Here is a 57466-nt window from a genome sequence, read left to right on the forward strand (position 1 = left end):
AAGCGCGGGCAGGCCTGCGCGAAGACCGTCAGCTCGGCGTTGACGCCGAGCATGTCCTGGTACGCCCCCGACGAGATCGTGCCGGCGGTGCCGATGACACCCACGCGGCCGTTGCGGGTCGTCGACATGGCGGTGCGCACCGCGGGGTTGATCACCTCGACGACCGGCACGTCGTAGCGCTCGCGCGCGTCGCGGAGCATGGCGGCCGACGCGGTGTTGCAGGCGATGACGAGCATCTTCACGCCCTGATCCACCAGGTCGTCGAGCACCTCGAGCGCGTAGCGGCGCACATCCGCGATCGGCTTCGGCCCGTAGGGGGAACGTGCCGTGTCGCCGATGTAGAGGATCGACTCCTGCGGCAGCAGCGCCGAGACGGCGCGTGCGACGGTGAGACCGCCGACTCCGGAGTCGAAGATTCCGATCGGCGCGTCGTTCACGATGCCCCAGCCTACGCCAGCCGCTCACTAGGCTGGCCCGCATGACCCTTGGGCACGCTTCGCGAGGGGGCGCCTCGACCGCCCTGCTGACCGACCGCTACGAGCTCACGATGGTCGATGCGGCCCTGCGCGACGGCACCGCCGAGCGCCGCTGCGTCTTCGAGCTGTTCGGCCGGCGGCTGTCGGCGGGGCGACGGTTCGGCGTGGTGGCCGGCACCGGCCGGCTGCTCTCACTGATCCGGGATTTCCGCTTCGACGACGAAGTGCTGCAGTTCCTGCGCGACGAGAAGGTGGTGGATGCCTCGACCCTCGACTTCCTCGAGGGCTACCGCTTCACCGGATCGATCACCGGGTACCGCGAGGGCGAGCTCTACTTCCCCGGCTCGCCCATCCTCACGGTCGAGGGCACCTTCGCCGAGGCCGTCGTGCTCGAGACGCTCGCGCTGAGCGTGCTCAACCACGACTCGGCCATCGCCACGGCTGCCGCGCGCATGAGCGTCGCCGCCGGTGACCGGCCCCTCGCCGAGATGGGCTCCCGGCGGGCGGCGGAGGGTTCGGCCGTGGCGGCCGCGCGCGCGGCCTACATCGCCGGCTTCGCCGCGACCTCGAATCTGGAGGCCGGCCGGCTCTGGGGCATCCCCACGATGGGCACCGCCGCGCACTCGTGGACCCTCCTGCACGACACCGAGGAGGACGCCTTCCGCGCGCAGATCGACGCGCTCGGGACGGGCACCACGCTTCTCGTGGACACCTACGACATCCACCGCGGTGTGGAGACCGCCGTGCGGATCGCGGGCACAGAGCTCGGCGGGGTCCGGATCGACTCCGGCGACCTTCCCACCGTGGCGGCCGAGGTGCGCGCGCAGCTCGACGCGCTCGGGGCGAGCGGCACCCGGATCACCGTGACGAGCGACCTCGACGAATATGCGATCGCGGCGCTCGCGGCATCCCCCGTCGACTCGTACGGTGTCGGAACCTCGGTGGTCACCGGGTCGGGCACGCCGACGGCGGGCATGGTCTACAAGCTCGTCGCCCGTCAGGACGACCAGGGCGGGTGGGTGGGCGTGGCGAAGGCCTCGACCGACAAAGCGTCCAAGGGCGGCCGCAAGGCCGCGTTCCGCACGCTCGACGAAGGAACCGCGACGAGCGAGCTCGTCGTCGTGTCGGACGGCTTCGAGGCCCTCGACACCGGCGCGTCGCACCCGGGCGCGCGTCCGCTGCAGGTGCCGCTGGTGACCGACGGGGAACCGGATGCCGCGTTCGAAGGCCCGGCGGGCGTGGAAGCCGCGCGGGCGCATCACACCCGCGTGCGAGAAGAGCTTCCGGTGCGCGCTCTCGCCCTCAGCCGGTCGGACCCGGCCATCCCGACGGTCTACGCGGACGCGGAGTGACCGGACGGGCGCTCGCTCGTCCGCGCCTCAGGCGCCGAGCGACTCGTAGATCTCTTTGCAGGTCGGGCAGACCGGGAACTTCTCGGGATCGCGGCCGGGCGTCCACTTCTTGCCACACAGCGCTCGCACCGGCTTACCCGTGATCGCGGACTCGAGGATCTTGTCCTTCTTCACGTAATGCGAGAAGCGCTCGTGGTCACCCGGCTCGATGTTCTCTTCTTTGAGGAGCTCTTCGAGCTCGCGATCGAGGGTCGCGATGCCGCCCTGGTCGGGGCTGTCCAGCGGGGTGCTCATGGTCTGCCAGTGTAGTCGGGGCTCGACGCCGTCGGGTCGGTCCGGACGAGGTCAGGTCGACTCGGCGAACTCCATCAGACGCCCGCCGCGACGCTCGAACGCGATCGATCCGATCGCGATGCCGACGGCGAGCACACCGAGTCCGATGGCGAGCCCTCCCCACAGCGCCATGTCCGCGGCATCCGTGTCTCCCTGGAGCGCGAGCCAGCCGCACCACAGCACCGGCGCCGACAGGACGAGCGCCCCCAGCATGACCGCTCCCTGCGCGACCGCGCCGACGGCGGTCGTGCGCTGCGGCTGCTGGAAAGGGCTCTCGCCGGGGCGCGACACGGCGTACGGGGCGACCGCCGACGAGATGCTCGACAGGCCCAGGCCCGACAGGAACAGCGCCGCGCACACCCCGGTGAGGGCCGGCAGCACCGCCCAACGCCCATGCAGCAGGGTGGCGACCGGGATGGCCACCGCCAGCAGCGGTACACCGACGAGGAGCACGGGCACCAGGCGGCCGACGCGGTCGGAGACGCCGCGCATGCCGCTCGCGATGTGCATCCACACCGCGGTGGAGTCGTAGGCGAGATCGTCGTGCGGCAGCCAGCCGAGGAACAGCGCGGCGAACGGCACGGGCACGAGCGCGACCAGCTCGGGCGGGACGCCCGCGACGAGCAGCGGCACCACCGTGATGGCAGCCGCGAAAGGGATCACGAGGCCGTTGACGACATAGCGCCGATCACCGAACCAGTACACGAGGCTGCGCGCTGCCACCGCGCCGCCGGGGGTGCCCGGAGCCACCCCGAACCAGCCCAGACCGCCGCGCGCGCGGCCGGTGGTGGGCCGTTCCGTCGTCGTGACCAGCCGGCGGACCGCCCAGGCCCACAGCAGAGCGAGCACGACGATGGTTCCCACCGCGACCAGGGCGGGCAGCCAGGCGTCGCCCCCGACGGCCACGACGCCCGGAAGCGCCCACGCGGCGCCGACAGGCGTCAGCGCCAGCGCATCCACCGCCTCGAGCAGCTGTGGGGGCACGGAGCCCTCCCATTCGAGCGACGCCAGGAACACGCCGACCGGCACCACGACCACGAGCACCACGAGCACGAACACGCCGGACAGCTCCCGCGAGCGTCGCTCCCTCAGGAACAGCGACGCCAGCGCCGTGCACACGCGGGCCAGCAGCGTGCACGTCAGGACGCCCAGCACGACGCTGACGATCCCGACGCCGACCGGGACGCCGTGGTCGGCCCACACGATCGCGGCGCACACCGCGACGGCCAGCAGCACGAGGATGGGCACGCTGATCAGTCCGGCGACGGCGAGCACGAGCGCAAGCCCGCCGCGCGGCAGGCCGAACAGGGCGAACCGCCGTGGGTCCAGCGGGTCGTCCACCGCGCCGAAGAGGGGCGCGAGCGCGAAGCCCAGGGTCACCGCCGAGCCACCGAGGACGGTGACGGCGAGCACCTCTTCGGTGGCGGCATCCCGCATCGTCAGCAGACCCCAGCACGCTGCGCCCGTGGCGGCGAGGAGAAGGAGCAGCGCGCCGACGACGCGGACGACGTGCGCCGCGTCTCCGCGGAGCGCGCCGAACAGCAGCGCGATCCTCAGTCGGAGAACGTGTGCAGCCACTCGAGACCCTCCACGTCGCTGAGGCCACCGGCCAGTTCGACGAAGCGCTGCTCCAGCGTCAGCTCGCCCCGCACCTCGGCGACGGTGCCTTCGGCCAGCACCTGTCCGGCGACGATGACGGCCACGCGGGTGCAGACCCGCTCGACGAGCTCCATGCCGTGACTCGAGAGGATCACCGTGCCGCCGTGCGCGACGTAGGCGGAGAGGATGTCGAGGATGATCGAGCTCGAGACCGGATCGACGGCCTCGAACGGCTCGTCCAAGACGAGCAGACGCGGCGAGTGGATCAGCGCCCCCGCCAGCATCACCTTCTTGAGCATGCCGGCCGAGTAGTCGGACACACTCCGACCGAGGGCGTCTTCGAGGTCGAACGCGCGCGCCAGGTCGGCGGTGCGGCTCTCGACGACGGCAGGAGGGAGCTTCCTCAGCACGCCGTAGTAGTAGAGCAGCTGGCGGCCGGTCAGGCGATCGAAGGTGCGGAGCCGATCCGGCAGCACGCCCATCAGCTTCTTGGCGGCGAGCGGCTTGGCCGCGGCATCCACTCCCCCGATGTGAATGGTGCCGCGATCCGGTTCGAGCAGGCCGGCGATCATCGACAGCGTCGTGGTCTTCCCTGCCCCGTTCGGGCCCACCAGTCCGTAGAACGTGCCCGTCGGGACGGTGAGGTCGATGCCGTCGACGGCGTGGGTGCTCCCGAACCGCTTGGTGACACCGCGGAGCACGAGTGCGTCGCCCGCGGGTGCCGCGAGCGGAGGCATCGCAGAGAGAACGGATGCCGCAGCCGCGGCCTCCTCGTCGGCCGACGCGCTCTCGGGCGGTGCGGCGGGAGTGCTTCCCGCGGTCGAGGCGGGCAGGCCGTCCGGCTCGCTCGCAGGTGCGGGAGCGGCGGGCACCGGTGGCACCGGCGGCGGCGCGACCTTCGGCGGCGCGGGCGGGGCGACGGTGGCGAGCGCGGGCGTCGAGGGGGTGGCGGGCGCGGGCGGCAGATCGGCGGGAGCGGAGGCAGCGGGCTCAGCATCGTCGACGGCCTCAGGCGCGGGCTCGACCGCCGCCGCGGGCTCGGCCACGGGCGCGGACTCGACCACGGGCTCAGCATCGACCTTGACGGCGGAATCGGCAAGAGGCGCATCGTCCCCCGGCGTCGGCGGGAGCGGCGGCCGGGGCGGCACGATGATGCTCGCGGCCGCACTCGCCGCGATCTCGAGGTCGCTCGGGAGCGGCGGAGGCGGACCGGGGTCGGGTTGCGGCGCATCCTTCCGGGCGCCGCGCGGGGCACGTGCCCCACCCTTGTCGGACCGCGGTTTCCGCGGCGGGCGGCGGGGCTTGTCCGGAGCCGGGGGTACCGTGTTCGCGAGGCGCACGACGCGCGCACCGGAGTGACCGTCCGGCTCTTCCGGATCGATGTCATTCGGCACCGGGAGGGAGGCTGTCACTGAACCAACGTATCAAGCGGGCCTGATCCCGGGAGACTTCGTGTCGCCGCGTCGCAGCATTCGCGTTATGTCACGAATCGGCAACGGGCGCCCATCATTCTGCGCCTTCCCAGGGGTCATCGATAGCATGGACCCGGCACGAAGGGGTGTCGCGCCGGTGAACCGGCAGTGAATCACGCACTTCAGGAGAAGATTTTGACCCTTCAGACCGTCATCCTCGCAGCCGGAATGGGCTCGCGCCTCGGCCGCAGCCTCCCCAAGCCGCTCACCGAGCTGAGCGACGGCCGCAGCATCATGCAGCAGCAGCACGACAACATCCGTGCCGCCTTCGGCAGGGACGCCAAGATCACCACCGTTGTCGGGTACCGCGCAGAGACGGTCGTCGAGGCGTTCCCGCACGTCGACTACGTCTACAACGACCGCTACGACCAGACCAACACGTCGAAGAGCCTGCTGCGCGCGCTCACCAAGACCGGCAAAGGCGGCGTGCTCTGGATGAACGGCGACGTCGTCTTCGACCCCCGCGTGCTCGGCCGCGCGATCGCGCTCATCGAGCGCGACCAGTCCTTCGTCACCGTCAACACCTCCAAGGTGAGCGACGAAGAGGTCAAGTACACGGTCACGCCGGAGGGCTTCATCAAGGCGCTCTCGAAGACGGTCAAGGGCGGCATCGGCGAAGCCGTGGGCATCAACTACATCTCGAGCGGCGACAAGAAGGCGTTCGTCCGCCACCTGACCCGCGTCGACGATCAGGACTACTTCGAGCGCGGCCTCGAGCTCGCGATCGCCGAAGACGGCGTGCTGCTCCAGCCGCTCGACATCTCGGACCTGTACGCCGTCGAGGTCGACTTCGCGGAAGACCTCGAGCGCGCGAACCTGTACGTCTGACCGGCGCGCGCTGGTCTGTCAAGCCCGGCCGAGGCGCGTGCCCGGGCGCATAGACTCGGCGCGATGACCGAGAAGGTTCACCGCATCCACTCGCTGCCCGGCGACTCGGCGTGGCAGGGAGGCCTGCCACCGACGGGCTCGGACGAGCACCCGTTCACGATCCGTGCGCTCGACCGCGTGCTCTCGATTCAGCGGCCGGTCGTGCTCGCGCACCTGCGGAGCATCCGCCTGCGTCATCCGGACGCCTCCCCGTCCGATATCGTCCGCATCCTCGAGCGCCGCTATCTCGCTGCGGTCACGACGGGCGGCGCGGCGGTGGGCGCCACGGCCGTGGTGCCCGGCATCGGCACGGGAGTGACGCTCGCCCTCAGCGGCGTCGAGACGGTGGCCTTCCTCGAAGCGACGACCTTGTTCGCGCAGTCCGTCACCGAGGTGCACGGGATCCCGGTGTCGGATCCCGACCGCGCACGGGCCCTCGTGCTGACCCTGATGCTCGGCAAGGAGGGCGTCGACCTCGTCGCTCAACTCGCCGGCCAGGCGGCCGGACGCGGCCCGAGCCGTTCCGGCTACTGGGGCGAACTCATCACCAAGTCGCTGCCGCGTGCCGCAGTCGGCCCCCTCGTGGACCGCCTCAAGAGCACCTTCATCCGGCAGTTCGCCGCCCGCGGCGGTGCGTCGTGGATCGGCAAGGCGCTGCCGTTCGGGGTGGGCGCGGTGATCGGCGGCGCCGGCAACAACATCCTCGGACGCCGCGTGCTCGTCGGCTCCCGGCGCGCATTTGGCATCCCGCCGGACACGCTGCCGGCGGACCTCGAGCCGCGGCCCGGCGCGGATCGCGTCGAGAGACTCGCCGGGCGCGGCATCCGTCGTGCCGGTGAAGCGGTGGTCGGCGGTGTGACACGCACGACGGCGGCTGTTGGCGGCGTCGTGCGCCGCAGGCGGCGTGAGATCGAGGCGCCCCCGGCCAGCGACGACATCCTGGGGGCTCCCGACGACGCGTCCCCCGCCGGTCTCGGCTGAGGCTCCTCCCCCGTCCCTGTCGGAACGGCGACTTCCGGGGTTCTCCACAACGGGTCTCTCGACCCGGGGAAACCGCTGCCTGCCCGTCGGGACCGGCTCCTACCTTGGCGGTCATGCTGCGCGCCCTCGATTCCGAAGAGCCCCCGCCGCCACACGCCTACCGGGTTCCGTGGCGCGTCGAAGAGATCTACGGCCGGCATCCGCTCATCACGAATGACAGCCGGTTCGCGCTCGATGTCGTCCGCGTCTTCGTCGACGCGGGCGCCTCATCGACGACGGAGCACTGGGGACTCATGCCTCCGGGCGACACGGCGGAGCTGTGCCTCTGCGAGGCCGACCCCGGCTCGGCCATCGTGACGATCGCCTGGCTCCGGCCCGAGGACGGCGAGCAGTACCTCTGGAGATTCGCGATGTGAGCCGCCCGCAGTGGCGCGGGGCGAGAATGGGGGTATGGGTCTGTTCAGCCAGCTTCCGGAGGAACCGAACGAGTGGGCGGGTCTGCCGTCCGAGCCTGCACGCCCCGAGTCGGATGCCGAGCGGCTCGGCGATGCCCCACCGGTGGATGTCGGCGGGCTGGGAGTCGGGACGCTCGGACTGACGGCGTCCGCGGGCGGCGTTGTCGAGGGCATCGTCATCCCCGTCGCTCCTGTCGTGGAGGTCCCGTCCCCCGCGGAGCCGGAGTCGACCGACTGACACGGACGCCTGGCTGCTGCAAGCGCTTTCACCCGCCTCGACACGCCCACCGCCGCGGGCATACGCTCACAGGTATGGACAGCACCCTGGCGTGCCTCGCGGCGTGGATGCCGCGGCAGCGGTGGTACGCCGCGAAGGGCCGCGCGCCCAGCCTGCGTCTGGTGGCCTGGTGGGACCTCACGATCGATCCCGACGGACCTGCGGAGGCGGACAGCAGCGTGCGCATCCGCACGTTCCTGGTCGCCGATGAGGGCGCTCTGCCGGCGGTGCTGTACCAGATCCCCGTGGTCGAGCGGGCGACGGAGACGGTCACCGCGGACCCCGTCCACACGATCGGCAGCCCCGTGCCGGGCACCACGTTCATCGACGGTCCCTACGACCCCGCGTACGCAGCCGCGCTGCTGCGGCTCGTCGCGCGCGGCGGCACGGCGCGCGGACCGCAGACGACGGCCGTCGGCCGGGCCGTGGCATCCGCCGGTGGGCCTCTCGAGGCTACATCCCGCGTCATCAGCGGCGAGCAGTCCAATACCTCCCTCATCTTCGAGGGCGCCGGCACGCCGGTGATCTGCAAGGTCTACCGGCAGCTGCATCCGGGGCTCAACCCCGACATCGAGCTGCAGGAGGCGCTGTCGAGAGCCGGCTCGACACATGTGCCCCGCCCGATCGGGTGGATCGAAGGAACCTGGCCCGATCTCGCCACTGCGCACGGCAGCGTCCGCGGGTCGCTCGCCTTCGCACAGGAGTACCTCCCGGATGTCGACGACGCGTGGCGCGTGGCCCTCCTGGCCGCCGCGCGCGGCGAGGACTTCCGCGACGCGGCGGCCGCCCTCGGCGCGGTGACGGCCCGCGTGCACGTCGCGCTGTCGCAGTGCTTCCCCACCCGTACGGCGACGGCCGCAGACCGTGACGCCGCCGCAGCGACGTGGGAGCGGAGATTCGCGATCGCCGTGGCGGAAGTGCCGGAGATCGCCGCCCAGCGGGATGCGGTATCCGCCGTGTACCGCCGCGCTGTGGAAGTGCCGTGGCCTCCGCTGCAGCGGATCCACGGCGACTACCACCTCGGGCAGGTGCTCCACTCCCCGGACCGCGGCTGGATCGTGGTCGACTTCGAAGGCGAACCGCTCCGCCCGATGGCCGAACGGACCCAGCCGGACTTCGCGCTCCGCGACGTCGCGGGAATGCTCCGCTCCTTCGACTACGTGGCAGGATCACTGCGCCTGGACCATCCGGACCGCTCCGCCGACGCCGTCCGGGTCTGGGCCCTCGACGCCCGCGCGGCGTTCATCGAGGGATACGCACAGGCCTCCGGCATCAGCCTGGACCCCCGGCATCCACTGCTGGCGGCACTGGAACTCGACAAGGCCGTCTACGAGGCCATCTACGAGGCACGCAACCGCCCCACCTGGGTCACCATCCCCCTGCGAGCGATCTCGCGTCTCGTCGAGCGCCCGGCGCCCGTCGCCTGACCCGCACGTCGCTCGCTGCCGCGATCCCGCGCTCAGCCCTCGTCGTCGAGTTCTGCCTCGTCGTCGGACTCGTCATCGTCGTCGTCGACCGAACGGGCGTACCAGGACTCCCAGTCGTCCATGAGACCCTGCAGCGCCGCATGGAATCGCGCCGTCGCGGCGCCGGGCGTGGTGTCGCCGAAGTACCGGGTCACCCACTGCTCGAGGCGCGCGACCGCGTCGGGGTCGCCGAGCACCCGCTCGGTCTGGGCGACGACGTCGGGGGCGGCGGCCGCATCCAGCCATTCGCACGCCGACAGGTAGCCGTGCATGTCGATCGCCGCGGCCGGATCCGCGGGCCGGGTGATCAGAAGCGGCTTGTCGGCCGCGAGCCGGTCGTAGACCATCGCCGAGATGTCGACGATCGCCACGTCGGCGGCGGACAGCTGCCACCCGAGTTCGGGTCCGTCGTCGAAGAAGTGATGAGCGCCGGGATCCGCGGCGTTCGCTGCGGCGAGCGCCGCGACGATCCGCTTGTTCGCGGCACCGTACTCGTGGTCGACGACGCCCGAGCGCGGGTGGGGGCGGTAGATGACCCGGTGGCGTCCGGTCGCGAGGAGGGCGGCGACCAGGGCCTCACCGTGCGTCGCGATGGAGCCGTAGTGCGCCGAGGGGCGATCGCCCTCCCACGTGGGTGCGTAGAGCACGACAGTGCGCTCATCAGGCGTGTACGGCAGGGTGCCCGAGTAGTGGTCGGCCTGCGGGCGGCCGATCTGGATCGTGCGCCGGTCGATGTCGTAGTCCCACAGCACGCGCGACAGCCGCTCGCGGGCCGCGTCGCCCGCGATCATCGCGTAGTCGTAGGCCTTGTACTGGTTGGTGGTCATGTACATCTTGTCGGACTCGCCGTGGTTGATGAACACGTGCCAGCGGCGCCCGTAACGGAACATCTGAAAGTTGCGCGTGTTCTGGTTCACGTACAGGACGACGCGGATGTCCTGGGTGGCGATGAAGCGCTCGAGGTCGCGCACCGTCGGCACGAAGGCGATGGGCAGCGCAGCGTCGACGAGCAGCGACTCGGCGCCGGTCGCGGCGCGACTGAGCACCACCACGGGCCAGGTCTTCGCCAGTGCAGCGAGCGGCTTGTACCACTGCCTCATCTGGTACATGTTGACCGCGCCGTCGGCGAAGTACACGGCGACCCGGTAGTGGAACGGCGGATGCTGCGGCCTGGCCGCGAGCGTACGCCGGACGTCGATGACGGCGGAGCGATTGCGCACGGCCTTGCGGACGAGCGCGACCGCCTTCTTTCCATCCGAGACGAGACCCACCTGTCCAGCCTACCCAGCGGCACCCGTGACATGATCGGACGCGTGCATGTCGAGCAACACGGGCGCAGGGACGCTCCGGTCCCTTCGCCCGCTGCCGGCGTGAGCTTCGTGATGCCGGTGCTCAACGAGCGCGGCTACCTGCGCCGTGCGGTCGAGACCGTGCTGGCGCAGGACGTTCCCGGTCCCACCGAGCTGATCCTGGCGCTCGGCCCGTCCACCGACGGCACGAGCGAGCTCGCCCGCGAACTCGCCCGGGAGGACGAGCGCATCGTCCTGATCGACAACCCGGCCGCCGACATCCCGATCGGCCTCAATCTCGCCATCGGCGCGGGCCGATACCCGACCGTGGTGCGTGTCGACGCGCATTCGGAGCTCGACCCCAGCTACGCACGCAGCGCCCTCGCCACCCTCGAGCGCGTACGTGCGGCGAACGTCGGGGGCGTGATGCGCGCGGACGGACGCACGCCCTTCCAGCGGGCTGTCGCTCGCGCCTACAACTCCCCCATCGGCCTCGGCGGCGGCGCCTATCACGGCGGCACGCAGGAGGGCGAGGCGGAGTCGGCCTATCTCGGCGTCATGCGCCGCGCCGTGCTCGACGAGGTGGGGCTGTTCGACGAGACCATCCGCCGCGGCGAGGACTGGGAGCTGAATCTCCGCATCCGTCGCGCCGGATACCGCGTCTGGTTCGATCCGACGTTGGCGGTCACGTACTGGCCCCGGGAGAGCTGGACACGTCTGGTGCGCCAGTTCTCGGCCACCGGACGCTGGCGCGGCGAGCTGGTGCGCCGGTTCGGGCGTGGCAACTCCCTGCGCTTCTTCGCCCCGCCCGCACTCGTCCTCACGATCCTGCTGGGGCTCGTGATCGCCGTGCTGCAGCTGACAGGCGTGCTGCAGGGATGGTGGTCGCTCGTGGCATCCGTCGTGTATCTCCCGGTGCTCGCCTACGCGGTCCTCATCGTCGGCGTCGCCGCCGGTCCGGGGGGCGGCCGTGGCTGGCGCGACAAGCTGTGGACCGCGGCAGTGCTGCCCTCGATGCACCTCGCCTGGGGCTCGGGATTCCTGCTGGGCGTGATGGGCGGCGCCCACGACACTGTCGACACGTCACGGCTGGGCAGCCGCAACACGCCGCTGCCGTGACGTCGGCCCGCGTCTGTCAGACCTCGATGAACCCCTGGTCCAGGATCCGCGTGACGACCCGCTCCGCGGCATGCCCGTCGTCCCGGGCATTGAACTTCTCGCGCCACCGCGCGTACCGGTCGGCGTAGGCGTCCGCGTCGTCGGCGGCGAGAGCGGCGACCAGTTCGTCCTGCGTGCGCACCATCGGTCCCGGCGCATGGGCGGCGAGGTCGAAGTAGAACCCCCGCAGCTCCCCGCGGTAGTGCTCCATGTCGGGCACCAGGAAGTACATCGGCTTGCCGGTCACCGAGAAGTCGAACATCACCGACGAGTAGTCGGTGACGAGGGCGTCTGCGACGAGCAGCAGCAGCGAGGTGTCGGGGAAGCCCGTCACATCGATGACGCGGGGGCCCTGCGCGTCGCGCCCCGGCAGCAGGGTGCGCGAATGACCGCGGACGAGCACGACGGCATCCGTTGCCGCGGCGAGCGCCACCGGGTCCACGAAGTCCACGATCTGGTCGCGGTCGTCGCGCCAGGTGGGCGCGTACAGCACGACCCGTTCCTCGGGACGGATGCCCAGCGCTGCTCGGGTGGAGGCGCCGTCACCGTGGGTGAGCACGTCGTTGCGCGGATAGCCCTCGACCCAGACCGGCCGCGTGAGGAAGGCGTAGGCCTTGCCGAGGATGCGGGCGGCATACGGATTCTGGGCGAGCAGGACGTTCCAGCGCCGCGATTCGCGGACCACGGCGGCCATCCGCCGCGGGTCGAATCCGGGTCGATGCAGCGCGAGCCGTTTGAGCGGGGTGCCGTGCCACGTCTGCAGCACCACCTGTCCCTTGCGACGCGCGAATCGACGGCGGAGCCAGTCGTTGACCACAAGCAGCCGGGCCGCGCCGCGGGCGCGCCACCACTCGGGGCTCCCCTCCACAACGGGGATGGCACCCTCCGGCACCGCGACCGAGAGGTCGACGACGCTCCAGTACCGCGTCACGTGCGGCGCGCGACGGGCGAGCTCGCGATCGATCGCGAGAGGATTGCAGCTGGCGTTGCGCCCGTAGAAGCTCTCGAAGAACACCGCGTTCTCGAACCCGGACGCCGGGCGCGTGGCGTACCGCCGTTCGAGGGCATCCTGCCCTTCGCCGGAGTCGTACGCGGGGTCGATGGGCGGACCGATGCGCAGCGTCCAGCCCTCCAGCGTCGCGCGCAGAGTCCCGAGCTGCGTGACGGGGAGCGCCTCGGGCGGACGGATGCCGCGTCCTTCGGCGTCCGCGACCCGCACCTCGTACGACCCCGACGGCAGTGGCAGCTCAGCACCGCCCCATCGCGCGGCGCGTAACGGCAGCGTCGCCTTCCACGTCCTGCCACGCCCCGTCACCCGGGCGACGACGCGCGCGCGGGCGCCGACGATCTCGACGGACGACGGGCGCTCGCCTTCGCCCCCGAGCACGAGCGCAGGCACGCCGTCGGTCGTGAAGCTCGCCTCTGTCATCCGGTTCCTTCCCTCGGGCGGGCGTCGTCCAGTTCTCCGCGCCGCGAGGCGCGGCTCACCGCAGCACTGCGGCGGGAAGCAGGTGTCTCGGCCGTTGCGGCCAGAATCGCACGGTACACCCTTTCCGCATTGCGTCCGTCCCGGAACGCGTGCACGCGGGCGCTGAGCGCGGCGGCGCGGTCGACCCGGGCGGCGTGCACGCCGGCGTCGCTCAGCAGGGCATCCAGCTGCGCGGCCGCCTTCGTCCAGTCCGCGGCCCAGTCGTCGCCGGCGACGTCGGCATACGTCCCGTAGAAGCCGCGCCGCCGCGCGTACTCCTCGACGTCGGGGGCGAGGAACAGCGTGGGAAGCGGCACGAGGGACGCGTCGAAGGCGAGCGACGAGTAGTCCGTCACGAGGGCGTCGAGCGCCGGCAGCAGCGGGGTGACGTCCTGCACCGCGTCGCTGCCGAGGGGCTGCACACGATCGGTCGGGCTCGGCGGCCGATAGTCGCCGGCACCCAGGGGGTGCGAGCGCACGAGCAGCACGGCGTCGTGGCGCGTCAGCACGTCGACGAGCCGCGTCCATTCGGCAGCTGTCGGCACGGCCGGGTCGGGTGCGCCGTCCCGCCAGGTCGGCGCGTAGAGCACGAAGCGTGCGTCCGGCGGCGCGTCCGGCAGAGCCCGGGAGATCGCCGCGCACGCCTCGGCGCGGCGCCCGGCCGCCGTACCGCGCGACAGCACGTCGACGCGGGGCTCGCCCGTCACCGGCACGCTCGTGTCGCGCAGGCCGAAGGCCGACTCCAGGCGACCGCGCACCAGGTGCGACGCTGCGGGCAGCACCCGGATCCGTCGCGCGGCGCCCCGGTACATCGTCCGCAGCAGCGCGCGCACGGGGCGGGCGGCCGGAGTCGACGCGATCGCCGCAGGAACCCGCAGCGTCTCGGGCGAGTCCAGTCCGATGCGCTTCAGCGGGATGCCGTGCCACAGCTGCACGACCACCGACCCCGAGACGACGTAGCGGTTCACATCGCCGAAGCCGTGCGTGACCACGACCACCCGCGCACGGGCCGTGCGCCAGAGCCCCGGGAGCGAACGCTTCCGGACGGTGCGGATTCCGCGGGCCGCGGCATCCATCGCCTCCCGCTCGGAGTCCACCAGCCACACCGCGGTCCGACCGTGGGCGGCTGCGACATTCCACAGCGCGAGCGCCCCGTCGCCGATGCCGACCGCGCAGCCGAAGACCCATTCGTCGTGGCTGCGCGGCACGAGGAGCGTGAAGATGCGTCCTGCGGCATACAGCGGGACCGTCGCGAGCTTTCGAGCATTCCCCGCGCCGAAAGAGAAGGACGCCATCCCGCGAGCCTACCTGCGAGCCCTGCGTGGGGCTCGCTGACTCGCGAAATGGCGTCCTGCGCTGCGGGCTACTGCTGGAGCGAGCCCAGCGTCACCTCGGCCGTCTGCGTCTTGCCGTCACGGACGTACGTGACCTCCGCCTTGCTTCCGGCCGCCGCAGCGCGGACCTGCGCCGTGAGGTCGGTGGCGTCGGTGATCGGCACGCCGTTGAAGCCGGTGACAACGTCGCCCGCCTTCAGGCCGGCCTCGGCCGCCGCACCACCGTCGGTGACCTCCGCGATGTACGCGCCGGTGATCGTGGAGTCCTCGACGGATGCCGCGGGCTTCACGCTCGCGCCGAGCAGGCCGTGCGTCGCCTCGCCGTTGTCGATGATCTCACCGGTGACGCGCTTGACGATGTCCGACGGGATGGAGAAGCCGACGCCGATCGATCCCGAGCCGTCGGAGGACGAGCCGCCCGCGGTCGCGATGGCCACGTTGATGCCGATCAGCTTGCCGTCGGAGTCCACGAGCGCACCGCCCGAGTTGCCGGGGTTGATCGCCGCGTCGGTCTGGATGACAGCGATCGAGATGGACTCGGTGGCTGTGCCCTGCTGCTGGCCCTGACCGAAGTCGAAGCGGAACGGGCCCTCCTGGCCGTTCTCCTGATCCGGAGCCTGCTCCTCCTGATCCCCGCCGTCGGGCGCGGCCGACGAGGCGATCTGGATCGAACGGTTGAGGGCGCTGACGATGCCCTCGGTGACCGAGTTCGCGAGGCCCAGCGGGGCGCCGATCGCGACTGTCGTGTCGCCGACGTTGAGCTTGCTCGAGTCCGCGAACTCGATCGGGGTCAGGTCCTCGGCATCCTTCAGCTTGATGACGGCCAGGTCGTACGTCGGGTCGGTGCCCACGACCTCCGCGTCGTACACGCGACCGTCGGAGGTCGTCACGCGGATCGTCGCGTCACCGGTGGCACCGTCGAGGGTCACGACGTGGGTGTTGGTCACGACGTAGCCGTCCTCGCTGAGCACGACGCCGGAGCCGGTCCCGCCACCCGACGAGCTCGTCGCCGAGATGGTGACGACGCTCGGCAGCACCTTCGTGGCGATACCGGTGGTCTGGTTGACCGAATCGGTGTCGTTGACGGTGACGGCGGTCGGCCCGGCGACGGGAGACGCGCTCACCGGCGCGAACCACGTGACGCCGGCATAGGCGCCACCGAGGCCAGCTGCACCACCGACGATCGCGGCAGCCACGATGAGGCCCACCACCTTGCCGGCGGCGGACTGCTTCTTCGTGGTCGCGGTCGCCGTCGCGGTGGGCGCCGTGCCGCCTGCACCTCCGAGCGGCAGCGTCGGCTGCGTGTCCGCCGGGCTGACGCCGAACGATGCGCCGGGGGCGGGTGCGCCCGGCGCCTGCTGGCCCGCGTAGGAGTGGGGATAGGCCGCGGGCTGACCGGCGTAGCCCTGCGGGCGGGCATAGGCCTGTGCACCGGTGGGGTACCCGGCCGGCGGCACCGGCGGGGCCGGCGGCACCGGCTGCTGGTGGGACGCGGGCTGCGCGGTCGGTGCGGCGTCAGCGCGCGGCGCGGGCGGGGCCGGCGGAGCAGCGGGCGACGGCGCAGCCGCGGCGGCCGGGGTCTCCGGCTCGGCGGGCGTCTGCGCGGCGGCCTCCGCGGCCGGCTGAGTCGGGACGGCGGGGGTCTGGTCTTCCGGGCGATCGCCCTGGATGTCGCTCATGATTGCTCCTTCTGCCAAGCACTCACCACTGTGCCCACAGATGCTGTGCGTTTCTTATGTCGTGAGTGGGACTCGCCTATGCAAGAGGGATGAGCCCGCCCGGTACGGTGAAGCGATGCGACAGATCCCCGGAGCATGGCACCGCACGGCTGCCGGTGCAGGACTCGTCGGCGCCGACGGTTCGATCCACCCCACCATCTTCGCGGAGATGTCGGCGCTTGCGGCGCACACCGGCGCGATCAATCTCGGGCAGGGCTTCCCCGACGAGGACGGACCCGCCGCGGTCCTCGAGGCCGCGCGCGAGGCGATCGCCAACGGTGTGAACCAGTACCCGCCGGGCCGCGGCATCCCGGATCTGCTGTCGGCGATCGCCGAGCATCAGGAGCGGTTCTACGGCCTCCGGCTGGACCCCGCTCGAAATGTTCTCGTGACGGCCGGCGCCACCGAGGCGCTCGCGTCCGCACTGCTGGCGCTGCTCGACGATCCCGAGGACGAGGTGGTCGTCTTCGAGCCGCACTACGACTCGTACGCCGCGGTGGTCGCGCTGGCGGGCGCGCGGCTGGTGACGGTGCCGCTGCGGTGGCCCGACTTTCAGCCCGACCTCGAGGAGCTGCGTGCCGCTGTCACGGACCGCACGCGCATCATCCTGGTCAACGACCCGCACAATCCGACCGGCGCGGTGTTCGACGCCGAGGTGCGCACCGAGATCGTGCGACTCGCCGAGCGCCACGACGCCGTCATCGTCACGGACGAGGTGTACGAGCATCTCGTCTTCGGAGCCCCGCACGTCCCGATCGCCACCCTGCCGGGAGCCTGGGAGCGCACCCTCACCATCTCGTCGGGTGGCAAGACGTTCTCGACCACGGGGTGGAAGATCGGCTGGATCTCGGGTCCGGCGCCGCTCGTGGACGCGGTGCTCGCGGTCAAGCAGTTCCTGACCTATGTGAACGGCAGCGCCTTCCAGCCCGCGATCGCCACCGGGCTGCGTCTGGGCGACGAGTTCTTCCGCGGCATCGCCGATGCCCTGCGCGCCAAACGCGATCTGCTGGGCGCCGGGCTGCGCGCCGCGGGCTTCGGCGTGTCGGAACCGGCGGGCTCCTACTTCACCGTGGCGGATGCCGCATCGCTGGGGGTGACGGATGCCGCGGCCTTCTGCCGCTCGCTTCCCGAGCGCGCCGGGGTCGTCGCCATCCCGCTCACCGCCTTCGCCACGCCGGCCCGGCGGGCCGAGTACGCCACGCTGGTGAGGTTCGCGGCCTGCAAACGGGTCGACGTGCTCGAGGAGGCGGCGGCCCGTCTCGCCGACCTCGCTCCCGCCGTCTGACGCGCCGGTTCAGCGCGGCTGGACGCGGAAGCGCCGCAGTGTCAGCGACGGGTTGACGCGCCGCACGCGCTCGATGGATCCGACGTCGAGATGCGCCACGGCGACGTCCGTCGACGTGCCGACGGCGGCGAGCTCGACGCCCAGCGGATCGACGATCAGCGAGTGTCCGACGCCCAAGGGCGGCGGGTGGTCGGCGGCGGCAACGAACACGGTGTTCTCGATGGCGCGGGCGTGCAGCAGCGTGCGCCAGTGGTGCTCCTTGAGCGGCCCGCGCACCCACTCGGCCGGGACGAGGAACACGTCCGCGCCCGCGTCGACGAGCAGCCGCCCCACCTCCGGGAAGCGCAGGTCGTAGCAGGTCATGAGCCCGAAGCGGAGGCCGTCGAGTTCGAAGGTCTGGGGCGGCGAGGCCTCCCCCGGCTCGACCCAGTCCGACTCGCGCTGGCCGAACGCGTCGTACAGGTGCAGCTTGCGGTAATGCGCGATCAGCCCGGTCCCGTCGACCGCCACGGCGGTGTTGCGGACGCGCCCCTCGTCGCTCGCGCGCTCCAGCAGACCGGCGACGACCACCACCTCCTCCGCCCGGGCGATCTCGCGCAGAGCCTGCACGAAGGGACCGTCCAGGTCCTGCGCGTTCTCGGCGAGCGACTCGTCGAACGGGTCGACGAAGAAGCTGGAGTACTCGGGGAGCACCACCACTCGTGCGCCTCGAGCGGATGCGGTCGCGACCAGGTGGGCGATGGCCTCCAGGTTCGCCGCGGTGTCGGCTGTCGGCGCGAACTGCGCGACCCCGATCGGGAGGGTGTCAGTCATCGTCGATCTCCGTTCGCGCGCAGGCGGACGCGCATGATGGCGGGCGCCACGAACCACAGCACGATGATGACCAGCGCCAGCGGAACGAGCGCCCACCAGGCGGCCGCTCCGCCGAGCACGACGTCGAACACGAAGGCCACCACGCCGACGAGCAGCACCGACACGGTCAGCAGCGCTGTGATCAGGGCGGCGTGGCCGTAGCGGACGACAGCGGGCTTCGCGCGCTGCTGGAACAGCACGCGATGAAGCGCGACGGGCGCGAGGGCCACGATCGAGCTGAGCGCGGAGAGGACCACCAGGCCGAGGTACACCGCGCGCTGGCCGTCGGACAGTTCTGAGAACGCCGGCTGGAACGCGAGGGCGAGCAGGAAGCCTGTCAGGATCTGCGTGCCGGTCTGGAGCACGCGGAGCTCCTGCAGCACCTCGTTCCAGTTGCGGTCTGCCCGCTCTTCCCGGGTCTCATCGCGACCGTCGACACGGTCGTCGAGGGGGTCGGTATCGCGGTCGCCGGGCATGCGCTCATCCTGTCGCGGAGGGTGGGAGCACAGCAACCCGAGCCGCCCGTGTTCATGAGCACGAAAAACCCGTGTTAGGCTATTCCTTGTGCCGCGGGGTGGAGCAGCTCGGTAGCTCGCTGGGCTCATAACCCAGAGGTCGCAGGTTCAAATCCTGTCCCCGCAACAGAACACGAAGAAGAGGGTCTCCCGCCAGAGAGACCCTCTTCTTCGTTTTCTCTTACGAGACCGGCGCCGCGAACCTGCTTCAGGGGGTCCCGCGCCGCAGAGGCTCCGCGCGCAACGCGTCAGCGGCGCGCGTGGAGGGGCGGCGTGGCCAAATCCTGTCCCCGCAACAGAAAACGGCGCCGCGAACCTGCTTCAGGGGGTCCCGCGCCGCAGAGGCTCCGCGCGCGACGCGTCAGTCCGGCGGATCCATCGCGTCGCTGAGGTCGTCCAGGAACCGGCCGATCACCGCGAGCTCGCCTTCGTCGTAGCCCAGCGCGACGGTGCGCATGGCGCGCAAGCGTTCCCCGAACACCCGGAAGAAGGCGTGCCGGGCATCCTCCGTCAGCACGACGACCCGACCCCGGCGATCGGTGGGGTGCGGGAGGCGCTCGACGTGCCCCGAATCGACGAGCCGATCCAGCAGCTTCGTCGTCGAGGCGGTGGAGATCCGCAGATGCCGGGCGATGTCTCGCGGGCTCACGGACTGCCCCTTCCGCTCCCGGATGACGAGCATCCGCAGCGCCGCCACATCGGTGGCGTTCATGTCCATGTCGTCCTTCATGCCGCTGTGCATGCGCTCCATCGAGTCGCTGACGGCGCGGATCGACGTGAGCACCCGCATCACGGCGTGCTCATGCTCGGTCTGCGGCTGCCAGCGCTCGGACATCATGGACGTTCCCTCCAACCCGTTGTAGCATCGCACACGAAAGATTGCTAGTTTCGCTAGCAATATCGAGAGGAAGTGATCGGATGCCCGACACCGACCACGTGGTGCTGCTGGACGACGACGGCAACCCGATCGGCACGGCGCCGAAGGCGAGCGTGCACGGTCCCGACACCGCGCTGCACCTGGCCTTCTCGTGCCATGTGCTCAACAGCGCGGGCCAGGTGCTGATCACACGCCGGGCGCTGGGCAAGCGCACCTGGCCCGGCGTCTGGACCAACTCCTTCTGCGGGCACCCCCGTCCGGCGGAACCGGTTCTGGCCGCCGTCCGACGGCACGCCGACTTCGAGCTGGGGCTCACGCTGACCGACCTGCGCGTCGCGCTCCCCCTTTTCCGCTATCGCGCGACCGACGCGAACGGCATCGTCGAGCACGAGGTCTGCCCCGTCTACATCGCATACACCGATGACGAGCCCGTTCTCAATCCGCTCGAGGTCGTCGACGCGCGCTGGGTCGATCCGGAGGCCATCGCCACCTCGCTCGAGGCGACCCCCTGGGCGTTCAGTCCGTGGCTGGTCCTGCAGGCTGAGCAGCTCCACCTGTTCGACGCTCCCACACGACGGCGCCGGGCATCATGATCCCGGCGGCAGCCGATCCCGATCTCCAGATCGCGATCGACGGCGCGCTGGCGAGGATCCGCGAGCGGGCGACGGAGCTCGGTCCCGCGTTCAGCGCCCTGGCCGACGCCATCACACGCGCAGCCCACGGCGGCAAACGGCTGCGGCCCGCTCTGGTCACCGCTTCCTTCGACGCATTCCGCGGCGACGATGCCAATGCCTCGGCCGCGCTCTCGGTCGCCGCGGCGTTCGAGCTGCTGCATACGGCTTTCGTCGTCCATGACGACGTGATCGACCACGACACGGTGCGCCGTGGAGTGCCGAACATCGCCGGAGAATTCCGCCTGCGCGCGCGCGACGGCGGGGCCGGCGCAGACGGCGCCGCGCTGCTCGGTGACGCGGCAGCGATCCTCGCGGGCGACATCCTCCTCCACGAGGCGTTCCGCCTCGTCGCCATGGCTCACACGGACGAAGCCACACGCGACCGGCTGCTCACCCTCCTCGACGACGCCATCCTCGTCTCCGCCGCGGGCGAGCTCGCGGATGTGGAGAACAGCGTCGCCACGCGGCATCCTTCTCGCGGCGCCACACTCGACACGGCTTTCAACAAGACTGCGGTGTACTCGTTCCGTGCTCCCCTCCAGGCGGGCGCACTCCTCGGCGGCGCGGACGCCGACGCACTGCGCGTGCTCGGCGACGCGGGCGGGCGCCTCGGACTCGCTTTCCAGCTGGTCGACGATCTGATCGGCGCGTTCGGCACGACCCAGCAGACCGGGCGCGACACCGGCCCCGATCTCCGTGAGAACAAGCGGACGCCGCTGGTCGCGCTGGCACGCGAGTCCGCCGCCGCAGGCCGTGTGGACGAAGCCCTCGCCCTCGCCCGTACGGGACCCGTGGCGGTCCGCGAGGCGCAGTCCGTTCTCGAATCGAGCGGTGCCCGCGAGCGCATGGTCGCGCTGATCTGCGAGACGCTCGATGCGGTGCGCGCCGCATCGCACGATCGGGCTCTGCCGGATCGCGCCGGTATCCTGCTGCGCACTCTCGCCGACGGCGTCGAAGGGCGAGTCCCGTGAGCGACACACGGAGCCGCACGGCGACGGGGCTCGCGCTGTACGACCGGGCAGCTGCGGATGCCGCCGCCACCGTGATCGCGCGCTACTCGACCTCGTTCGGGCTCGCGTGCCGCCTGCTCGGGCCGCGGCCGCGCCCGCATGTGCGCAACATCTACGCGCTCGCGCGCATCGCCGACGAGATCGTCGACGGGCCGGCCGCCGAAGCCGGACTGTCACCCGAGGCGATGGAGGAGGTGCTCGACAAGCTGGAGCAGGATGTGCTCGACGCCACGCTCCGCGGTTTCAGCTCCAACCTCATCGTGCACGCGTTCGCCGGCACCGCCCGCGAATGCGGGATCGGCCCCGACCTCGTGGCGCCGTTCTTCGCTTCCATGCGGACCGACCTCCACACAGTCCAGCACGACGCGTCGTCGCACGACGCCTACGTCTACGGCTCGGCCGAGGTCATCGGGCTGATGTGCCTGCAGGTGTTCGTCAACGCGGGCGCGCCGCATCCCGTCGCCCCCTCGGCCCAGCTCGTCGACGGCGCCCGACGACTGGGTGCCGCGTTCCAGGACGTCAACTTCCTGCGCGACCGCGCCCACGACGACACGGTGCTCGGGCGGGACTACCTCGGCCCCGCCGCCGGCGAGGGAGAGCGCGACGCCATCCTGGATCGCATCGACGCGGACCTCGCCGCGGCCGCCCGCACGATCCCGGCGCTTCCGGCCGATTGCCGTCGGGCCGTGACCGCCGCCCACGACCTCTTCGCCGAACTCGCCGCCCGATTGCGCGCATGCGCAGAAGGCGATGCGCGGGTGCGCGTGCCGGACACCGTCAAGGCGCGTCTCGCCGCCCGGGCGCTGCTGGGATTCGCTCCCCGGGAGGCGCGCGCATGAGCCTGCACGACTCACCGCAACGCGCCGTCGTCATCGGCGGCGGCATCGGCGGGCTGGCCACGGCCGCGCTGCTGGCCAGGGAGGGCTGGCAGATCACACTGTTCGAGGCTCGAGACGAGCTCGGGGGCCGCGCGGGATCGTGGGAGCACGACGGGTTCCGCTTCGACACCGGCCCCAGCTGGTATCTCATGCCCGAGGTCTTCGACCACTTCTTCCGGCTGCTCGGCACGACCGCCGAGCGCGAGCTCGACCTCGTGCCCCTTGATCCCGCCTACCGCGTCTACTCGGACCCGTCCGCAGGTCTCGAACCGCTGGACGTCCGATCCGGCCGCGCCGCCGCGACGGCGCTGTTCGAGAGCGTCGAGCCGGGAGCCGGTGCACGGCTGGACGCCTACTTGGACTCGGCGGCCGACGCGTACGACCTCGCCGTCAACCGCTTCCTGTACGACACCTACGAGACGACGGCGGGTCTGCGTGACCCGGCCCTGCTGCGACGGATGCCGCGGCTGGCACCACTGCTCACCCGCAGCCTCGCCCGCTACGTCGAGAGCCGCTTCGCCGATCCACGCCTGCGTCAGATCCTCGAGTACCCTGCGGTGTTCCTGGGCGGCTCGCCGTACGGCGTGCCGAGCCTCTACCACCTGATGAGCCACCTCGACCTCGACGACAGCGTGCTGTATCCGCGTGGCGGGTTCACCGAGCTCATCGCAGCCGTCGCACGCCTGGCCGAGGCATCCGGAGTCGTCATCGAGACCGGAGCACGCGTCACAGGGATCACGACGGATGCCGGGGCGGCGACCGGCGTCGAACTCGCCGACGGACGCCGTGTGAGCGCCGACCTCGTCGTCTCGGGTGCCGACCTGCACCACACCGAGACCCAGCTCCTCCCCCGCGCGGAGCAGAGCTACCCCGAGGAGTGGTGGCGCTCCCGCACGCCCAGCCCGGGCGCGCTGCTCATCATGCTGGGTGTGAAGGGCGCGCTGCCACAGCTCGCGCACCACACGCTGCTGTTCGCGCACGACTGGCGCGCCGGCTTCGACGACATCTTCGGCTCGCATCCGCGGATCCCCGATCCCGCGTCCCTCTACATCTGCCGCCCCAGCGCCACGGACCCCACCGTGGCGCCTCCCGAGCACGAGAATCTCTTCGTGCTCGTCCCCGTGCCCGCGGACCCCAGCCTCGGGCACGGGGGCTTCCATGGCGACGGCGAGCCGCGGATCGAAGCTGCCGCAGACCGCGTCATCGCGCAGATCGCCGACTGGTGCGGCATCCCGGATCTGGCGAGCCGCATCGTCGTACGCCGCACGGTCGCGCCGGGCGACTTCGCCGACGACCTGGGTGCCTGGCGGGGCAATGCCCTCGGCCTCGCCCACACCCTCGGGCAGAGCGCCGTGTTCCGCCCGCGCAACGCGTCGCGACGCGTCGACGGCCTGTCGTACGTGGGCGCGTCCACGCTGCCGGGCATCGGCCTGCCGATGTGCCTCATCTCTGCCGAACTCGTCGTCAAGCGGCTCCGCGGTGACCGGTCTCCCGGTCCCCTCGCGGAACCTGCGAGAGTGTGACGGTGCCCGGTCTCTACCTCGCGGTGATCCTCGCCTCCGCCCTCGGCGTGCTGCTCCTCGATCGACGATGGCGGCTCGCCGCGTGGGCGGCGCCCGGCCGGACGCTGGCCGCGGTGGGCATCGGCACGGCGTTCTTCCTGATCTGGGACGCCGCGGGCATCGCGGCGGGGGTCTTCGTCAAGGGCGACAGTCCCCTGCTCGTCGGCATCGACCTCGCGCCGCACCTCCCGCTCGAGGAGCCGTTCTTCCTGGCCTTCCTGAGCTACCTCGCGCTCGTCGCCTGGGCGGGCGCGCACCGCCTGCTCGAGCGTCGCCGGGCGGATGCCGCGACCTCGCCGTCGGAGGCGGCGCGATGACCTATCCGCTCATCGTCCTGCCGTTCCTGGCGATCACGGTGGTCCTCACGCTGCTCACGATGCGCCGCCCGGGATTCGCACGCCGGATGACAGCCTCGGCCATCGCCGCCGGCATCCTGGTCGTCCTCACAGCAGTGTTCGACAACCTGATGATCGCCGCGGGACTGTTCACCTACCCCGACGCGCTCATCTCGGGCGTGCGGATCGGCCTCGCTCCGATCGAGGACTTCGCGTACCCGCTCTGCGCGGCGTTCCTCGTTCCCGCCGTCTTCACGCTGCTCGGGAGCGCACCGACCCGGCGGCAGGAGGCACGATCGTGACCGCCGCACCCCCGCTCCGCGCCGGTGCCGTCGTGCGGCAGCTCCTGATCGCCTCACGACCGGTGAGCTGGATCAACACCGCCTACCCGTTCGCCGCGGCGTACCTGGTCACCACGCGTCACATCGACGCGACGCTCGTCGTCGGCACCCTGTTCTTCCTCGTGCCGTACAACCTGGCGATGTACGGGATCAACGACGTGTTCGACTACGAGTCCGACCTGCGAAACCCGCGCAAGGGCGGCGCGCACGGTGCGGTGCTCGACCGGCGACTGCACCGCGCCACCCTGTGGACCGCGGGGCTCCTGTGTCTGCCGTTCGTCGCGTACCTCGTCATCGTCGGGTCACCGGTGTCGTGGCTGGTGCTCACCGCGAGCCTGTTCTTCGTCGTCTTCTACAGCGCGCCGCCGCTGCGCCTCAAGGAGCGGCCCTTCGCCGACTCGGTGACCAGCAGCATCCACTTCTTCTCCCCCGCGGTCTACGCGCTCGTGCTGGCCGGCGCCACGTGGACGCTGCCGCTGGTCGCGCTCATCGTCGCGTTCGCGCTGTGGGGTGTGGCTTCCCACGCGTTCGGCGCGGTGCAGGACGTCGTCGCCGACCGGGAGGCCGGCATCGCGTCGATCGCGACGGCGCGTGGGGCGCGTTGGACGGTGCGCTTCGCGCTCGCCTGCTACGCCGCCGCGGGCGTCGCCATGCTCGCGACGACCTGGCCGGGGCCGCTGGCTGCGGGGCTCGCGGTGCCCTACCTCGTCACGGTGTGGCCTTACCGCTCCGTCGCCGATGCGGACGCCGCCACGGCGACGACCGGATGGCGGCGGTTCCTGTGGCTGAACCAGCTGTCCGGCTTCGTGGTGACGCTGCTGCTCATCTGGTACGCCGTACTCACCGGCTGAGCCCGCCGGCCTGTAGAGCGGGGCTGCCGCGCACCGATGGCGACGGGCCGCCCATCTTCCGATGGACGGCCCGTCGCGGCACCGGGTCTACTGCTGGTCGCCGAGTGCGATGAGCTTCTCGATGGCGGCGGTGAGCCTGGCGTCGGCCTCGCCGTACGCGGCCCAGTCGCCCTTCTCGAGTGCGGCCTGCCGGTCGAGCAGCGCCTGCTGCGCGTCCTGCAGAGCGGCCTGGTACTCGTCGGTGGGCTCGGTCGGGCCCGTGGGCTCCGTCGGCCCAGCCGATTCGGTCGGCCCGGGCGTCGGCTCGGGCGCCGGCGTCGCGCCTGGTGTGGGTTCGACGTCGGTGTCACCGGCGTCAGCGCCCGAATCACCGCCGAAGAGGGTGTCGAGCGCCTCGTTCAGCGTGTCTTCGAACGCGATGTCCTTGCCGAACGAGACCAGCACCTTCTGCAGCTTCGGCAGCTTCGTCGCGCCGGATGACTGCACGAAGACCGGCTGCACGTAGAGCAGACCACCACCGACGGGCAAGGTGAGCAGGTTGCCCTTCAGCACGTCGGAGTCACCCTGCTTCAGGATGTTGACGAACGACGACACCTCGGGCTGCGAATCGAAGTCGTTCTGCACCTGACCGGGTCCCGAGACGGGGGTGTCCGCGTCGATCACCAGCATCCGCAGTTTGCCGTAGTCGTCGCTCTTCACACCGGCTTCCGCCCCGGCGTTCGAGTTGACCGCGAGGTAGCCCATGAGGACGTTCCGGGCATTTCCTCCCGTCGATGACGGGATGAACGAGGTGAACATCGAGTACGTCGGCGCCTCTTCGCCCGGCATCTGCATCGTCAGGTAGTACGGCGGCTGCAGCAGCTGGTCGTCCTGCGGGTCGTTCGGCGTCTGCCAGCGGTTGTCGCTCTGGTAGAACGACCGCGCGTCGTCGACGTGATAGACGCCGAGGATCGTCCGCTGCACCTTGAAGAGATCCGTCGGGTACCGCACGTGGCTCATCAGGTCGGCCGACATCTTGCTGATCGGCTCGATGGTCGCCGGGTACACCTTCTGCCACGTCTGCAGGAGCGGGTCCTCCTCGTCCCACGCGTACAGCTTCACCGAACCGTCGTACGCGTCGACGGTGGCCTTCACCGAGTTGCGGATGTAGTTGATGTCGTCGACGGCGAACCGGGGTGCGGGGTTGCTGGAGTCCGAGATCGCCGAGGTCAGGCTGACGGTCGACGAGTAGGGGTAGTTCGCGCTGACGGTGTAGCCGTCGATGATCCAGACGATCCGGCCGTCCACGACGCTGGGGTACGCGTCGTTGTCGAGCGTCAGGTACGGGGCGACCTTCTGCACGCGCTCACGCGGGTTGCGGTCGTACAGGATCTGCGATTCGGAGTTGACGTAGTCCGAGAAGAGGATCTGCTCGGCCTGGAACTTCAGCGCGTAGACGAGCCGGTTGAACACGTTGCCGAGACTCGGCCCGCCGTTGCCCTCGAAGGTCGTCTTCTGCTCGCCCGAGGCGGCGTCGCCGCCCTCGGGGTAGTCCAGCTCCGCCGGCGGCGTTCCTTCCGGCGCACCGACGATCGAGTACGGCGGCGAGGACTCGCCGAAGTAGACACGCGGCTGGAAGTCATCCTGATCCGTGAGGAAACCGGCGGCCGGGATGCCGCGCTCCAGGAAGACCGGGTCGCCGTCGCCGGTGCGGTCGTTGCCCTTCGCGACCACGATGCCGTAGCCGTGCGTGTAGACGACTGCCGAGTTCTGCCAGTCTGCGGCGTTGCCGAGCTGGTCCAGGTTCAGCTCGCGCACCGACACGACGGTGTCCTGCGAGACGCCGTCCCGCTCGTAGCGGTCGACGTCGAGAGGATCGGCGAACTGGTAGTAGGAGCGGTACTGCTCGAGCTGGCGCACGTTCGGCGAGATGATCGCCGGGTCCATGATGCGCACCTGCGCGGTCGTGGCCGCATCGTCGCGCAGCTGGCCGGGCTCGGCATCCGTCACCGCGGCGAAGTCCTCCTGCTCGAGGCCGGAGACGCCGTAGGCCTGATGCGTCATGTCGACGTTGCGCTGGTAGTACTCCTCTTCGAGCGAGAAGCGGTTCGGCTGCACCTGGAAGGTGTTGACCACCCAGGGATAGCCGACACCCACGACGATCGCCGACACCACGAGCAGCGCGGTCGCGATGAGCGGATAGCGCCAGCGGCCGATGACCGCCGTGACGAAGAAGAGGATCGCGACGATGACGGCCACGATGGCGAGGATCGTCTGCCCGGGGATGATCGCGTTGACGCCGGTGTAGCCGGGGCCGGTGATGCGGTCGTCGGCGCCGGACTCGACGAGCGTCTTGTAGCGGTCGAGCCACAGGCTGGCACCCTGCACCAGCAGGTACAGGCCGGCGATCACCGCGAGCTGGATGCGTGCGGACTTCGAGATGCGCAGCTCCCGCTGCCCGACGCGCACCGAGCCGTACAGGTACGACACTAGTGCGGTGACGAGCAGGCAGATCAGCAGGACCGCGGACGCGAAGCCGATGAGCGAGCTCCAGAACGGCATGGCGAACATGTAGAAGCCGGTGTCGAGGTGGAACTCCGGGTCGGTGGTGTCGGTGGCGACGCCGTTGAACCACAGCCAGGTCGTCTCCCACTGCGCCGAGGCGGCGAAGCCGGCGAAGAAGCCGAAGAAGACCGGGATGCCCCACATCGCGAGGCGCCTCAGGGGCTCGACGACCTCCTGGTAGCGGTCGAGCTGCGAGCTCAGCCGCGCGTACACCGGGCGCAGGCGGTAGGCGAGCTGGATGGCCAGCCACACGGGCACCGCCATCCCGAGGAAGCCGACCACGAACATCACCACGCGGGCGACCCACTGGGTCAGCAGCACCTCGGTGAACCCGAGCTGATCGAACCACAGCCAGTCCGCGTAGAGGCTCGCGAAGACGAAGAACGCCACCACGAGGGCGGCGATGATCGCGAGCGTGATGGCGATCACGCGGCGGGTACGGGAGGGTGTGGCCGGGGTCGGCGACGAGGTCGTGGTCACCGTCCCATCCTAGGCGGCGGATTCCGGGCGGCCGCCTTGTCCTCCCTGGGCGAACTCTCGGAATCGCGCAACGTTTCGGGCACGATCCCCCGGCTCACTTGGCCGTGCAGGTCGGCAGCGCGTCGAGGTCGCCGCCATCGCGGACTGCGTCGAGGACGGTGAGCGCGTCATCGAGGTCCTCGACCGAGAAGACACGCAGATCACCGGGGATGTGGCCGACGACCTCGTCGCAGTTCGCCTCGGGGGCGAGGAACCAGTCGGCCCCGGCATCCACGGCGCCCCACATCTTCTGACGGATGCCGCCGATCGGCCCCACCTCGCCGTCGGCGGTGATCGTGCCGGTGCCGGCGACCTGCTCGCCGCCGTTCAGCTCTTCCGGGGTGAGCGTGTCGATGATGCCGAGGGCGAACATCATCCCCGCGCTCGGGCCGCCGACGTTGTCGAGCTGAATCGTCACGTCGATCGGGAAGTCGTAGTCGGTGATGAGGTTCACGCCGAGGATCCAGGTCGTCTCGCCGCCGGCCGTGGACTCCTTCGGGGTCACCTCGACGGTCTGCTGCTCACCGTCGCGCTCGATCAGCAGCGCCACCGGGTCGCCCCCGCCGTCGTTGATGACCTCGCGCAGCGCCGCCACGTCCGCGACCGGCTCGCCGTTCGCCTCGAGGATGAGGTCGCCCTCCTGCAGCACGCCCTCGGCGGCCGCCCCGTCGACGACCGAGAAGACCGACAGCTGCGCGCCGACGTCGTACCCGAGCTCGGTGAGCGCCGCCGCGGTCGCCTCGTGCTGGGAGTTCACCATCATCTGCGCGCTCTCCGCATTGCGGTCGTCCGTCGACTGACCCTCAGGGAAGATCGCATCGACGGGGAGCACTGCCTTGCTCGGGTCGAACCACGCCATCGCCAGCTCGAACCATGACGGCGTGCGCTCACGGTTGCCCTGCACCTGCACGGTCAGCAAGTCCAGCGAGCCGTCGGTCGGGTAGGTCTGCGCGCCCTCGACCGAGATCAGCGGCACCTCTTCGCCGTCGGCATTCTCCGCGCTGCCGAGGGTGTTGTAGACCGGACCGGGCCGCTGGATGACGTATGAGGTCGGCAGGAAGGTGATGATCAGGAGCACCACCATCGCCACGGCGAGCGCCCACACGCCGGCGAGCGTGCGCCGCGACATGCGCGGTCGGGCGGCGGGCTCGATCGTCGTGTTCTCGTCGAACAGGGCCACGAGGGACCTCTCTTCCGTGCCTTGTCGATGTGTGCCGGGTCGTTCGCGACCGGCGTAAGGCGGAGGGGTCCCTGCCGGGGAGTGCGTCGGATGCTGCGACTAGCGTAGAGCGCAACGTCATCGACCGGCTGAAAGGCGGCTGAAGTGGCAGACGACGAGACCCCTGGCGACGGACCCAGCCCCGAGGACGACTTCCAGGAGCTCATCCGCCGGCTTTTCGGTGGTTCCGCGGGCGAGGTCGATCCGGAGCAGCTTTCACGACTCTCCGGCATGAACATCGATCCGGCCATGATGCAGGCGGTCATGCGCCAGCTGCAGGGCGCGTTCGAGAACGCCGACGAGAGCGGCATCTCGTGGGACATGGCGAAGCGCCAGGCGCTGCACATCGCCAACCAGGAGGGCCTCGGCGTCACCGCCGGCCAGCGCACCGATCTCGATCAGGCGTTCTCCCTGGCGACCCTGTGGCTGAGCGAGGCGACCACCATCTCGGACCTGCCCGCTCCGCCGGTGACGCTGACGCGCGGCGCCTGGGTCGAAGCCACCCTCCCGGTATGGGAGGAGCTCGCCGCCCCCGTCGCCACGAGCATCGCCGATGCGCTCACGACCGCGCTGAGCGAGCAGGCACCCGAAGACATGCAGGGGCTCGTGCAGGGGGCGGGACGCCTCATGCGCACGGTCGGCGGCTCGCTGTTCGCGTCGCAGCTCGGGCAGGTGGTCGGCAACCTCTCCAAGGAGGTCGTGAGCGGTGGTGACGTCGGCATCCCGCTCATGCCGGACGGTGAGGCCGCCATCCTCCCCCAGAACTTCGCCGATTTCGGGCGCGACCTGGAGGTCCCCGACGACCAGCTCGCCCTCTACGCGGCCACGCGCGAGCTCGCTCACGCGCGCCTGTTCCGCCACGCCCGATGGCTTCGCCTGCACGTGATCTCGCAGGTGACCGACTTCGCGCGAGGCGTGCACGTCGACACCGACGCGCTCGAAGATCTCGCCACACGATTCGACCCGTCCGAGCCGGAGGAGCTCCGCAGGGCGATCGAGAGCGGCGCGCTGCTGCCGGCACGCTCCGAGGCGCAGGACGCGGCCCTCGCCCGCCTCGAGAACCTGCTCGCGACCATCGAGGGCTGGGTCGAGGTCGTCACCGAGGATGCGACGTCGCGGCTGCCCGCAGCGCAGCGCATCTCCGAGGCGGTGCGCCGCCGTCGCGCGGTCGGCGGCCCCGCGGAACGCGCGCTCGGCTCGCTGGTGGGGCTCGAGATCCGCCCCCGCCGCATGCGCGAGGCCGCAGCGATGTGGCGGGCGGTGACGGATGCCGTCGGCCCCGCCGCGCGCGACGCCCTGTGGGACTACCCCGACCTCATGCCTGCTGCCTCCGACATCGACGATCCCGCCGCTCTCGTCGCCCGCCTCGAGGCGCGGGCGCGCGGCGAAGAGCCCGTGCCCGATGAGATGGACGACGCGCTCGCGCGCCTGCTGGCCGGCGAAGAGCTCGGCGAGTCCGCGGCCGAGGACGGATCCGCCGCCCCTGCGTCTCCTGAGGGGCCGGACGCCTCCGAGGACGACGGCGGGAGCAGCACGCCTGACGATCACCGTCCGGTGTGACGCCTCGCGCCCGCGGCGGCCCCTCCTCCCCAGGTTGGGATGCGATCCGATCGGCGGTCGGGCCTGTGGATACCGCCCGAACGCCGCACCCGCTGGGGCAGGATCGGCCGCATGCTGCGACTCGACCCCGCGTTTCCGCCGGTGTGGCGGACCGACACCGCCCTCCAGTTCGGCTCCGAACCGGTCGGGATCCTCGATGATCCCCAGCCGTGGCAGCAGCGTGTTCTCCGCGAACTCGAGCGCGGCATCCCGGACGGCGCGTTCGTGCCTCTGGCACAGGCCTTCGGCGCCCCCGATGCCGCGGCTGCCACACGGTTCCTCACCCGCATCCGCCGTGCCCTGACGACGGACCCCGAAGTCCCGCGCCGCGTCACGCTGCACTGCGCCTCCGACGTGCCCGAGCAGCAACGCGACGCCGTTGGCACGGGCCTGGCCGCGGCCGGCTACGACGTCGGGACGGCTCACCGCTTCGACCCGGTCGGGATCTCAGGCAGGGATGCCGCGGCGGTGGTGTTCGTCGTGCACCGGCTCGTCGCGCCCGGCACCGCCTCCGGCCTCATGGCGGCAGACGTCCCTCACGTTCCGGTGGCCCTGACCGGCTCGGGGGCCGAGGTGGGGCCGTTCGTGAAGCCCGGGAGCACGGCGTGCCTCGCCTGCGTCGCCGCGCAGCGCCGCGACGACGACCCGTCATGGCCGGCGGTCGCGGCGCAGCTGCTGGGGCGCCCGGTCGAGACCGAGCCGGCGGTGCTCTGGGAGGCGGGCATCGTCGCCGGACGGCTCATCGCGGACCGGGCGCGGAACCCCTCGGCGTCGCGGACGCGGTCGGTGATCCTGCGCGCCGGCTCCCTCCACCGGAACGTGCGGTCGCACCGCCCGCACGCAGAGTGCCGCTGCCGATCTCTCGGAGGAACCGCGACGGCTGCCGCTCCCGTACGCCTCGAGACCACGTCAGCGACAGCGTTCGCCCGGCTCGCGTGATGCCGACGTATGCCAGCCGCCGCTCCTCGTCGACCTGCTCGAACGTCGTGGCGTACGAGATCGGCAGCAGCCCCTCAGCCACGCCGATCAGGTGCACGTGCTCCCATTCCAGGCCCTTCGCCGCGTGCAGCGTGGCCAGGGTCACCGTCCGCATCGCCGGCTCGTCGTGCACCTTCGCCCTGGCCGTGAGCTCGTCCGTGAAGGCGCGCAGCGTCGTGCCGGCCGGCGCCTCCTGCGCGAGGCGCAGCAGTGCGGCGCGGGCCTCCCAGGCGTCGCGCAGGGCTCCGCCGGCCTCCGGCGGGTCGTCGGTGAGGCCGCGGGAGCGCAGGATGTCTCGCACCGTGTCGACGAAGCCGCTCTCGATGGGGGCGACCGACGCCGCCCGCAGCTCCATCACGGCCTGCCGCACCTCGGGCATGTCGAAGAAGCGCCGACCCCCGAGCACCGTCGTGGCGATGCCGGCGTCCGCGAGCGCCGCAACCAGTTCCGCGGACTGCGCGTGCGAGCGATAGAGCACCGCGATGTGGCCGGGATCGGCACCGGCGGCGATCTGCGCGCCGATCTGGGCCGCGACAGCACGCGCCTCCGCGCGGTCGTCCTCGAACGCCGTCACGGTGGGTACCGGCGGCGCGGGCTCCGCGGATCGCGAGGCTGCCGCCGTCAGGTGCAGTGCCCCCGGCCGCCCGCGCATCAGTTCGTTCGCGACAGCGAGGATCGGCGGATCCGATCGGTAGTTCGTCTCGAGTCGCACGACCCGCGCCCCTTCGAACCGCGTCGGGAAGTCGAGGAGGAAGGAGGCGTCGGCACCCGCGAACGAATAGATCGTCTGACTCGCATCGCCCACCACGCAGATGTCGCGCCGGTCCCCGAGCCACAGCTCGAGCAGACGGTTCTGCAGCGGTGACACGTCCTGGAACTCGTCCACCGTGAAATGGCGGTACTGCTCGCGCACCGCCTTGGCGACCTGCGGCTCGGCCTCGAGCATGCCCGCGCACGCGAGGAGGACGTCCTCGAAGTCGAGCTGCCGCCGCTCGTCCTTGAGCTTCTCGTAGGCATGCTGCAGCGCCACGACGCGATCCACGCCGAGCCGCCCCACCCCGTTCGGGCGGGCCTCGACGTAGCCGTCGACGCTGAGCATCGAGACCTTGCGCCACTCGATGTCGGACGCCACGTCGCGCAGCGTGGCCCGGTCGGGAGAGAGGCCGATGCCGTCGGCCGCGTGAGCGAGCAGCCGCACCTTGTTGTCGACGATGCCCGGGGCGCTGTCTCCTGCGAGCGTCGGCCAGAAGAAGTTGAGCTGGGCCAGCGCCGCGGCGTGGAACGTGCGCGCCGCCACGCCGGCCACGCCCATGGTGCGCAGCCGGCCGCGCATCTCGCCCGCGGCCTTCGTCGTGAAGGTGACGGCCATCACACGGCCTGGCGAGTAGGCCCCCGTGTCGACGCCGTGGGCGATGCGGTGCGTGATGACGCGGGTCTTGCCGGTGCCGGCGCCGGCCAGCACGACGACGGGTCCTCGCAGCGCGGTGACCGCCTCCCGCTGGTGCTCGTCGAGCCCAGCGAGCGCGTCGGTGCTCATGGCCGCTCCGCATGCCAGTCGGCGATGAGGCGGTGCGCGATGGAGGCAGGGCCGGGCAGCACGACATCGCCGCCGCCGGCCAGCGCCGTGCCGATCTCGTCGCGTGTGAACCAGCGGACCGCGGCGATCTCCTCACCATCCGCCTCCGCGGCGGCGTCGTCGAGCGCTGAAGCGAGGAAGCCGACCATGAGCGACCGGGGATACGGCCATGCCTGCGAGCCCTGGTACGAGACCACGCCGACGTCGACGCCCGATTCCTCCGCCACCTCCCGGCGCACCGCCGCCTCGAGCGACTCGCCCGCCTCGACGAACCCGGCGAAGCACGAGAAGCGGTCGGCACCCCACAGCGCGTTGGAGCCCAGGAGCAGCAGATCGGGATCGACTGCGCTCGTGATCGCCACGATCACGGCGGGGTCGGTGCGGGGGAAGTGCTGGCGACCGCAGTGCGGGCACTTGCGCGACCACCCGCTGTCGCCGAGGTTCGTCAGCGTGCCGCACGCGGGGCAGAACGGGGCGTCCAGCAGCCACCGCCCGAGGCTCAGCGCTTCGACGAAGGCGCCGGCATCCGCCGGGGAGAGCGCGGCGCCCACGGCGCGCAGTCCCGCCCAGCCCGCCGGGGCGGCGAACAGTTCCTCCTCCTGGGCTGCGAACACGGCGGCGAGCAGAGCGCCCCCGTCCTCGCCGCGACCGAGAAAGGCCCACTCGGCTCCGGCAGGTACCTCAGCAGCCACGCTCCAGAACAGCGCATCGGGTGCGGCCAGTGGTGCCGCGTCGCCGACGATGACGAGCACGCGAGTGGCGGCATCCGCCCGGGACACCTCGATGAGATCGGGGGTGAGACGCTCTGCGGCAGCGCGATCGAGACCGGGACGTGCCAGCGGAGGGATGCTCGTACTGTCGGGCGCCGTCATCGGAACATGCTCCGCTTCGTCGTTCAGGGCCGGGCGTGGCGCGGGGACGGACGAGCGCGACCGACCTACCCTGGGCACATGGCACGCTCACCCCTCACTCTAGCCGCGTCGGTCACGTCGGCTCTGCCGCGGGTCGGGGTCGTCGGGGTCGGAGCCCTCACGGAGGGATCGACCGGCCGCTACGACGCCGCCGTCGCCGACCTGGACGACGGCCGGCGCGTCGTCGTGCGCGTTCCGGCCGACCCGTCGGCAGCGCCCGAGCTCGCCGCCGAGGCGCGTGCGCTCCGCGCACTCACCCCGGGCGTCCGCGGGCTGCTCCCGTTCCGCGCGCCGGAGCTGCTCGGTGAGGCGGGCCTGGGCGACAGCCGCGTGGTCGTCGTCGATTTCCTCCCCGGCTACCGCGTCGATGCCGCACACCTGCCCGCCGGTCGCGGCGCGGCCACCTCCCTGGGTGCGGCACTGGCCGCCCTTCACGCCCTGCCGCATTCGATCGTCAAGGGCGAGGGACTTCCGGCCCGCACGCCAGCGCAGGTGCGTGCCGACGTCACGCGCCTGATCGACCGTGCCGTGGCGACCCGGCGGCTTCCGGTGAGCCTCGCGCACCGCTGGCATCGTGCGGTGGACGCCGACGAGCTCTGGCGCTTCGAGTCGGCCGTCATGCTCGGCGGCGCGGGTGCCGCCTCATTCCTCTTCGAGGATCTCGACGGGGTGCCGACCGTCACCGGCCTGCTCGAATGGCATGGGCTGTCGATCGGCGACCCTGCCACCGACCTGCAGTGGCTCGCGTCGGCGCCCGAAGCCGCGGATGACGTGTACGCCGCCTACGTCGCCGCAAGCGGCCGCGCCCCCGACGCGCGTGGCCGCGAGCGCGCCCGACTGTACGCGGAGCTCGAATTCGCGAAGTGGCTGGTGCACGGGCACGACGTCGACCGCGAAGACATCGTCAGCGACGCCGTGGAGCTCCTGGAGTCGCTGGCCACAGGAGTCGCCGGTGACGACATCGTGTCGGATGCCGCGCTCGACGTCGACGACGCCATCGCGCTTCTCGAGCGGACGCCCGGTGCCGCGGCGCCGACCGTCGACACGTCGATGCAGACCGATGCATACGACCCGGAGGAGCTCGCGCAGTGGGTCGCCGATGAGCCGACCGATACCGGCCCTGTCGATCGGAGCGCCGGGAGGTTCGACACCGAGGAGCTCACCGAGGCGGACCTGGCGGCCTTCCGCGACGAGGCCCGTGCCGGCGCGGGCGCGGGCTCACCGTCTCCGGAGGCGCCGCACGCCTCCGACGACGTCTCGACCGCGCCGATCGCCCTTCCGCATCTGTCCCCCGCGCCGTTCCCCCTCGGGGCCGACCGCGAAGACATCGCCGGAACGGATGCCGCCGAGGCGGAGCGCGCCTCCGAGGCGGCGCTGCGTCGCTGGCGGGCCGAGTGATCCTGCGCGCTCCGTGCTGACATCGCCGGCTCTGGCCGCCGGCCGGCGATACAGCGTCAGCCGCGGAGGATGACGTCCTCCGCGACGTAGTAGAGCGCGACGTCGATCTCGTCGAGGGGCACGCCGTGCTTCGCGTGGTAGGCCCGGCGGTAGAGCTCGAGCTGCAGCATCCGCTCGTCCTTCTCGGCGGGCGTGCGCGGAGCGACGCCGGTCTTCCAATCGACGATCTCGATCCTGCCGTCGCGGTCTTCGCGGCGGTACACGGCATCGAGCTTGCAGATGACGATGTGCGGCAGCCCGTCCGGTCCGATCGTGGTGAAGTCGATCTCGGTCTCGACCTCGATCGGCCGGCGCGATGCCCACTCCGACCCGAGGAACCGCTCGCGCAGCGCCGCCAGGGCCGCGGCGTCCTCGACGGAGGCCTCGCTGTTGGACGGATCCGTGCCAGGGATCTCGTCATCGGTCTCCCACAGCGCGTCATCGAGGGAACCGCCCAGGCCTGCCCGGCCGGAGCGCTGCTCGACCCACGCGTGGAACAGCGTGCCGAGGCGGGTCTGGCGGAAGGGGCGCTCGGGCATCGGCCGCGCGATCGCTGCCAGCGTGCCGTCGAGGTCGGCGACGTACTCCTTGTAGCGTGATGCGGCGATGCGGGTGGGCGCCGTGTGGACCGGCCGCGCGCGCCGGGCATCGCGCTCGGCGAGGAGGAGCGCAGCCTGCGGGTCGAGCACCGCGCGCGGTGCGGCGGACTCGGAACCGAGAGCGTCGTGCGCCGCGTCGACCGCGCGCGCCGCCGTCTCCACGGCCGTCCGGCGTGCTCCCAGAGGATCGATGGGCCACTGCAGCACGCGGCGGGCTCCCTGGTACGGATCGTCGCCGACCTCGTCGTCGGTGAGCGTCACCCCCAGCGCCTCGGCGATCTCGGTGAAGAAGACGCTGCGGGATCGGGGCCGCTTGGTCCCGGACCATGTCGCACCCGTGAGAAGCAGGTGATCGCGGGCCCGGGTGACGGCGACGTAGGCCAGCCGGCGGTCCTCCTCGAGCTGACGGTTGCGGTTGGCCTCGACGAACGTGTCGATGGCTTCCTTCAGTTCCTGCTGGGTCTGCGCGGACTGCCAGCGCAGCACGGGCAGCCATGCCGAGTCGCCGCGGAACGCGTACGGCAGCACACCGAAGCCGAGCCACGCCTTGGTGTCACGGGGCGCGCTCGGCAGCTCGTCCTTCACCAGGCGCACCACGGCGACGGCGTCCCACTCGAGGCCCTTCGAGCCATGGATCGTGAGGAGCTGTACGACATCGTCCTCTGGAGGCTCCGTGCGCGGCGCGAACTCGTCGAGCTGCTCCGCGTGGTCGAGCCAGGCGAGGAGGCTCGACAGCGATCCGGTCTCGTCAGCGGCGAGGAAAGCGTGCACCTCGTCGACGAAGGCGCGCAGCTGCGCCGCCGCGATGCGGGCCGGCCCCCGGGACTCGTTCGCCGCGAGCTCGATGTCGAGCCTCAGCTCCAGCTCGATCAGCCGCACGAGCTCGGGGATCGGCATGCCGCTCGCCTGACGCAGTCCCGCGAAGACGGATGCCGCATCCCGCAGCCGCTCGCGGGCCGAGGGGGTGAAGCCCGCCAGCCAGCCGTGGTCGGGCCGCTGCCGCAGGACGAAGTCGAGCGCGTCGACGAGTGAGCCGTCGTCGTCGCCGGCGCTTCCGCGAATGCGCTCGACGACTTCCGGCGCCAGCGGCTGCAGGGCGGCGTCGTGGCGCGCGAGACGACGCGACAGTGCCGCGAGCTCGCGCAGATCGGGCAGGCCGATCGCCCAGCGAGGCCCCGACAGCAGGCGGATGAGCGCCGACCCCGCGGACGGATCGCTGATCACCCTCAGCGCGCAGACCACGTCGACCACCTCGGGGGTGGAGAGCAGCCCGCCGAGGCCCAGGATGCGATGTGGGATGCCGCGGCGCCCGAGCGCGTCGCCGAAGCGGACCATGTGCTTCTTGCTGCGGAACAGGATGGCCCCGGTCGTCGGACGGCCATCCTGCGCGCGGGAGGCCCGCACGCCGGCGAACCACTCGGCCACGCGATCGGCCTCGGTGTCGAGATCGGAATCGAACCCGAGTTCGACCACGCCTGCAGGCGCGCCCGGGCGGGGGCGCAGCTCTTCCACCGCCAGCGACGCCGATGCGGCGAGCGGCGCCAGGACCGCGTTCGCCGCCGTCAGCACGGACGCGCTGTTTCGCCAGCTCGTCAGCAGTGCGTACTGGGCGCACCCCGCGCCCGGCGAGAACGCGTCAGCGAAGCCGCCCAGATTGCCGGCGCTGGCCCCGCGCCAGCCGTAGATCGCCTGATGCGGGTCTCCGACCGCCATCACGCCGGTGCCCGCGAAGAGGGCCGCCAGGAGGTCGGTCTGCGCCACCGAGGTGTCCTGGTACTCGTCGAGGAGCACCACGCGGTACCTGTCGCGCAGCTCGTCCGCCACGACGGCGTGGCTCCGCACCACCTCGAGCGCGCCGGCGACCTGATCCGAGAAGTCGATGACACCGAGCCGCAGCTTCTCGGCGGCGTACTCGCGGGCGAGATCGGCGAGGAGGGCCAGGGCCTCGACCCGGTCGGCCGCGTCGGCCACATCCGCGTACACCGTCGTCCGCCGGTTGGTCGACGGCAGCTCGCGGACGGTGCGGAAGCGCTCGGGAAAGCCGGCGAGGGCGTCGAAGTCGACGAGGTTGTCGACGCCGTCGCGGGCGATCCGCAGCGCCGCGTCCACGATGGAGCGCACGGCTTCGCCGCGGTCTTCGAGGCGCGGGTCGTCCGATGCGAACACGACGCGACGCATGAGGAGCCACGCGGCGGATTCCGAGAGCACGGCGGCTTCGGCATCCCGTCCGATCCTCAGCGCGTGCTCGCGCACGATCTGGTCGGCGAAGCTGTTGTAGGTCGCCACCGTCGGGCGATGCAGCAGCGCGTCGTCGGACGAGTCCTGGGGCACCGCGTCCGCGGCGCGCGCCAGCGGCTCGAGCAGCCGGTGGCGCTCCGCCGTCGCGCGCGCACCGTCGACGCCCGACCGCTCGAGGTCGCCGAAGGCGTCGAGTGCGCCCGCCTCCGCGAGTCCGGGAAGCGCAGGCAGCAGACCGTGCCGCTCGAACTCCGCCAGACGCGCGAGACGCTTGTGAATGCGCTCCGCCAGTTCTCCCGCGGCCTTGCGGGTGAATGTGAGGCCGAGCACCTCGTCGCGGCGGACGATGCCGTTCGCCACCAGCCATACGACCCGCGCCGCCATCGTCTCGGTCTTGCCGCTGCCCGCGCCCGCGACGACGAGTGCCGGTGCGAGCGGCGCCTCGATGACGGCGGTCTGCTCCTGCGTCGGCGGGAACTGGCCCAGGGCGGCGGCGATGACGCGCGCCGACAGCGTCGGGGTCGGCAGGACGGCGTCATCGGCTCCGGACTGCACCCGAAGACCCTGCACGACGGTCACGAGGCGCTCACCGCGCCCACCGTGTGGATGCGGCACAGACCGTAGGCGTGCTCGTCGCGGCAGTGCTCCTCATACGGTGCGGTGAAGGTCTCGCCTCGCATCACACCCACAGCGGTGCGGATGCGGGTGAGGAAGGCGTCTCGACGCTCGTCGTCGAACGGCGGCTGCCACGGCGTCACGTAGTCCGACCTCGTCGCGCTCGGTCGCAGGACGAGGAGCTTCGCGCCGCCCGGCGCGTGCCCGTTCGCCTCGGCGATGGCTCCCGCCTCGAAGGCCAGCTGGTAGGCGGCGAGCTGCGGATTGTCGAGCACCTTCGCATCGGTCTGCGGCTCCCGCTTGCCCGTCTTGAGATCCACGATCACCACACTGCCCTCCGGCGTGAGTTCGACGCGATCGATGTAGCCCGACAGGATCACACGGTGCCGCTCCCCCTCGGCGACCGCGGAGGCGGGGTCGACAGGCGTGGCGGCTTCGGCGGACATGGGATCGCGCTCACCGAGCGGGATGTCGACCTCGAAGTGCGGCTCCGCGCCGATGAGCGTGCCGCCACCCCCGTCGAACCGATGCAGATAGAGGTGCAGACGTCGCACGAGGTCGCGCGCACGCGTCTGCTCGGCGCGATCCCGCCACGCCGCCTCGAACGTCAGTTCACCCCAGCGCGATTCCACCTCAGCCCAGAGCGCCGCCTCGTCATGGCCAGTGGCATGTTCGAGGGCCGCGTGGATGATCGTGCCGAGGCCGGCCGTGGTCCCACCGGGGTCGCCGCCGAGGTCGGCGATCACCCAGTTGAGCTCGCACTCCTCGAGCGCGTGCAGGCGGGACGGCGAGACGCGGACATCCTCGCGCGACAGATCCCGCAGCGGACCCGTGGATGTCGGACCGGCCACGCCGTACCACTCGCGCGGCGCTGCGCCCGGCACGCCCGCATCCGCCAGCAGCGCCAGCTGCTCGGCCGCACGCGCTGCCGGGGCCGCCACCGGGCCGGTGGGCGCCGTCGCCGGTCGCATGCCGGGCTCAGCGAGCGTCCGCACGCCCAGCTGCGTCAGCGTACGGCGATGCCGCGCCACGAGTCCGCGCAGCGAGACCGGATGGTCCAGCTCGAACGGCTCGGGGTCGGGGAGCAGCTCGAAGAAGACGCTGGGGCCGGTGTCGTCGTCGTCGACGGCGGTCACGACCAGCAGGGCGTCGGCGCGGGACAGCGCACGCGCCAGCAGCCGCAGTTCGTCGTGCATCGCCGCGCGGCGGCGGTCGAAGGCGCCCAGCGTGTCGCCCTCGGCGCGGGTGGCGGCATCCGCCAGCCGCCAGGTGTCGAGAAGACTCCCCCGCAGTCGCGTGTTCGGCCACACGCCGTCCTGCACCCCGGCGACGACGACCGTGTCGAACTCCATCCCGAGCGCGCCGGCCGGCGTCATGATCCGCACGCTGTCGTCGCGCGTGGGGGCCTCGAGGCGATCCTCGGCGACGCCGCTGTCGAGGATCGACCGCACGAAGACGCGGGGATCGGCGTCGAGCGAGCGCTCCACGAAGCGCTTCGCCGCCTGGAACAGCGCCACGAGCGCATCCAGATCCCGATGCGCCTGCTCCGCGAGAGGGCCGTTGCCCCGTGCGAGCTCCGCCCACGTGCGGGCGAGGCCGCTGCGGTCCCACGCCGTCCACAGCAGCTCGTGGGCGGTCGCACCACGCTCGAGCTCGTCGCGGAGCGCCGCCAGCGTGCGTGCGAGCGAGGCCGCCCGTCGCGCCTCTCGCGTGTCGAGCAGCTCGAACTCCAGTGGCTGACGCATCGCCGAAAGCACGAGGTCGCGTCCCGAGCGTTCGGGTGCCTCGGCCCGGTCATCGTCTTCTGCGCCACTCTCGAGCACCCGGCGCAGCTCGCCGTGACGCAGGGCCGAACGCAGGCGACGCAGCTCGATGACGTCCAGCCGCCCGTACGTGCCGGTCAAGGCCGCCGACACATCTTCGAAGGTCCACTCATCGCGAGACGCGAGTTCGACGAGCCGCAGCAGGTCGGCCACGGGCCGCACGGTGCCGAGCGCCCGGCCGGGCCCGCTCGAGCGCGCCGGAACCTCCCTTGCCGACAGCTCGGCCTCGAGGGCCGCGACCTGACGGGTGTCGTGCGCGATCACGGCGCAGTCCCGCCAGGGCACACCGTCGCGGACGTGACGCTCGCGCAGTACGCGGGCGATCGCGTCGTACTCCTCGGCGGTCGAGCGCAGACTGAGCACGCGCACCGACCCGTCCGGTTCCGCCTCGGCGACAGCCCGCCGATGCGCGACGACTCCCACCGCGCCGATGCGCTGGGTCACCCGCCCGACGAGCTCTCGCTGCCAGGCGGTGCCGCGGTGCCCGTGGCCGAGCACCTGCACGGCGCCGAGCGACGTCGCCAGGCGCGCGAAGTTCTCGGGCGTCGCGCCCCGGAACGACCCTGAGCCCACATCCGGGTCGCCGAATGCCAGCACCGCCACGCCGCGAGCGCGAAGGGCCTCGAGCAGCTCGACACCGCCGAGCGTGAGCTCCTGCGCATCGTCGACGAGCACGACCCGCACGCGGTCGACGGCGGGACTTCCGGCGGGTGCTGTCCGCAAGAGGCCCACGGCTTCGCGGACCAGTCCCGCGGCATCCCGATGCGCGCCCCGCATGCCGTCGCGCACCTGCAGATACTCGGCGAAGAACGACGACAGCGCGACCCAGGCGGGCAGCTCGTGCCGCTCCCCCAGCGTGCGCAGGCGACCGGGCCCGATGCCGAGCGTGGTGCACTCGGCGAGGAAGGTGCGCACCTCGGTGCGGAAGCCGGCCGTGCCGCGGATCGCCGCGCCGAGCCAGTCGGGCCAGCGGGCTGCGCCGGCCGCCTCGTCCTCTTCGTCGCCTTCGAGCAGATCCCGGATGATCTGGTCCTCGTCGCCGCCGGTGAGCAGCTGCGGCGGATCAGCGTCGACCGCGACCGCGTGCGCCCGTACGATCTGGAACGCGTACGACGCGACCGAGCGCGCGAGCGGACCGGTCGTGGCCACGCGCACGGCGAGGCCGAGCCTGTCGCGCAGCGCCGTCGCGGTCTGCCGTGAGGGCGTGAGCACCAGGACCGTGTCAGGGTCGACGCCGGTTTCGACCAGGCGCGCCACCCGCGCGACCAACGTCTCGGTCTTGCCCGCCCCCGGCGCCCCGACCACGACGCCCGATGCCTCGACGGGGAGCGAGAGCACGGCCGCCTGCGGCGCGTCCGCTGCGTACGTGGCGCGCTGCCGAGTCCCCGAAGTCACCCTTCGACGGTAGCGCGCACGGCCGACATCGGCCGTTCGCCCAGAGCGTTCCGACCGCGGGCGGACGCCGCTCCCCCGTGTCGTAGAGTTGCCATGCGTCCGGGGAGCCCCTCAGCCTTTCGGCAAGTACACCGTCGCCCCGCGCAGGAGGTCAGTCACGTGGAGATCCGCATCGGCATCGCGAACACCGGCCGCGAGCTCAACTTCGAGACGAACGAGCCGGCAGCCGACGTGAAGAAGTCCGTCGCCGCGGCGCTCGACGCCGGCGCCACGCATGTGACGTTCGCCGACGCCAAGGGCAACTCGTACATCGTGCCCACGGCCGCCCTGGCCTACATCGAGCTCGGCTCCGAGGAGTCTCGCCGCGTCGGCTTCGTCGCCTGAGCGGACGTGACGTGCAGATCCTCATCGCCTTCATCGTCGGCGCGGTCATCGGCCTGGGCATCCACTTCCAGCTCCACCAGCGCCTGACGCGCGGTGTAGTGCTCGCGCCCATGATCGGCGCCGTATCGGCGGGCATCGCGTGGACGATCCTCACGTGGGTGGGCGTCGGCATCGACACCCCGTGGCCGTGGCTGGCGGCACTGATCGTGCCGATCGTCGTGACCTACCCCGCCGTCATCGCGATCTCCCGCAGCCGGGTCGCACACGACGGGCGCGAGAAGGCCCGCCTCGGCATCGGCTGACGTCGCGACCCGCCCTCGGGGTCAGGCGGCGAGTCCCATCGCATCCATGCGGCGCGAATGCGCGGCCATCAGCTCGGTGAAGACGGGCTCGACCTTCTGCTCCTCGGCGCGGCCGAGTGACATCGGCCGCAGCGCGGCCCGGGCGATGAGCAGGGTGTCGCCGACCAGCCGGCGGCCCCACAGGGCGAGCAGCGACTTCCATTCGATGTCGCTCGCGATGGTCTCCGTGATCAGCTCCACGATGGCCTGCCGGTCGTCGTCCGCCTGCAGGATGCGAGCCACCCGGTCGCCGGTCTCGCCGTAGCTCGCCGAGAGGGCGAGGTAGAAGTCGTCCAGCATTCCCGCGGTGATGTGCACCGACAGCATGGTCTCCTGCGGACGGACGCCGTGCGTCGCCGCCCGGAAGCCGTCGAGGGGCTCGCGGAACGGTCGCATGATCTCGGTCGGGTCGTCGCCGCGCTCGCGGATCAGGGCGACCAGCGCCTCGTGCTTGGTGAGGGCGGCGCCCGCGGCGCGCGACACCGCCTCCTTCTCACCGAGTTCGGGGATCGTCTGGATGAGCTCGGTGAGGGTCTCGAAGAATCCCAGCTGCAGATAGGCGGCCTGGCCGAGGAACGTGTCGATGTCGGGAGCGAGCTCCTCGAAGTCCACGCGATCGCTGCCGCTGAGCTCGTCCCGCGAGCGCAGCTGCAGCTTGCGGCCCGTCTCCCGCCGCTGCCAGAACCACTTCACCATGCATCGAAGCCTACGAGGCGGCGCCCCGTCCGTGTTCGCTCCCGCATCCCTCCGGTATCGTGGGAGGGTCCCCGGCGTCGGATCGGGGCGCCCGCGCCTGTGGGAGAGAAGGGCGTGGATCGCACTTCCGCCCGCGCGGCGACCTCGAAGAGGCCGGAACCGCGCCCGGGCAAGAACCCAGGCAGCATCTCACTGCCGGACAGGCACACATCGTGACGACCTTCGCCGAACTCGGCGTTGATCAGGACATCGTCGAGGCGCTCGCTGTAAAGGGCATCGTCGACGCATTCCCGATCCAGGAACAGACCATCCCCCTCGGCCTCCCCGGCCAGGACATCATCGGCCAGGCCAAGACCGGCACCGGAAAGACCTTCGGCTTCGGCATCCCGGTCGTCCAGCGGCTCGGGCCGACGCCGGCTCCCGGCGTCCAGGCGCTCATCGTCGTGCCGACGCGAGAGCTGTGCGTGCAGGTCTACGAAGACATGGACATGCTCACCTCGGGACGCCCCACGAGCGTGGTCGCCATCTACGGCGGCAAGGCCTACGAGGGTCAGATCGACCAGCTGAAGGCCGGCGCGCAGATCGTCGTCGGCACCCCGGGCCGTCTCATCGACCTCAACAACCAGCGGCTGCTCGACCTGTCGCACGCGACGGAGGTCGTGCTCGACGAGGCCGACAAGATGCTGGATCTCGGGTTCCTCCCCGACATCGAGAAGATCTTCTCCAAGGTGCCGGCCGTCCGGCACACGCAGCTCTTCTCGGCGACGATGCCCGGCCCGATCGTGGCCCTCGCTCGCCGCTTCATGTCGAACCCCATCCACATCCGCGCCACCGACCCCGACGAGGGGCTCACGCAGGCGAACATCAACCACCTCGTGTACCGGGCGCACTCGCTCGACAAGGACGAGGTCATCGCCCGCATCCTCCAGGCGGAGGGCCGTGGCAAGACCGTGATCTTCACGCGCACCAAGCGCGCGGCGCAGCGCCTGTCGGATGAGCTGGGCGACCGCGGCTTCAACACCGCCTCGGTGCACGGCGACATGAGCCAGGAGGCGCGCGAGCGCTCCATGGCGGGCTTCAAGGCGGGCAAGAAGGACGTCCTGATCGCGACGGACGTCGCGGCACGCGGCATCGACGTCGACGACGTCACGCACGTCATCAACCACACGATCCCCGATGACGAGAAGACCTATCTGCACCGCGCGGGTCGCACCGGCCGCGCCGGCAAGACCGGCATCGCCGTCACGTTCGTCGACTGGGAGGACCTGCACAAGTGGGCCCTCATCAACCGCGCGCTCGAGTTCGGTCAGCCCGAACCCGTCGAGACGTACTCCTCCAGCCCGCACCTGTTCAGCGATCTCGACATCCCGGCCGGCACGAAGGGGCGCATCGTGACCGCCCCGAAGACCCAAGCGGTCCGCGTCCAGCCTGAGCGGGCTGCGGATGCCGCGGCGGAGGTCGAGACGAACGGTCAGGCTCCGCGCCGCCGTCGCCGTCGCCGTGGCGGTGACGCCGAGCGGGTGGGCTCGACTTTCGAGCCGGTCGAGGGCGCCGGCTCATCCACGTCGGAGCAGAACGGGGCGTCGGACGACGGCGCCCGCTCCACGGAAGGCGGCGGAACCCACGACGGCGGCGGCAAGGAGCACCACGACGGAAAGCCCGCGCCGCGCCGGCGTCGGCGTCGTCGTGGCGGCAGCGGCGGCGGGTCCGCTCCCGCGGGCGGCGCAGCCGTCGGCGCCTGATTCGTCTTCTCCGGTGGCGGTGCCGTCATACGGCATGATTCGTCTTCTGCGGTCGCGGTGCCGTCATACGGCATCGCGACCGCGCTATGGTGAGCGCAAGCGGCGCGTGTGGCGCCGTCACTTCGCAGTCAAGAAAGGCGTATCGTGCACATCCTCGATGCCGTCACCACCGGATACGAATACCAGGGCTTCTGGGGCTCCTTCTGGGACATCATCTGGTGGTTCCTCTGGATCTTCTTCTTCATGGCGTACCTGTTCGCGCTGTTCGCCGTCATCGGCGATCTGTTCCGCGATCACAAGCTGAACGGGTGGTGGAAGGCGGTCTGGATCATCTTCCTGATCTTCGTCCCGTTCCTCACGCTGCTCGTCTACCTCATCGCCCGCGGCAACGGCATGGCTCAGCGCGGCGCGAAGCAGGCAGCCGAGCTGCAGAGCGCGCAGGACGCCTACATCAAGTCCGTCGCGGGCTCGGGCGGCGCCAGCGCCGCCGACGAGATCGCCAAGGCCAAGGGTCTGCTCGACGCCGGCACGATCACGCAGGCCGAGTACGACGCGCTGAAGGCCAAGGCGCTGGGCTGATCAGCACCCTCGGCTGATCAGAACTCCGGGCCGATCAGCGCCCACCGACACGAAACGCCCCTGTCCACCCTTCACGGGTAGACAGGGGCGTTTCCGGTCGCCTGGTCGATGATGCGCGCGACCATCTCGTCGCTGGTGGTGTTCTCCCCCGGCTGGTTCGGCTTGCCCAGACCGTGGTAGTCGCTGGAGCCGGTGACGATCAGGTCCCGCTCCCGGCACAGGTTCCGCAGGGTGGTGAGCGCGGGATCCCGGTTCTCGCGGTGGCCGAGTTCGAAGCCGGCGAGGCCGGCATCCAGCATCCGTTCCATCAGCCGCATCGGCAGCAGGCCGGCGCGCCCCGCGGGGTGGGCGATCACCGGCACTCCCCCGGCCCCGGCCACCAGTCCGACCGCGGTCACCGGATCGGGGGCGTACAGGGCGACGTAGTAGTCGCCGCCGGGACTCAGGATGCCGGCGAACGCCTCGGCGCGATCACGCACGAGCCCGCGCGCCACCAGCGCATCGGCGATGTGCGGACGGCCGACGGTCGCGCCGTCGGTGGTCTGCTCGAGGATGTCGTCCCACACCAGGTCGTAGTCCCGGGAGATGCGGTCGGCCATCAGCCGGGCGCGATCCAGCCGCGACGAGCGGATGCGGGTGGTCTCGGCGCGCAGCGCGGGTTCGTCCGGATCGGGCAGGTACGCCAGCACGTGGACGCTGCGCCATTCGTGTCGCGCCGACAGCTCCATGCCGGCGATGAAGGTCATGCCCAGCGAGGTGGCGGCGTCGGCCGCCTCCGCCCACCCCGAGGTCGTGTCGTGATCGGTCAGCGCCGCCGTCCGCACCCCATGCCGGTGCGCAGAGGCCATCACCTCGGCCGGAGGCTGTGTGCCGTCGGAGTTCGCGGAATGAAGGTGCAGGTCGCTCGGTCCTTCGAAGCGCTGCGAGCCGGGCATCCTCCGAGGGTAGCGCGACGGCCGCACGCGGCACGCCGGTGCGCTGACGGATCTCACAGCCTCCTCGCATAGAGTCGCGGTCGTGCTTCGCCTGCTCGGGATCCTCGCGACAGTGCTGTGCGCGATCGCTGCCGCGGTGCTGACTTTCCCCGGCTTCTTCCGCGTCGAGCGCATCTACCCGATCGCCCAGATCGTGTCGTTCCGCGGCATCCTCGCACTCGCGTTCGCTGCGGCGGCCCTTCTGGCCCTGCTTCTGGCGATCGCGCGCCCGGTGCGCCCGCTGGCGTTCTCGATCGCACTCGTCGCCGGTGTCGCGACGGTGGCGAACATCGCGGTGCTGTCGGCCCGTGGGGGGCTCGGCACCGACCCGCTGCCTGCCAAGACCGACTCCAGCATCCGCGTGATGACGTGGAACACCGCCGGCCCGGCGACGCCGCCCGAGACGATCGCGAAGATCGCCGTGGCGATGGATGCCGACATCGTGGCGCTGCCCGAGACCACCATCGAGACGGGTGAGAGCGTCGCGCTGGCGATGCGCGACCTCGGGCACCGGATGTGGGCGCACCACGCGTCGGATCCCTCGACGGAATGGGATGCCGGATCCACTACTCTGCTGATCTCGCCCGAGCTGGGCGACTACGCGGTGATCGAGTCCTCGCTCGACGGCACCAGCAACACCTCGACGGTGCCGAGCGCCGTCGCGATGCCGGTGTCGGGCGACGGCCCCATCGTCGTCGCCGTGCACGCCGTCGCGCCGCGGCCGAGCTACATGCAGAGCTGGCGTGACGATCTGCAGTGGCTGGCGGATCAGTGCGGCGACGGCAACGTGATCATGGCCGGAGACTTCAACGCCACCGTCGACCACATGACGGGCCTGGGCCTCGACGGCGCGACCCTCGGCCACTGCACCGACGCCGCCGTCGAGACGGGCAACGGCGCGCTCGGCACCTGGTCCGCCGCCATGCCGGCCGTCCTCGGCGCACCCATCGACCATGTGATGGCCACACCGCAGTGGCGCGCATCCGGCTCGCTGGTGCTGCGGTCGCTCGACGACTCCGGATCCGACCACCGCCCGCTGATCGTGCAGTACGAACCGGCCGGCTGAGCCTGTCTCGCACCCGGCGTCGCGTGCGAGACTGGGACGCATGAGCAGCGCAGCCAGCGAGCAGTCCACCGGCGCCACGAGCACCACGGAGACCGCCACACCGCCCACGACCAGCACCAACCGGCGCCAGCCGTTCGGTCAGGGCTTCCTCGACACGATCTCCAGCGGATGGGCCGAGCGGCCCGACATCGCGCCGCCCGTCCGACCGCAGGCGCCCTTCGCCGCACGACGCCGCGATGCCGTCTCGGCGGCGTTCCCCGGCAAGCGTCTGGTGATCCCCGCGGGCGAGCTGAAGCAGCGCAGCAACGACACCGACTACCCCTTCCGCGCGCACTCCGCCTTCTCGCATCTCACCGGGTGGGCATCGGACTCCGAGCCCGGCGCCGTGCTGGTGTTCGAGCCGCGGTCGTCGGGCGGCCACGACGTCACGCTCTACTTCCGCGAGCGCGCCGATCGCACGACGAGCGAGTTCTACTCGGATGCCTCGATCGGCGAGTTCTGGATCGGTCCGCGGCCGGCTCTGGAGGGCGTCGCGGCGGGTCTCGGGCTGCCGACCGCGCACATCGACGACTTCGAATCCCGCGACGGCGATGTCGTCCTCGACGAGGACGACGGCCTCACGCGGTTCGTGTCGGAACTGCGGCTCGTGAAGGACGCGTACGAGGTCGGGCAGATGGAGCTCGCCGTGCAGGTGACCGCCTCCGGCTTCGACGACATCGTCGCGAACCTGCCCGCCATCGTCGAGCACCCCCGCGGCGAGCGCGTCGTGGAGGGCGTGTTCCATCAGCGCGCCCGCAGCGACGGCAACGCGGTCGGGTACGACACGATCGCGGCATCCGGTCCCCACGCGTGCTATCTGCACTGGACCCGCAACGACGGCGCCGTGGTGCCGGGCGATCTCATCCTGATCGACGCCGGCGTCGAGGTCGACAGCCTCTACACCGCCGACATCACCCGCACGCTTCCGGTCAGCGGCCGCTTCACCGAGGTGCAGCGCAAGGTCTACGAGACGGTCCGCGAAGCCGCTGACGCCGCCTTCGCTGCGGCCCGCCCCGGCGTGAAGTTCCGCTCCGTCCACGAGGCCGCCATGCAGGTGATCGCGGCACGCGTCGCCGAATGGGGGCTGCTGCCGGTGACCGCCGAGGAGGCGCTGGATGCCGACAGCGGCGGGCACCACCGCCGCTACATGGTGCACGGCACCAGCCACCACCTCGGCATCGACGTGCACGACTGCGCGCAGGCCCGCCGCGACATGTACTACGACGGCATCCTCGAGGCCGGCATGGTCTTCACGATCGAGCCGGGGCTCTACTTCCAGATCGACGATCTCACCGTCCCGGAGGAGTACCGCGGCATCGGCGTGCGCATCGAGGACGACATCCTGATGACCGACGACGGCCCCGTCAACCTGTCGGCCGCCATCCCGCGCACCGCCGACGAGGTCGAGGCCTGGATCGCGGCGGGCGGGCGCTGAGCCTGCGGACGGGTTGCTGAGGTTGTCGAAGTACACCGCTCCGGCGTCGTTCACGACGCGCCCGACCCTGACCGGGACGTTCGGGATGTCGGCGTCGACGCACTGGCTCGCGACCGCCACCGCGCAGGCGGTGCTGGAGCGCGGCGGCAACGCATTCGACGCGTCGGTGGCCGCGGCGTTCGTGCTCCACATCGTCGAACCGCACCTCAACGGCCCGGGTGGCGACCTGGTCGCGATCTTCCAGCCGGCGGATGCCACCGGCCCGACGGTGCTCATGGGCCAGGGTCCCGCGCCCGCGGGTGCGACGATCGCGCACTACCGCGAAGAGGGCCTCGACCTGGTGCCCGGCGCCGGCGGCCTCGCGGCGGCGGTCCCCGGCGCCGTCGATGCCTGGCTGCTGCTGCTGCGCGATCACGGCACGTGGGAGCTCACCGACGTGCTGGCGTACGCCATCGGGTACGCGCGCGACGGACACCCGCTGGTCGCGGGTGCCGCCGCGACGATCGCGCGCGTGGCGGAGCTGTTCCGGGACGACTGGACGACCTCAGCCGAGCTGTGGATGCCGGACGGCGAGCTTCCCGTGGCGGGCCAGGTCATGCGCAATCCGGCGTATGCCGCCGTCGTCGACGGGCTGGTCCACGCATCGTGCACCGTGCGCGACGACGGCCCGGTCGGGCGCGCCGCCCGGATCGACGCCGCGCGCCGGGAATGGAAGACGGGGATCGTGGCGCACGAGGCGTCGGCGTTCCTCGCGCAGCCGCACCGGCACTCCGGCGGCGGCACGCATGCCGGCGTCATCACGGCCGACGACTTCGCGGATTTCGAGGCGGGATACGAACCGGCTGTGACGCGGGAGTTCCGCGGGCGCACGATCGCGAAGGCCGGCGCCTGGACCCAGGGGCCGGCACTGCTGCAGACCCTCGGCCTCCTCGAGCCACTGGCCGACGACCTGCTCGACCCCTCGCAGGAGGCCGGTGCGCACACGATCCTCGAGGCGCAGAAGCTCGCCTACGCCGACCGCGACAGCTGGTTCGGCGACGACGACGTCGATCTCGACGCACTGCTGTCCGCCGAGTACCTCGACGCGCGGCGCGCGCTGATCGCCGAGACCGCCTCGGCCGAGTTCCGGCCCGGGGCACTGCCCGGGCGCGCCGCGTTCCGCCCGCCGCTGCGCACGACGTACGAGGCACCGCGGCTCGGCACCGGCGAGCCGACCGTCGCGCCTGCCGAGCCACGTGTGTCGGCGTCCGGTGAGACCCGGGGTGACACGTGTCACCTCGATGTCATCGACCGCTGGGGCAACATCGTCTCGGCGACCCCATCGGGCGGCTGGCTGCAGTCCTCCCCGACGATTCCGGCGCTCGGCTTCTGCCTGGGCACGCGCCTGCAGATGACATGGCTCGAGCCGGGGCATCCGTCCTCCCTCGTACCGGGCCGGCGCCCGCGCACCACCCTCACGCCGACGCTCGTGCTGCGCGACGGCGTGCCCGAGTTCTCGATCGGCTCCCCCGGCGGCGACCAGCAGGACCAGTGGCAGCTGCTGGCGCTGCTGCGGATCATCGTCGGTGGCTATTCGCCGCAACAGGCGATCGATGCGCCCGCGCTGCACACCACGTCGCTGCCCGAGTCGTTCTGGCCGCGCACGTGGAGCCCTGCCGGCGCCATCGTCGAGGACCGCCTGGGCGATGCCCTGATCGCCGGCCTCGAACGCCGCGGACACGTGGTGACGCGTGCGGGCGACTGGGCGCTGGGGCGGGTGTCCGCTGTGGGACGGGATGCCGCGACCGGCGTCCTCTGGGCCGGCGCCAATCCCCGCGGCATGCAGGGGTACGCCGCAGGTCGCTAGGCAAGGCTCCGCCGCAGGCCGCTAGGCAAGGCTCCGCCGCAGGCCGCTAGGCAAGGCTCCGCCGCAGGCCGCTAGGCAAGGCTCCGCCGCAGGCCGCTAGGCAGGGTCCACCGCACGATGGGCAAGGCAAGGCTCCGGGCGGCCCGCCGGTCCCGGATCAGGCCGCGACGCGCACCTGCGGGCCGACATAGCGCGCCGACGGGCGGATGATCTTCGGATCCCTCGATTGCTCGAGGATGTGCGCCGTCCACCCGATGGTGCGGGCGACGGCGAAGGTCGGCGTGAACATCGATCGGGGCAGTCCGCACTGCTCCATCACCAGAGCCGCCCAGAACTCCACGTTCGCATGCAGGTCGCGGCCGGGCTTGGCCTCCGCGAGCAGCCGTTCGGCCGCCTCCTGGAACCGCACCGCCAGCTCGACGCGCGGACCGCCGGTGCGCAGCGCGACGCGCTTCATGAGCTCGGCGCGCGGATCAGCCGTGCGATACACGGCGTGGCCGAATCCCATCAGGCGCCGCCCGGCCGCGAGCTCGCCGCGGATCCACGGCTCGACACGGTCGGCCGTCGCGACGGCGTCGAGGCCGTCGAGTGCGCGTGATGGCGCCCCGCCGTGCAACGGCCCGGTGAGGGCCCCGAGCGCACCGACGAGGCAGGCCGCGGAATCCGCTCCCGTCGAAGCGATGACGCGCGCAGTGAAGGTCGAGGCGTTGAAGCCGTGGTCCATGACGGCGATCAGGTAGGCCGTCAGCGCGCGCTCGGTCTCCTCATCGGGCTCGCGGCCGGTCACCTGGTGCAGGTAGTTCGCGACGACGCCACGGCCCTCGAGTGCGGGCAGCACCGCCTCCCCGCGGCCCCGCCGCCACAGCGCCCCGACGAGGACGGGCGTCGAGGCGCCGAACGCTATCGCGTCGTCGAGGCGCTGTTCGTCGTCGAGGTCGTACAGCGGACGGATGCCGCGCCGCGCGCCCAGCAGGGGCCAGGCCGCAGCGAGCCCGGCCAGCACTGAGGGTGTCGCCGACGTCACGGCGTCGACGACGGCATCGATGTCGCCGCTTAACCCCTGGGCGGCGGCGATGCGGGCACCGAACGCACCGCGCGAGGCCGGCGTCGCCGTCTCGCCCGTCACCAGCAGCTGCCACGCGTCCTCGAAGGTCGCCGACGCCGCCAGCTCGATCGCGGAGTGGTCGCGGTACTGGTAGAAGCCCTCGTTCCCGCGGACATCGCTCACCGTCGTCTCCGCCACGACGACGCCGGCGAGACCTCGCGGCACGTCGGTCGTCGCGGACTGTGTCGTCGTGCTCATGTCGGCTCCTTGTCGTTCTGGCCGTCCGTCAAGATGTCGGGCGGACGATCACCGCTACAGTCAGTGTCGGAACTTGATGCCCATTTCGTCAATCTTGATCGGATCAACATCATGAGCGATCTCCCCCGCCTCACCGCCTCGGAGGCGGCCGCACGACTCGGTGTCAAGCCGGAGTCGCTGTACGCCTACGTGTCGCGCGGGCTGCTCTCGCGGGAGCGGGATGCCGCGGGCTCGTCGTTCGATCCGCTCGAGGTGGAGGCATTCGCGCAGCGGCGCCGCCGGTCGCCCGGCTCCACGCCGGGCGCAGCGGCGCCGGGCACCCCGCTCATGGTGCTCGACACGCGCCTCGCCCACGTCGACGATGACGAACTGCACTACCGGGAGCGGTCGGCCGCACGCCTCGCACGCGAGCAGTCGTTCGAAGAGGTCGTGACGTGGCTCTGGGATGTGCCGTCGCTGCGACGGCCGTCGGCCGACGACGTCGCTGCGGCGCGCCGCACGATCGCCGCCCTCGGTGAGACCGCTTCGTCCCTGGATCGTGTCCTGGTCGCCGTCGCGGCGCTGGGCGCCACCGACCCGCTGCGCGACGACCCCGACCCGTCGCACCTGGTCCGCATCGGGGCCCGACTTCTCACCGGCATTCCCGCCGCGCTGCGCCCGCAGCACCGTTCCGATGCGATCGCTCCCACGCTCTGGCGTGCGCTGACCGCGTCGGAGGATGCGCACGGACCGCGCCTGCTCGATGCCGCGCTCGTCCTCGTCATCGACCACGACCTCGCCGTCTCGACGCTCGCCGCACGGGTCGCCGCCTCGGCGCGGGCATCCGGTTACGGCGTCGTCACGGCAGCACTCGGCGCGTTCGACGCGCCCCTGCACGGCACCGCGAGCCGCGCGGCCCTCCGCATGCTGCGGGCCGTGCAGGAGGGCGACGCGGCGCCCGCGGCGATCGCCCGTGCGGTGCGCGACGGCGGGCGCGGCATCCCCGGGTTCGGCCAGGCGCTGTATGCCGGCGGCGACATGCGGGCCGCCGTCCTGCTCGAACTGCTGCGGGAGACACCCGGTACCGACGATGTGCTGGCGGCGGTGGATGCGGTCGCCGACGAAGTGGCGCGCCGAGCCGAAGCACGACCGAACCTCGATCTGGCCCTGGGCGCGCTCGCGCTCTGGGCCGGGATGCCCGATGACGCCGGCGCCGTCGTCTTCGCGGTCGGCCGCATCGCCGGCTGGATCACCCACGCGATCGACGAGTACGACGAGCGTCCGATGCGCCTGCGGCCCCGCGGTCGCTACGTGGGACCGCCGCCGGAGTGAACGCGGCGCATCCACGCGACGGCGAGAGGCGCGAGTTCGGCGGCGACATGCGCCGGCGGGCGCTTGCGGCCCTTGACCTCGAACGAATGGCCGCCGCCGTCGATCCAGGCGATCTCCGCATGGCGGCACGACGCGACCGCCGCCTCCAGCTGGTCGTGGGGATCGATGAACGGGTCGTTGGTGCCTTCGACGAACAGCTGCGGCTGAGGCACGTCCGGCAGATGTGCGGTACGGGCCTTGTCAGGACTCCCCGGCGGGTGGAGCGGATAGCCGAGGTAGACCAGCCCCGATGGATCGATCACGCCTTCCGCAGCAGCCATAGACGCCATGCGTCCGCCGTACGACTTGCCCATCGCGAAGATCGTGACACCGTCCGCGCTCTCCGCCAGCGCGGCATGCACGGCGCCCCACGTCGCGACGGCGTGAGCAGCTGGCCCCGGCATCCGTCGTCCTGCCTCGACATAGGGGAAGTTGAAGCGCAGCGTCGCGACGCCCTCTTGGGCGAGGGCGTCCGCGAAGCCGGTGAGGAACGGATGCCGATACCCGGCGCCTGCGCCGTGTGCGAGGGCGGCGAACGCCCAGGGCTTCTCCGGCGCAACCAGGTCGGCTGAGATCTCGACGCTTCCGTTGGGGAGCGCGACGGTGATCCGCGAGGAACCGCCGCCTCCGCTCATGCGCGCTCGTCGTCGCCGGCGCGGGTGTGCTCGGAATCGTCGGCGGCGGCCGCGTCGTGCGGCGAATCGTGGCCGGTGGCGGCGGAAGACTCGGCGTGATGATCCCCATCGGCCGGGTTCTCGCGCGCGTCCGGTGCGGCGGGGGCCGCTGCGGCAGACGCAGCCTCCGCCGGAGTATTCGGGGCCGACTGATCCACATCCGCGACTACTCGCTCGCCGTACTTCGGCGGCTCCGTCGCGGTGGCAGGCGCGGGCGCTGCCGGTGCCGTCGGGCCTGCGGGAGCGGTCGGCCTCGCCGGGGCGGCCGCGGCGGCCGGAGCCACCGTGGTCTGAGGACCCAGCACCTGCCGAGCCCGGTGCACGCTGTTGTCGGTGACGGTGACCTCGTAATGATCGGCGACGACCTGCATGACCGACGCGTAGTCACGGCGGCGACGCACGAACGAGTACGCCACGATGCTCATCAGCATGCCGATCGCGATGCCGACGAACAGCACTCCGACGAACGCCTGGATCGGAACCGAGGGGGATCCGATCACCAGGATCGCCGAGAAGAGCAGCCCCAGCAGCATTCCGTTGACAGCACCGGAGCGTGCCGCCGACGCGTAGCCCAGGCGGCCCGTGATGCGCTCGATCGAACGCAGCCCCTGGCCAACGATCGCGATGTCGCGCGCCGGGATGTCGGCCGCGATCAGCGAGGACACCGCCTTCTGCGCGGCCTCGTACGCCGGGAAGCTCGCAACGGTCTGACCGACCGCATCGGACGCCTGCGGAGAGCGCCCTCCCATCATGGTCATCTCTCCATCCTCCCATGGCACGCGGACTACGCTGGGACGTGTGAGCACGCAGAGGGTTTTCGTCGCGCGCCTTTCCGGGTGCTCGGTCTTCGACCCCGCCGGCGACCGTCTCGGCAAGGTCCGCGACGTCGTCGTCATCTACCGAAAAGACGACCCGCCGCGCGTGATCGGGCTCGTCGTGGAGATCCCCGGCCGGCGCCACGTCTTCGTGTCCATCGGGCGCGTCACCTCCATCGCCACCGGCCAGGTCATCACCACCGGTCTCATCAACGTCCGACGCTTCCAGCAGCGCGGCGGCGAAGTGCGCGTCATGGCCGAGATGCTCGGCCGCAGGGTGTTCTTCGCGGATGGCTCCGGCACAGCCGTGATCGAGGACGTCGCCATCGAGCGCAACCGCCTGGGCGAGTGGGATGTCGGACAGCTCTTCCTGCGCAAGCCCAAGACGAGCGCGTCGCCGTTCGCCAAGGGGCCGACCACGTTCGCGAACTGGGACGCGGTGCGCGAGAGCCAGGTTCCGGGCGAGGCGCAGTCGGCCGAGCAGCTCGTCGCGACCTACTCCGAACTGCGTCCGGCAGATCTGGCCAACACACTCCTCGACCTGCCGGAGGATCGGCTCCTCGAGGTCGTCGAGGAGCTCCCCGACGACCGTCTCGCCGACGCCCTCGAAGAGATGCCCGAAGGCGATCAGGTCCACATCCTCGAGGCCCTCGACGACGAGCGCGCCGCCGACATCCTCGATGCCATGGAGCCCGACGACGCGGCAGACCTGCTCGGTCAGCTCCCGGAGGAGCAGCGGGAGGAGTTCCTGGACCTCATGGAGCCCGAAGAGGCGGAGGACGTCCGAGCTCTGCTGAAGTACGGTCCCGACACCGCCGGCGGCCTCATGACCAGCGAGCCCATCGTTCTCTCCGCCGACGCGACGATCGCCGAGGCACTCGCCCTCATCCGCCGGCACGAGCTGCACCCCGCCCTCGCTGCGGCGGTCTTCGTGACGCTGCCGCCCTACGAGACCCCGACCGGCCGGCTGCTCGGCACCGTGCACTTCCAGCGGATGCTGCGCTACCCGCCGCACGAGCGCCTGGGCGCCATCATCGACGACACGCTCGATCCCGTCCCGGCGACCGCGTCGGCAGCGGAGGTGGCGCGCCTCCTCGCGTCATACAACCTCGTGTCGCTTCCGGTCGTCGACCCCGCCCATCGGCTCGTCGGCGCGATCAGCGTCGACGACGTCCTGGACTACCTGCTGCCGGAGGACTGGCGATCTCACGATGCGGAGGATGATGAGCGGCGCCCTGCGTCCGAAGTCGTGCCCACGAACACGGCCGGCACGCTGATCTTCGGCACGCCCAAGAGCAGCGGCAGGAGGCGCTGATGGCACGCGCCAGTCGCCAGCCCTCACTC

The 57466-nt window shown here is 71.5% G+C and carries 49 protein-coding genes and 1 tRNA gene (2 of these 50 only partly in view); 28 read left to right on the forward strand and 22 right to left on the reverse strand.

Annotation, left to right across the window (positions count from 1 at the left end):
* Window positions 1-437: the 5' portion of a glutamate racemase gene (gene murI, locus NCG93_RS05395; protein ID WP_194415070.1), read on the reverse strand. Its footprint begins 391 nt before the window's first position; 437 of the gene's 828 nt are visible here — the first part of the coding sequence; it begins with the start codon at window positions 435-437; the stop codon falls past the left edge of the window.
* Between the two features lie 41 nt (window positions 438-478).
* Here murI and NCG93_RS05400 point away from each other — a divergent pair, with 41 nt between their 5' ends.
* Window positions 479-1828, forward strand: a complete 1350-nt coding sequence (locus tag NCG93_RS05400; RefSeq protein WP_194415069.1) for a nicotinate phosphoribosyltransferase — start codon at window positions 479-481, stop codon at window positions 1826-1828.
* Between the two features lie 27 nt (window positions 1829-1855).
* Here the strand turns inward: NCG93_RS05400 and NCG93_RS05405 are convergent, their stop codons facing one another.
* The 3 genes from NCG93_RS05405 to NCG93_RS20305 are packed head-to-tail and all read right to left on the reverse strand — an operon-like array spanning window position 1856 to window position 5172.
* Window positions 1856-2122, reverse strand: a complete 267-nt coding sequence (locus tag NCG93_RS05405; protein WP_163617487.1) for a DUF3039 domain-containing protein — start codon at window positions 2120-2122, stop codon at window positions 1856-1858.
* 51 nt (window positions 2123-2173) lie between these two features.
* Complete coding sequence (locus tag NCG93_RS05410) at window positions 2174-3739, reverse strand: hypothetical protein (RefSeq protein WP_194415068.1); 1566 nt, start codon at window positions 3737-3739, stop codon at window positions 2174-2176.
* Window positions 3715-5172, reverse strand: a complete 1458-nt coding sequence (locus NCG93_RS20305; protein ID WP_252787456.1) for an ABC transporter ATP-binding protein — start codon at window positions 5170-5172, stop codon at window positions 3715-3717. The genes NCG93_RS05410 and NCG93_RS20305 overlap by 25 nt, the downstream gene beginning before the upstream one ends.
* Window positions 5173-5367: 195 nt before the next feature.
* Here NCG93_RS20305 and NCG93_RS05420 point away from each other — a divergent pair, with 195 nt between their 5' ends.
* The 5 genes from NCG93_RS05420 to NCG93_RS05440 all read left to right on the forward strand — a co-directional run bounded on the left by NCG93_RS05420 (window position 5368) and on the right by NCG93_RS05440 (window position 9239).
* On the forward strand, window positions 5368-6060 hold the full coding sequence (locus tag NCG93_RS05420) for a phosphocholine cytidylyltransferase family protein (RefSeq protein ID WP_194415067.1): 693 nt from the start codon (window positions 5368-5370) through the stop codon (window positions 6058-6060).
* 63 nt (window positions 6061-6123) lie between these two features.
* Entirely contained in the window at window positions 6124-7080 is a 957-nt protein-coding gene (locus NCG93_RS05425) for a hypothetical protein (RefSeq protein WP_194415066.1), read from the forward strand.
* Between the two features lie 113 nt (window positions 7081-7193).
* Entirely contained in the window at window positions 7194-7496 is a 303-nt protein-coding gene (locus NCG93_RS05430; protein WP_194415065.1) for a hypothetical protein, read from the forward strand.
* 34 nt (window positions 7497-7530) lie between these two features.
* On the forward strand, window positions 7531-7773 hold the full coding sequence (locus tag NCG93_RS05435) for a hypothetical protein (RefSeq protein WP_194415064.1): 243 nt from the start codon (window positions 7531-7533) through the stop codon (window positions 7771-7773).
* Window positions 7774-7847: 74 nt separating this feature from the next.
* Entirely contained in the window at window positions 7848-9239 is a 1392-nt protein-coding gene (locus NCG93_RS05440; RefSeq protein WP_194415063.1) for a maltokinase N-terminal cap-like domain-containing protein, read from the forward strand.
* Between the two features lie 32 nt (window positions 9240-9271).
* On the opposite strand, the gene NCG93_RS05445 is transcribed toward NCG93_RS05440, so the two are convergent.
* The gene (locus NCG93_RS05445) at window positions 9272-10549 is read right to left on the reverse strand and encodes a CDP-glycerol glycerophosphotransferase family protein (protein WP_194415062.1); all 1278 of its coding nucleotides are present in this window, start codon (window positions 10547-10549) and stop codon (window positions 9272-9274) included.
* A 99-nt stretch (window positions 10550-10648) separates the two neighbouring features.
* Here NCG93_RS05445 and NCG93_RS05450 point away from each other — a divergent pair, with 99 nt between their 5' ends.
* Entirely contained in the window at window positions 10649-11686 is a 1038-nt protein-coding gene (locus NCG93_RS05450) for a glycosyltransferase family 2 protein (protein ID WP_252787457.1), read from the forward strand.
* A gap of 16 nt (window positions 11687-11702) precedes the next feature.
* Here the strand turns inward: NCG93_RS05450 and NCG93_RS05455 are convergent, their stop codons facing one another.
* The 3 genes from NCG93_RS05455 to NCG93_RS05465 form a co-directional block, all read right to left on the reverse strand.
* Entirely contained in the window at window positions 11703-13154 is a 1452-nt protein-coding gene (locus tag NCG93_RS05455) for a CDP-glycerol glycerophosphotransferase family protein (RefSeq protein ID WP_194415060.1), read from the reverse strand.
* Window positions 13151-14488, reverse strand: a complete 1338-nt coding sequence (locus NCG93_RS05460; protein ID WP_194415059.1) for a CDP-glycerol glycerophosphotransferase family protein — start codon at window positions 14486-14488, stop codon at window positions 13151-13153. The genes NCG93_RS05455 and NCG93_RS05460 overlap by 4 nt, the downstream gene beginning before the upstream one ends.
* A gap of 68 nt (window positions 14489-14556) precedes the next feature.
* Entirely contained in the window at window positions 14557-16206 is a 1650-nt protein-coding gene (locus NCG93_RS05465; protein ID WP_194415058.1) for a S1C family serine protease, read from the reverse strand.
* Window positions 16207-16321: 115 nt separating this feature from the next.
* Here NCG93_RS05465 and NCG93_RS05470 point away from each other — a divergent pair, with 115 nt between their 5' ends.
* Complete coding sequence (locus NCG93_RS05470) at window positions 16322-17530, forward strand: aminotransferase class I/II-fold pyridoxal phosphate-dependent enzyme (RefSeq protein WP_194415057.1); 1209 nt, start codon at window positions 16322-16324, stop codon at window positions 17528-17530.
* A 9-nt stretch (window positions 17531-17539) separates the two neighbouring features.
* On the opposite strand, the gene NCG93_RS05475 is transcribed toward NCG93_RS05470, so the two are convergent.
* On the reverse strand, window positions 17540-18343 hold the full coding sequence (locus tag NCG93_RS05475) for a carbon-nitrogen hydrolase family protein (protein ID WP_194415056.1): 804 nt from the start codon (window positions 18341-18343) through the stop codon (window positions 17540-17542).
* Window positions 18340-18858: a DUF6328 family protein gene (locus NCG93_RS05480; RefSeq protein WP_194415055.1), complete on the reverse strand. Its 519-nt coding sequence runs from the start codon at window positions 18856-18858 to the stop codon at window positions 18340-18342. Before NCG93_RS05480 ends, NCG93_RS05475 begins: the two co-directional genes overlap by 4 nt.
* Before the next feature lie 92 nt (window positions 18859-18950).
* Between NCG93_RS05480 and NCG93_RS05485 the strand changes: the two genes are divergently transcribed.
* Window positions 18951-19024, forward strand: a tRNA-Met gene (locus tag NCG93_RS05485).
* Between the two features lie 234 nt (window positions 19025-19258).
* Here the strand turns inward: NCG93_RS05485 and NCG93_RS05490 are convergent.
* On the reverse strand, window positions 19259-19735 hold the full coding sequence (locus NCG93_RS05490) for a MarR family winged helix-turn-helix transcriptional regulator (RefSeq protein WP_194415054.1): 477 nt from the start codon (window positions 19733-19735) through the stop codon (window positions 19259-19261).
* 80 nt (window positions 19736-19815) lie between these two features.
* Between NCG93_RS05490 and idi the strand changes: the two genes are divergently transcribed.
* From idi to NCG93_RS05525, 7 genes are read left to right on the forward strand one after another with little or no spacing between them, the layout of a single operon-like run.
* Complete coding sequence (gene idi / locus NCG93_RS05495; protein ID WP_194415053.1) at window positions 19816-20367, forward strand: isopentenyl-diphosphate Delta-isomerase; 552 nt, start codon at window positions 19816-19818, stop codon at window positions 20365-20367.
* Window positions 20364-21419, forward strand: coding sequence for a polyprenyl synthetase family protein (locus tag NCG93_RS05500; RefSeq protein WP_194415052.1), 1056 nt, complete (start codon window positions 20364-20366; stop codon window positions 21417-21419). The genes idi and NCG93_RS05500 overlap by 4 nt, the downstream gene beginning before the upstream one ends.
* Window positions 21416-22297, forward strand: a complete 882-nt coding sequence (locus tag NCG93_RS05505) for a phytoene/squalene synthase family protein (RefSeq protein ID WP_194415051.1) — start codon at window positions 21416-21418, stop codon at window positions 22295-22297. The genes NCG93_RS05500 and NCG93_RS05505 overlap by 4 nt, the downstream gene beginning before the upstream one ends.
* Window positions 22294-23859, forward strand: coding sequence for a phytoene desaturase family protein (crtI, locus tag NCG93_RS05510; RefSeq protein ID WP_194415050.1), 1566 nt, complete (start codon window positions 22294-22296; stop codon window positions 23857-23859). The genes NCG93_RS05505 and crtI overlap by 4 nt, the downstream gene beginning before the upstream one ends.
* 2 nt (window positions 23860-23861) lie before the next feature.
* Complete coding sequence (locus tag NCG93_RS05515) at window positions 23862-24215, forward strand: lycopene cyclase domain-containing protein (protein WP_194415049.1); 354 nt, start codon at window positions 23862-23864, stop codon at window positions 24213-24215.
* Complete coding sequence (locus NCG93_RS05520; protein ID WP_194415048.1) at window positions 24212-24535, forward strand: lycopene cyclase domain-containing protein; 324 nt, start codon at window positions 24212-24214, stop codon at window positions 24533-24535. The genes NCG93_RS05515 and NCG93_RS05520 overlap by 4 nt, the downstream gene beginning before the upstream one ends.
* On the forward strand, window positions 24532-25425 hold the full coding sequence (locus tag NCG93_RS05525; protein WP_194415047.1) for a prenyltransferase: 894 nt from the start codon (window positions 24532-24534) through the stop codon (window positions 25423-25425). Before NCG93_RS05520 ends, NCG93_RS05525 begins: the two co-directional genes overlap by 4 nt.
* Window positions 25426-25512: 87 nt before the next feature.
* Here NCG93_RS05525 and NCG93_RS05530 read toward each other — a convergent pair whose 3' ends face one another.
* Window positions 25513-28449, reverse strand: coding sequence for a UPF0182 family membrane protein (locus NCG93_RS05530; RefSeq protein ID WP_194415046.1), 2937 nt, complete (start codon window positions 28447-28449; stop codon window positions 25513-25515).
* 94 nt (window positions 28450-28543) lie between these two features.
* Entirely contained in the window at window positions 28544-29668 is a 1125-nt protein-coding gene (locus NCG93_RS05535; RefSeq protein ID WP_194415045.1) for a YlbL family protein, read from the reverse strand.
* A 144-nt stretch (window positions 29669-29812) separates the two neighbouring features.
* Here NCG93_RS05535 and NCG93_RS05540 point away from each other — a divergent pair, with 144 nt between their 5' ends.
* Entirely contained in the window at window positions 29813-31267 is a 1455-nt protein-coding gene (locus NCG93_RS05540; RefSeq protein ID WP_194415044.1) for a zinc-dependent metalloprotease, read from the forward strand.
* 778 nt (window positions 31268-32045) lie between these two features.
* Here the strand turns inward: NCG93_RS05540 and NCG93_RS05545 are convergent.
* Both NCG93_RS05545 and nudC read right to left on the reverse strand, forming a co-directional pair.
* A complete protein-coding gene (locus NCG93_RS05545; RefSeq protein ID WP_194415043.1) occupies window positions 32046-33821 on the reverse strand; it encodes an ATP-dependent helicase in 1776 nt (591 codons plus the stop codon).
* Entirely contained in the window at window positions 33818-34732 is a 915-nt protein-coding gene (nudC, locus tag NCG93_RS05550; RefSeq protein ID WP_194415042.1) for an NAD(+) diphosphatase, read from the reverse strand. Before nudC ends, NCG93_RS05545 begins: the two co-directional genes overlap by 4 nt.
* A gap of 78 nt (window positions 34733-34810) precedes the next feature.
* Here nudC and NCG93_RS05555 point away from each other — a divergent pair, with 78 nt between their 5' ends.
* A complete protein-coding gene (locus NCG93_RS05555; RefSeq protein ID WP_194415041.1) occupies window positions 34811-36169 on the forward strand; it encodes a phosphotransferase in 1359 nt (452 codons plus the stop codon).
* A 56-nt stretch (window positions 36170-36225) separates the two neighbouring features.
* Here NCG93_RS05555 and NCG93_RS05560 read toward each other — a convergent pair whose 3' ends face one another.
* Both NCG93_RS05560 and NCG93_RS20310 read right to left on the reverse strand, forming a co-directional pair.
* Window positions 36226-39615, reverse strand: a complete 3390-nt coding sequence (locus NCG93_RS05560) for an ATP-dependent DNA helicase (RefSeq protein WP_425563547.1) — start codon at window positions 39613-39615, stop codon at window positions 36226-36228.
* Between the two features lie 5 nt (window positions 39616-39620).
* Complete coding sequence (locus NCG93_RS20310; RefSeq protein ID WP_194415040.1) at window positions 39621-42878, reverse strand: ATP-dependent helicase; 3258 nt, start codon at window positions 42876-42878, stop codon at window positions 39621-39623.
* Window positions 42879-43037: 159 nt separating this feature from the next.
* Here NCG93_RS20310 and NCG93_RS05570 point away from each other — a divergent pair, with 159 nt between their 5' ends.
* Window positions 43038-43262: a DUF3107 domain-containing protein gene (locus NCG93_RS05570; RefSeq protein ID WP_194415039.1), complete on the forward strand. Its 225-nt coding sequence runs from the start codon at window positions 43038-43040 to the stop codon at window positions 43260-43262.
* Between the two features lie 11 nt (window positions 43263-43273).
* Window positions 43274-43564, forward strand: a complete 291-nt coding sequence (locus tag NCG93_RS05575; RefSeq protein WP_194415038.1) for a hypothetical protein — start codon at window positions 43274-43276, stop codon at window positions 43562-43564.
* A gap of 21 nt (window positions 43565-43585) precedes the next feature.
* Here NCG93_RS05575 and NCG93_RS05580 read toward each other — a convergent pair whose 3' ends face one another.
* Window positions 43586-44299, reverse strand: a complete 714-nt coding sequence (locus tag NCG93_RS05580) for a ferritin-like fold-containing protein (protein WP_194415037.1) — start codon at window positions 44297-44299, stop codon at window positions 43586-43588.
* 212 nt (window positions 44300-44511) lie between these two features.
* Here NCG93_RS05580 and NCG93_RS05585 point away from each other — a divergent pair, with 212 nt between their 5' ends.
* Entirely contained in the window at window positions 44512-46041 is a 1530-nt protein-coding gene (locus NCG93_RS05585) for a DEAD/DEAH box helicase (protein ID WP_194415036.1), read from the forward strand.
* A 144-nt stretch (window positions 46042-46185) separates the two neighbouring features.
* On the forward strand, window positions 46186-46620 hold the full coding sequence (locus NCG93_RS05590; protein WP_252787459.1) for an SHOCT domain-containing protein: 435 nt from the start codon (window positions 46186-46188) through the stop codon (window positions 46618-46620).
* A gap of 71 nt (window positions 46621-46691) precedes the next feature.
* Here NCG93_RS05590 and NCG93_RS05595 read toward each other — a convergent pair whose 3' ends face one another.
* A complete protein-coding gene (locus NCG93_RS05595; RefSeq protein ID WP_194415035.1) occupies window positions 46692-47555 on the reverse strand; it encodes a PHP domain-containing protein in 864 nt (287 codons plus the stop codon).
* Window positions 47556-47637: 82 nt separating this feature from the next.
* On the opposite strand from NCG93_RS05595, the gene NCG93_RS05600 reads away from it, so the two are divergent.
* The 3 genes from NCG93_RS05600 to NCG93_RS05610 all read left to right on the forward strand — a co-directional run bounded on the left by NCG93_RS05600 (window position 47638) and on the right by NCG93_RS05610 (window position 51980).
* Complete coding sequence (locus NCG93_RS05600) at window positions 47638-48660, forward strand: endonuclease/exonuclease/phosphatase family protein (RefSeq protein WP_194415034.1); 1023 nt, start codon at window positions 47638-47640, stop codon at window positions 48658-48660.
* 40 nt (window positions 48661-48700) lie between these two features.
* Entirely contained in the window at window positions 48701-50134 is a 1434-nt protein-coding gene (locus tag NCG93_RS05605) for an aminopeptidase P family protein (protein WP_194415033.1), read from the forward strand.
* Between the two features lie 85 nt (window positions 50135-50219).
* The gene (locus tag NCG93_RS05610; RefSeq protein ID WP_194415972.1) at window positions 50220-51980 is read left to right on the forward strand and encodes a gamma-glutamyltransferase family protein; all 1761 of its coding nucleotides are present in this window, start codon (window positions 50220-50222) and stop codon (window positions 51978-51980) included.
* A 157-nt stretch (window positions 51981-52137) separates the two neighbouring features.
* On the opposite strand, the gene NCG93_RS05615 is transcribed toward NCG93_RS05610, so the two are convergent.
* Window positions 52138-53283: a citrate/2-methylcitrate synthase gene (locus NCG93_RS05615; protein ID WP_194415032.1), complete on the reverse strand. Its 1146-nt coding sequence runs from the start codon at window positions 53281-53283 to the stop codon at window positions 52138-52140.
* 111 nt (window positions 53284-53394) lie between these two features.
* On the opposite strand from NCG93_RS05615, the gene NCG93_RS05620 reads away from it, so the two are divergent.
* A complete protein-coding gene (locus NCG93_RS05620) occupies window positions 53395-54594 on the forward strand; it encodes a citrate synthase (protein WP_194415031.1) in 1200 nt (399 codons plus the stop codon).
* Here the strand turns inward: NCG93_RS05620 and NCG93_RS05625 are convergent.
* The gene (locus NCG93_RS05625; RefSeq protein WP_194415030.1) at window positions 54570-55268 is read right to left on the reverse strand and encodes an alpha/beta hydrolase family protein; all 699 of its coding nucleotides are present in this window, start codon (window positions 55266-55268) and stop codon (window positions 54570-54572) included. The genes NCG93_RS05620 and NCG93_RS05625 overlap by 25 nt on opposite strands.
* Entirely contained in the window at window positions 55265-56065 is an 801-nt protein-coding gene (locus NCG93_RS05630; protein ID WP_241742170.1) for a YflT domain-containing protein, read from the reverse strand. The genes NCG93_RS05625 and NCG93_RS05630 overlap by 4 nt, the downstream gene beginning before the upstream one ends.
* A gap of 40 nt (window positions 56066-56105) precedes the next feature.
* Here NCG93_RS05630 and NCG93_RS05635 point away from each other — a divergent pair, with 40 nt between their 5' ends.
* Both NCG93_RS05635 and NCG93_RS05640 read left to right on the forward strand, forming a co-directional pair.
* Entirely contained in the window at window positions 56106-57437 is a 1332-nt protein-coding gene (locus NCG93_RS05635) for a magnesium transporter (RefSeq protein ID WP_194415029.1), read from the forward strand.
* Window positions 57437-57466, forward strand: partial view of a DUF1003 domain-containing protein gene (locus tag NCG93_RS05640; protein WP_194415028.1) — the 5' end (the start) only. It continues 501 nt past the right edge of the window; the window shows 30 of its 531 coding nt (coding positions 1-30); the start codon lies at window positions 57437-57439; its stop codon lies off the right edge, out of view. The genes NCG93_RS05635 and NCG93_RS05640 overlap by 1 nt, the downstream gene beginning before the upstream one ends.

Origin of the sequence: Microbacterium yannicii (assembly GCF_024055635.1) — a bacterium.
Taxonomy (GTDB): Bacteria; Actinomycetota; Actinomycetes; order Actinomycetales; family Microbacteriaceae; genus Microbacterium; species Microbacterium yannicii.

What these genes read in the sequence shown, in the direction of transcription:
- NCG93_RS05520 (WP_194415048.1), top strand. Translation starts at nt 24,212, where the DNA reads ATGACCTATCCGCTCATCGTCCTGCCGTTCCTGGCGATCACGGTGGTC.
- NCG93_RS05475 (WP_194415056.1), bottom strand. Translation starts at nt 18,343, where the DNA reads ATGACTGACACCCTCCCGATCGGGGTCGCGCAGTTCGCGCCGACAGCC.
- NCG93_RS05480 (WP_194415055.1), bottom strand. Translation starts at nt 18,858, where the DNA reads ATGCCCGGCGACCGCGATACCGACCCCCTCGACGACCGTGTCGACGGT.
- idi (WP_194415053.1), top strand. Translation starts at nt 19,816, where the DNA reads ATGCCCGACACCGACCACGTGGTGCTGCTGGACGACGACGGCAACCCG.
- NCG93_RS05455 (WP_194415060.1), bottom strand. Translation starts at nt 13,154, where the DNA reads ATGACAGAGGCGAGCTTCACGACCGACGGCGTGCCTGCGCTCGTGCTC.
- NCG93_RS05440 (WP_194415063.1), top strand. Translation starts at nt 7,848, where the DNA reads ATGGACAGCACCCTGGCGTGCCTCGCGGCGTGGATGCCGCGGCAGCGG.
- NCG93_RS05405 (WP_163617487.1), bottom strand. Translation starts at nt 2,122, where the DNA reads ATGAGCACCCCGCTGGACAGCCCCGACCAGGGCGGCATCGCGACCCTC.
- NCG93_RS05470 (WP_194415057.1), top strand. Translation starts at nt 16,322, where the DNA reads ATGCGACAGATCCCCGGAGCATGGCACCGCACGGCTGCCGGTGCAGGA.
- NCG93_RS05610 (WP_194415972.1), top strand. Translation starts at nt 50,220, where the DNA reads ATGTCGGCGTCGACGCACTGGCTCGCGACCGCCACCGCGCAGGCGGTG.
- NCG93_RS05490 (WP_194415054.1), bottom strand. Translation starts at nt 19,735, where the DNA reads ATGATGTCCGAGCGCTGGCAGCCGCAGACCGAGCATGAGCACGCCGTG.
- NCG93_RS05580 (WP_194415037.1), bottom strand. Translation starts at nt 44,299, where the DNA reads ATGGTGAAGTGGTTCTGGCAGCGGCGGGAGACGGGCCGCAAGCTGCAG.
- NCG93_RS05500 (WP_194415052.1), top strand. Translation starts at nt 20,364, where the DNA reads ATGATCCCGGCGGCAGCCGATCCCGATCTCCAGATCGCGATCGACGGC.
- NCG93_RS05430 (WP_194415065.1), top strand. Translation starts at nt 7,194, where the DNA reads ATGCTGCGCGCCCTCGATTCCGAAGAGCCCCCGCCGCCACACGCCTAC.
- NCG93_RS05460 (WP_194415059.1), bottom strand. Translation starts at nt 14,488, where the DNA reads ATGGCGTCCTTCTCTTTCGGCGCGGGGAATGCTCGAAAGCTCGCGACG.
- NCG93_RS05435 (WP_194415064.1), top strand. Translation starts at nt 7,531, where the DNA reads ATGGGTCTGTTCAGCCAGCTTCCGGAGGAACCGAACGAGTGGGCGGGT.
- NCG93_RS05615 (WP_194415032.1), bottom strand. Translation starts at nt 53,283, where the DNA reads ATGAGCACGACGACACAGTCCGCGACGACCGACGTGCCGCGAGGTCTC.
- NCG93_RS05400 (WP_194415069.1), top strand. Translation starts at nt 479, where the DNA reads ATGACCCTTGGGCACGCTTCGCGAGGGGGCGCCTCGACCGCCCTGCTG.
- NCG93_RS05425 (WP_194415066.1), top strand. Translation starts at nt 6,124, where the DNA reads ATGACCGAGAAGGTTCACCGCATCCACTCGCTGCCCGGCGACTCGGCG.
- crtI (WP_194415050.1), top strand. Translation starts at nt 22,294, where the DNA reads ATGAGCCTGCACGACTCACCGCAACGCGCCGTCGTCATCGGCGGCGGC.
- NCG93_RS05630 (WP_241742170.1), bottom strand. Translation starts at nt 56,065, where the DNA reads ATGACCATGATGGGAGGGCGCTCTCCGCAGGCGTCCGATGCGGTCGGT.
- NCG93_RS05605 (WP_194415033.1), top strand. Translation starts at nt 48,701, where the DNA reads ATGAGCAGCGCAGCCAGCGAGCAGTCCACCGGCGCCACGAGCACCACG.
- NCG93_RS05625 (WP_194415030.1), bottom strand. Translation starts at nt 55,268, where the DNA reads ATGAGCGGAGGCGGCGGTTCCTCGCGGATCACCGTCGCGCTCCCCAAC.
- NCG93_RS05620 (WP_194415031.1), top strand. Translation starts at nt 53,395, where the DNA reads ATGAGCGATCTCCCCCGCCTCACCGCCTCGGAGGCGGCCGCACGACTC.
- NCG93_RS05545 (WP_194415043.1), bottom strand. Translation starts at nt 33,821, where the DNA reads ATGAGCACCGACGCGCTCGCTGGGCTCGACGAGCACCAGCGGGAGGCG.
- NCG93_RS05555 (WP_194415041.1), top strand. Translation starts at nt 34,811, where the DNA reads ATGGCACGCTCACCCCTCACTCTAGCCGCGTCGGTCACGTCGGCTCTG.
- nudC (WP_194415042.1), bottom strand. Translation starts at nt 34,732, where the DNA reads ATGACGGCGCCCGACAGTACGAGCATCCCTCCGCTGGCACGTCCCGGT.
- NCG93_RS05595 (WP_194415035.1), bottom strand. Translation starts at nt 47,555, where the DNA reads ATGCCCGGCTCGCAGCGCTTCGAAGGACCGAGCGACCTGCACCTTCAT.
- NCG93_RS05465 (WP_194415058.1), bottom strand. Translation starts at nt 16,206, where the DNA reads ATGAGCGACATCCAGGGCGATCGCCCGGAAGACCAGACCCCCGCCGTC.